Consider the following 57,671-nt stretch of genomic DNA (forward strand, 5'->3'; position numbering starts at 1 on the left):
ACCTGCCAGTGCAGGCTTGCTCAGAAGCAGCTTCTCTTTATTCTCCAGCGAGGTGTCTCCGTAATCCAGAATGACAATGACGTCAGGGTTACGGCTCACAACCTCTTCCCAGCTTACCTCTGCAAAACTTTTGTTGATATCATCAAAAATATTTTTCGCCTTTACACTTGTAATCAATGAGGTCAGATAATTGTTGGCAGCCGTAAAAGGCTTATCTTCGCCGCTGTCATAGACAAACACCTTCGGCGCCTTCTCTACAATCCCAATTTGAGTCTGAATGGACTGCACTTGTTTACGAATGTCACCCACCAGCTTGTCTGCCCGGTCCTCAACCCGGAAAATGCGTCCAATATTTAGTATATCCAGATATACATCTTCTAACGTTGGACCCGGCTTATTGGATGATTCCTGTACATAGGTCGCCACTCCCTGCTCGGCAAGCTCCTCACGGGAACCGAGGTTTTTATCATTAAAAGCGCTCTTCCAGCCCGCATAAGCAAAGTCCGGCGCAGCAGCCATAAATACCTCTTTAGAGGGATACTGCTTGGCCAGTACCGGGATTTTTTCATATTGAACCTTATATTCCGGCAAAATCTGATCATCCAAATACGCAGTTCCTACCATGGAGGATTCCAGTCCAAGGGCCAGCATCACCTCTGTTGCGTGCTGGTTCAGTGTAACCGCACGTTTGGGGGCTTCGGGAAATATCATCTTGACGCCCATATTCTCAAGCTCTACCGGCTTCTCCCTCGTCGCCGATTGCAATGAGGCAGGCTGCTGTCCGTTTGTGGCTGAATCAGTTGTTTGAGCTGTGTTTCCCAATCCGCAAGCTGATAGCAGCAGCACCATCGCCAAAGCGAGCATCATCAAGAATATTGCGCGCTTGCTATATTTTTTCATATTGTACCGTCTCCTCTTTAAAATAGGTGCATTCTGTTTATGTCAAAAATCGTTTTCTCCCCTGAGAGAATCCGGTAAGAAGGTAATATTCGGCTTCCCGGTTTTCGGATGGATACAGACTTCCGTCTCCACTCCGAAGACACTGCGCAGCAGGTTCGGCTGAAGTATATCCTCTGTGATACCGGAGGCAACCACCTTGCCCTCTTGTAATACATACATTCGGTCACAATACAAAGCCGCCAAATTCAAATCATGCAGCGCGGCGAGCGTAGTTACCTGAAGCGCTTTGACCAAATCAAGAATTTGCAGCTGATACCGGATATCCAGATGATTCGTCGGCTCATCCAGCATGAGAAATTTCGCCTGTCCGGCCAGCGCTCTGGCAATCAGCACCCGTTGTTTTTCACCACCGGACAGGGTAGCAAAGCTCTGCTCGGCCTGAGTGTCCATGCCTACCCGCTTCAATGCCTGCTCCACCAGTTCATAATCGGCAGTGGTATCCGCCTCCAGCAGCCTTTTATGCGGATGGCGGCCCATCAAGACGATGTCCCGTACTGAAAAATCAAACGTCTGAGGTGCATCCTGACTCACTACCGCCATTTGCCGGGCCGTTTCCTTGTACTTCATGCGCAGCATATCTCGTCCATCGAGTGTGATCCATCCGTTGTCAGGCTTTAACACACGGTACATATTTTTGAGCAGCGTCGATTTGCCGCTGCCGTTCGGACCGATCAGACCGACCAGCTCTCCCTTTTTGACCTGAAGACAGATGTCATCGATCAGCTGCTTATCGTCAATACTGAAGGTCACGTGCTTAACTTCTACATTCATTTTTCGCCTCCAAATGAATAGGAACTACGCCGCAGCAGCCACACAAAAAAGGGTCCTCCGCAAACGGCTGTCACAATGCCGATCGGCAGTTCTTGCGGAGCCAGCACGAGCCGGGCACATACGTCTGCCCACACCACAAAGATAGCTCCCGCCAACAGGCTGACGGGCAGAACACGTCGATGATCCGATCCCACCATCAGCCTCACGATATGCGGAATCATCAGCCCGACGAAGCCAATGGAGCCACTAACCGCCACAACCGCTCCGGTTAGAAGCGAGGCGACAATGACGAGAAGCACGCGAAACGTCTGTACGTTCACACCGAGTGTCACTGCTGCCTCTTCGCCTGTCAGCAAAGCATTCAGTGAGCGGTATTGAGTCAGCAGAACTATCGTTCCGGCAGCTATAATGAGGGTCGGAATAAGAAGCGTATCCCACTGCGCACCTGCCAGACTGCCCATCATCCAATACATCGCATCACGGATACCCTTTTCATTTGGAGCCATCGTAACGATAAAGCTGGTCACAGCCGACAGCATCATGGACACCGCTACGCCTGCCAGCAGTAATCGTGTCGTCGATATCCGTCCAGCCACACGGGCTAATCCGAACACCATAAGCATAGCTGCAAGCGAACCTAAAAAAGCAGACAAAGGCAGCGCAAACCGTCCAAGGATACCAAAGGCTCCAAACACAATAACCAGCGTCGCTGTAACCGAAGCCCCGGATGAGACTCCTAAAATATAGGGGTCTGCCAACGAATTGCGAATTAATGCCTGAATAGCCGCCCCTGTAACAGCTAACCCTCCCCCTACGATAACGCCCAGCAGCACGCGTGGAAAGCGGATTTCCCAGACGATATATTCCTCCGGCCTGGTCCATGTCACAGGTAACCACTGGTCCAGCCAGGGAAGATGCGACAGTGCAATTCGCCATACCGTTCCTGGCGCGACAGCCACAGGACCGAGCATGACTGCAACTGTGACCGACAGCACCAGCCCGGCAGCCAGTAACAGCAGAATGGTGGTAAATCCCAAAGCGGATTGTCCAGCTGCATGGGCGTGAGATTCGGTCTTTGATCGATAGGCCTTGCTCGTTCCCGAGGTCATGACCGGGTCAATGGCTTCTGGGCCGATTCCAGCGCTCTCAACCGTTCTTCGATCTCAGAAGCAGAGAAATTTTCACCCATAAGGACCGCAACATCGTTCACCGGCTTTTGCGGGCGAATCGGAATGATTTCCAGTTCCCGATAAGCAAACTGGAACATCATCTGACCCTCTGTTTCGAGAAAACGTACAATTCCTTTGGCACGGTAAATTTCAGCAGGCAAGCTGCGGAACAGTTGTTCAAACCTGGAACGCGACACAGGTTGCCCGAAGAAATGCGTGTGAACGACAACATGGTCGTAGGAATGAACATGTCCCCCGTGTCCGTGGTCATGATCGTGGTGGTCATGGTGATCATGAGGGTCATGGTCTGCATGGTGATGGTCTGCAGGATCAACATGAGCGTGCAGATGATTTTCCGAATGATGATCATTCCCGTTATCGGCTATGGACTCCTTTGAATGCGAGACATCCATGCGATCCTCTCCTTGAATGGAGAAAAAAGCACCCGCGTCCACGTCGCTTCGTTGCGTAGTCACAGTCAGCGCATAAGGATTTAATTCCTTGACGAGGGCTTGTACTTTCTGCAACTCATCCGCGGCCAGTAAATCGGTCTTGTTGATAATCAGCTTGGAAGCGCAGCGAAGCTGATCCTGCATCAAACGAAGCGACTTGCTTCTCTCGTTACCCGAGGAAAAATCCAAAAACTGACGCGCGTCCATCACCGTAATAACGGATTGTAAAACCATAGCGGAATACATAGAAGCATCTGTCACGGCATCTACAATTTCCATCGGATTGGCTACTCCGGTACATTCGACGATAATCACATCCGGCTTATATTCCTCGGCAAGATTCGGCAATTCAACACCCAGGTCCCCGCGAATGGTGCAGCATATACAACCACTAAGCATTTCCTTCATGGGAGCTTGGCCGTTCACCACATTGCCGTCCAGATTAACATCGCCCAACTCATTCATCAAAATAGCTGGCTTGAGGCCCTGCTCTTTATAATAAGCCAGTGCATGCTGAAGAAGAGTTGTTTTACCGCTGCCCAAAAACCCGGATAAAACAACAATCGGTATCATAAAATCCTCCTTGTCTTTACAACATTTAATATGGATCGTACCGTAAAAATTTCTTTCTTGCAATCATTTATCGAATTTTAATCGTAATAATTACTAATAATTTGACTTTCTAAATGTTGGGGTTCTATAATTTGTTTAGGCTTTACCCTAAATTCCAATTTGGAGGTTATTCCATTGACTATAGTAGAGGATCCTCGCATCCCTGTAACGATATTGACCGGCTTTTTAGGAGCCGGGAAAACAACGCTGTTAAACCACGTGCTGACTGCCGACCATGGTCAAAAAATTGCCGTCATTGTAAACGAATTTGGTGAGGTAGGCATAGACAATCAGCTTGTGATTGGTGCCGATGAAGAAATATTTGAAATGAACAACGGCTGCATCTGCTGCACTGTGCGTAGTGACTTGATCGATATATTGCGCGGATTACTGGGTGCCAAATTCGGTGAAACGGAGCGTAAAATCGATTTTGACCGGGTACTGATTGAAACAACAGGTCTTGCCGATCCTGCTCCAGTGGCGCAAACCTTTTTTGTAGATGAAATCGTATCGAACTTTTTCAAGCTGGATTCCATTGTAACTGTCGTGGATGCCAAACATGCGGAGCAGCACTTGGATGAGGGACATGAAGCTCAGGAACAAGTCGCCTTTGCAGACGTACTGTTGCTCAACAAGGTCGATCTGGTAGAACCGGAAGATTTGGTCCGCTTGGAAAATCGACTTACCCATATGAATCCCCAAGCCAAAATCCATCGTACTGAACAATCGTCCATTTCAATGGACTATGTGCTGGGACTAAACGCTTTTGACTTGGACAAAAAGCTGGAAATTGAGCCGGGTTTTCTGGAAGAAGAGCATCACCATCACGACGATGATGTATTTTGTATCGCGCTCACAGAAGATCGTCCGCTGGATTTGGACAAAGTCAACGAATTTATTAATGAATGGCTTGTAGAGCATGGGCCTGACACCTTCCGTTATAAAGGCATTCTGAATTTGCACAATGTCAGCAAACGCGTCATCTTTCAGGGTGTTCATATGCTGTTTGGCACACAGATAGACCGCGCCTGGAAAGAGAATGAGCCACGCCGCAGTGAAATCGTCATTATCGGTCGAAATTTGGACGAGCAGTGGTTCCGCAGTAACTTTGCTTGCTGCGTATCCGTATAGCTCATCTCACATATAGCACCAAAGAACCTCCAATTCCACCAATAGCTGTGAGATTTGGAGGCTCTTTGCATGTTGCTCCTTCACCTTTTCTAAGCACTATATCCATTGATCCTGAAAAATCCTGCTCCCCATAGCTTTATCCTGCCCTTGGTACTTGCCCTGATAAGGCACTCGGGCCGCCCGATCCATCCGTGCAAATACCAGCTGACATATACGTCTTCCGGCATTCAACCGAATGGGACGTGATGACGCGTTGAATAGCTCCAGCGTAATTTTCCCTTGAAAGCCTGGATCGACCCAGCCTGCATTCTGAATAAATAATCCCATACGTCCTACAGAGCTCCGCCCTTCTACAAAAGCAGTTAGATAAGAAGGAAGCTGTACTGTTTCCATCGTCGTCGCAAGCAAAAAAGAATGCGGTTCAATGATAGCCTCCTTACTTTCCCAGGAGTCATAGACTGCTTCTACCTCCATAGATACAGGCTCATTGCCAACTCCGGCAATTTTCAGAAAATGATTACCCAAACGAAGATCAACCGAGGCGGGCTGAACCTGTAGGTCATGCAGTGGTGAAATTCCCAGTTTTTTTTGTTTGAGCATCAATTGAATTGTACGATCTGAAAGAATCAATGTTGTTCCCCGTCCTTTATGTACATCTTTTTTAAATCGTAATAATTACTATTAATCAACATAAATATATATGACCACGCTCGAACTTGTCAATAAAGGAGGTGATCCACACGCTCTTCTGCAGGCATGTTTGTCCTGTAGCAGGCATAGGATGTAGACAACAACCCTTATTTCCGAGGAGACGTGGAATGAAAAACAGTACGCTGTTGAAGATGCTGCCTTTTATGATTCCTTTCGCCTTTCTTATCCCCGTGCTTGTTACGCTATCTCCCCGGTGGCTTCATTCGTTGGATATGAGTCAGATGCAGTCGTTAAAAACGGTATTTATGGGCATTTTTCTGGAAGCCATGCCGTTTCTCCTTATTGGCGTCCTGGTCTCCTCCCTTTTACAATGGCTTGTGCCGGAAGCATGGATACGTAAAATGGCGCCTGCGCATCCTGTTCCGGGTGTTCTGCTGGCATCGTTACTGGGGCTGCTGTTTCCGATCTGTGAATGCGGCATGATTCCTGTCGTGCGCCAATTGATGCTCAAGGGAATGCCTGCCTATATGGGCATCACCTTTATTTTAAGCGGGCCGATCATCAATCCCGTAGTGCTGGCTGCAACGATGATGGCTTTCCCTTCCCATCCAGAGGTCACGGCCGTTCGCATGGGGCTGGCCTTTGTCGTTTCCGCAATGATTGGGCTGATCGTATATACCTTTGTGCGTGTGCATCCGCTAAAGCGGTCATTGCTGTCTTTTAACCAGCAGAAGCAGAGCGACCGGACTCATCGGCATCATCGCACCATGCGAGGCTTTTTTGTACATGCTGGCGATGAATTTTTGGACATGAGCAAATATCTCATTGTTGGTGCATTATTGACGGCCTGTATTCAGACATTCATCCCGCGTGATGAAATGCTTTCGTTAAGCGGTGGAACGATCGGCTCATATGTCTTTATGATGGGCTTTGCCTATGTACTGTCGCTGTGCTCCACCTCCGATGCCTTTGTCGCTACCGCTTTTTCGCATACCTTTACATTAGGTCCGCTGGCAGCCTTTCTTGTGCTCGGTCCGATGCTGGATTTCAAAGGTACGCTTATGCTGCTAAGCACCTTCCGTACCAAATTTGTCGTCGCCCTGTGCCTGCTCATTATTTCGCTTGTCTTGGTGGGTTCTATAGCTGCTGAATGGTTATTAGGAAAGTGAAAATCAGGAAGGTGAGAATTAGGGAGGTGAATGGCGTGAATTCAGCCTTTAGCATCCGCTGGCAATATGGTATACGCTCCTTGCTTATGATTGGTTTGGGCCTGCTTATCATCACATTAAGCCGCATGAATGCACTTCATTACTACTTGGCGCCACACATGCAAAAGCTGCTTCTGCTCTGCCCGGTGCCCTTGCTGTTCATCGCTTTGGCGATGGCATGGCATGGCATTGTCGGGGAGCGAGATGGCGGGGATGTATGTGATTGCGAGCATCCTTTACCTCAAAGCTGGTTCAAAAAAACACTCGTATATGGAATGCTGCTCATTCCACTGCTGTTCGGCGCTTTGCTGCCCAATCAGGCACTCGGCAGTGATATGGCAGCCAAAAAAGGCATGTCCTTCACCTATCCTAACCCGGATATTCGCCGCAAAACAGATATACAGTCCGCCCAAGCCCCTGTATCCCCTATTTTATCATCGGTGTCTTTTGGGGCAGCTTCGTCTCCACCCAAGGACAAATGGAGTCAGGAAACGCTGGATAAGCTGTTTGTTCCGCCTGACAAGTACAATACGGAATTCGCCGAGCTGGCAAAACGCCTGTATCAGCAGCCCATCATACAGATCAAGCCGGAAATTTTCTCTGAAACCATCGGAGCCATCGAATTATACAAGCACGCTTTTGAAGGCAAAAAAGTACAGGTGACCGGCTTTGTCTATAAAGACAGCAGCCTGCTGGATAAAGGTTTATTTGCGGTGGGCAGGTTCCTCGTCATGTGTTGCACTGCTGATGCCATGCCCTTCGGGATCATCGTTCAATCCCACAAGACCCTGTCCTTTGAGAAGGATACCTGGGTGACCATTGAAGGAACATTGCATGCCACACAAAAAGGCAATACACCCGTACTCGAAATTCGGTCCGAGAAAATAACGACTGTCGCGCAGCCGAAATCTCCTTATGTCTATACCCAAGCAGACTCGGTAGCCACCTTTGATCGCTTGAATGCAGCACACTAATCCCGGCAAGGAGGATACATGATGAACAAGGTTCCAGTGATTTTAATCAGCGGTTTTCTCGGAAGCGGCAAAACGACCCTGCTTCTGCGCCTGCTGGCCCATACCCGTCAAATTCCGCTTCGCGCTGCTGTATTAATGAATGAAATGGGTGAATATGACGTAGACGGTGCGATTATTTCAGAAGAAATGCCTGACGTAACTGTGGAAGGATTGCTGGAGGGCTGTATTTGCTGCAGTAAAAAAAGCGAGCTGGCAGGTGCGCTGCACACCCTCCTCAGTCAGGAGCCGGATTTGATTTTTATGGAAACGACAGGAGTAGCCAACCCTGAGCAAGTGCTGGAAGAGCTGCGCTCCCCGCTGCTGGCAAACCGGCTCTATCTCGTTCATAGCATCAGTGTTGTGGACGCAGAGCTTTTTCATGAATACAACAGCCGCTTCACCGCTGACAAGGAGCTGGTTCGAACTCTGCACGGGCAGCTTCGCACCGCAGACTTCATTGTGGTGAACAAGACAGATGCCGCAAGTAGCCGTGAAGTGACGAAGGTCGTCAAGAGCATTCGCAAGCATAACGATACGGCCAAGCTGCAAACGACTGCATATAGCCAGGTTGATCTTGAGCCACTGCTGGAGCCTGTTCTGGCCCGTTTATCCGTTGCTGCCAAGCCTGAGCAGGTGCCTCAACCCGCACCAGTACAGGCTCAGCCAGCCGATGCAGTCGCAACGTCCATCCCCACTACGATCAAAGAGAACGGACGACCTGCCAGTATGCCCAGAAGTACGGCATTTAAAGTTATTTCTGCGCACAACCATAGCTACAGCTACGATCCCAACCAGCCCCATTCGTTTTCCCGTCTGGAGAGCGTGACACTGCATCAGCATTCTCCACAGCAGCTGGAAAAACAGCGCTTGGAAAATTTCCTGACTGGACTCGGCTCCTCACTGCTTCGGGCGAAAGGCTATTGCGTGCTTCCACAGGAAGGTACAATGCTTTTGCAATTTTCGGGAAATCACTTCGAATGGCAGCCTACGGCCCTTCCGGTAAGTCAGGGATATGTCACGCTTATTGGGGAACAACTGGACAAGGCATTTATTGCCGACCAATGGGAGCAGTGCTTCGTTTCGCTTTAACCGAAAAAAGGCTGTTCCTTTGACCTCTACAAGTCATGGAAGAGCCTTTTTCAACGACTATCCTGTACATGGTATATACCTTCATTTTAATGAGTTATTTGCAGAGGGTTTTATCTGTAGATAATAAAAAAGCGTTGTTCGCGAATTATTGACATAATCCACGAACATAACGCTCGACTAGTTCTTAAGGTTGTATTTTTTGTTAAAGCGATCCACACGACCACCGATATCCACGTTTCTTTGTTTACCTGTGAAGAACGGGTGAGAAGCGGAGCTAGTATCTACACGGATAACCGGATATGTGTTGCCGTCTTCCCATTCCATTGTTTCTTGCGAATGTTTAGTGGAGGCACTCAGGAAAGTGAATCCACAGCTAGGGTCCAAAAAGATAACTTTGTTCAATGTTGGATGAATATCTTTTTTCATTTGTTTCACCTAATCTTTCATGTCATTTTAGTTTCAAACTCAAACGTACTGGCGTAATACTCCATCAGTTGACAAAAGGAACAGCTATTCCCCAGAAAAAAAGACGACAGATCGCAACGGTTGCGCTCAGGCTCGTAAACGACAAGCAAACGATGCCACATATTTCGCATCGCCCATTGTACGAACGCCCCACATCTTTCGTCAGCCTTCATCGTTATATAAGCATATAGTGAATGGTCCTCCGGCTCGTCCCAAATGCTCACGCCAGCACAGGAGAACTCGGCAACCATGCTCTGTCCACTGGACTAATTCAAGTTTTCGCCGGTTCCATAATACAGGCCGCTATGTAGCCAGCCTCAAATTATCTAGTTTCACGATGGATCGTGTACTTTTTCAGACGCGGAGAGTATTTTTTCATTTCAAGACGCTCCGGGTGATTTCTTTTGTTCTTGGTTGTTGTATAGTTGCGATCACCGGATTCGGTGCATGCCAAGGTAACAATTACGCGCATTTCTTTTCCTCCTTAACTGGAATACATGGTATACAATTACAATAGTAATTTTTACGATTAGTTCTATTCTATAATTCAGGCTGCTCTTTGTCAACCTTAGCGTGTCGGCTTATCGCTTCTTCTATCGTATTCCAGCGATTGCGATACTGTGCGAGTTTCGGATGGAGCTCCAGTGGTTCGCTTGAAAGCACTAATCTGACGTTTCGGATCCATTCCTCAAACGATGCATAGGAAGCGCACAAATTTGCAATTTCAGGACTTATATACAAAAAAAGCGGAGGAGTGTATTTTTCCATCAAAAAACGGATGGCTGCTTCAATCGGCGTATATTTTTTACGCTTACCTTCCCAGCTTTCAATCACAACAGCGCTCAAAGCCTGCTCTCGCTGCCACTCCCCCAGCTCGTCCGCCCGCTTGTAATATGAACGTATCGGCTGCTTCCACATTCTTCTGGCTGTTTCTTCGTGTAGCGGATACAGCACCAGCTTTGTAAAAGATAATGCTGCCCCCGTTTCCGCAAAAAGCTCCAATTCTCTCGCTGTAATCTGCTCAAACGTATCATAGTAGACTATGGTCCCTTTATGCGTCTCGATTGGAGGCTCATAGCCATAGGGTACATATTGAAGGTTTCTTGTCATACCGGACACTCCGTCCTTCCATAGATGAACTTTTCCTTCTATATTATACCCTTGTTTTGGCATGAGTTTGCATCAAATGATCATCCTTGTTCGACAGCAGGTGTATTACGACGTGAACCCCGCTGGAACTGTAACGCGTAAAGTCCCATCGTCACCAGCGCAATCAGTGCAAGAACCGTAAATATATTGCTAAAATTAAATACCTGCACATTGGAAACGACAGGATTCAAATGGAAAGTAGCTGAGCTATCGAGCGTTTTGCCCAAAATGCTGGTGGTCATCGCCCCGGAAATAAAGTTCAGCAGAGACAACAGTCCCATACCAACCCCTACCTGCTCTCTCGCCAAGGTACGGGAAATCGTGTTGGACATGGCGATTTGCATGAAGGTCTGACCTACATTTCCGAAAATCAGCAAAAATAAGATCAGGTAAGGCGACGCCCCCACAAACGTGGATAAGCTGATAAAACAGATAAATATCAGCGTAACCGCTGTGTAGACAAGGAATGAGTTGCCTTTGCTATCCGCCAAGCGCCCGCCGCTTTTGCCCAACAGAGCCGATGCAATCGCGGCCGGAAACATAATCAGTCCAATCGTGGCCGGCGTAAGCTGATTGAGACTGTTCAAAAACTGCGGTGCCAGGTACGGTAGCCCAAAGCTAATCCCTGCCCCTAAAAAGGCGATAAGCAGACCATACGAATATTGCTTGTTGCGGAACAGCTTCGGCTGGATGAATGGATCATTCGCAGTGTTAATACGCCATATAAACAATGCAAATAACACAACGCCGAGCCCCAAAAATATCATGTTCGCTTGCGAAATCGAAAGCAATAAGAAGGCTACTGTTCCACCAAGCAATAACCCCCCAAGAAAATCGAACTTCTGATCCGCTCCACGCTGGTCGTCCAGGTATTTGCGAAAGAACGGCAAGGCGATAAGTGGCAGCATGGAAATAATGAACAAAAAGCGCCAGCTCGCAAAGCCTGTAATTAAACCGGAAATAATCGGAGCCAGCGCCGTACCTAATGCCAGGCCGATTGCCGTGACACCCAAGGCCTGTCCTCTTTTTTCAGCCGAGAAATAGCGGGCAGGTACGATCATAGCCGTTGCCGGAATGACGGCAGCCCCGGCAGCCTGAAGCAAGCGAGCTATAATGAGCATCCAAAATTGATGGGCCAACAGACCTATTAGCGAGCCTAGCGCAAAAAAGATAATCCCAAACGTAAGCAAATCCTTGAGACGATATTTATCCGCCAGCTTGCCGTAGGTCACCGAGCCAACCGCATATACGATCATATAGCCGGTCAGCAGCCAACTTACATCGGAAGCACTAATATGAAATTCCTTGCGAATTACAGGCATAACTACATTAAACATAAAGGCGTTCATCACTGAAAAAACAAGTGTGAAGGCCAGCACACGCATAAGCTTATCCGCATTCGGATAAGTTTGCTCTTGGATCATATGGTTTCTTCCTCTCCTGTAAAATGCCCTCTATGCTGAAAGCACTTAGCTCTTTATAGATCCACTCAAACGCCAGTATTCGCAGGACGATAGTCATGAAGTATTTTTTTTAACAAACCGCGCAGTGTCTCCGATTCACTGATAGATAGTGTTTCGCCTACCGAGCTTTTAATCTGCTCAATGGTGCGTTCCGCTGCCTTGTGAATCTTCAAGCCTTCCTCGGTCAAATATATTTGCTTCATTCGAGCATCCTCCGGGTGGCTTTGACGCACTGCCCAGCTTTTCGCAACAATCCCGTTGACCAGGCTGGTAACACTTGATTTATCAATAAGCAATAGCTTTTCCAAATCCGTATTAGTCACTCCAGGCGACATCGCCAGTACATAGAGCGTCTGCGATTGCGAGGAGGTCAGACCCAAAGGACGCAGTGCCGTTTCAATCTCGCGCCGAACAGTGGTAAAGATCCACTTAATTAAATACATGGTGCTTTCTTCCTCCCAAGGAAAGCAAACAGGATACACCTCACTTCCCATCTCATACCTAACCTCCGCATTGGTCAATTTTTAATAGTTTGAATTCCAACTAATTTTAAACAGTCATCTGCCTCTTGTCAATACTTTTCGTAAGTTACTTTATTATCTAAACACATAACAAAAAGACGAGCCTGTAAGGGAAGCTCATCTTTTTGCTTACAAATAAAATATGTCGTTGCTTAAACAAAAAAAACATGAAGAATGCTTGAAGCAGCTTAATCCCCTGACTTCACTTGAACCAACGGGTATTCTTTGCCATCGACCGTAACTGTGCCAGCATCGTCCAGCTCCAGCCGTTGCCAAATGGTCAGGAGCGTACGATAAGGATACTTTTCCAAATCATACTCCGTTGGCGCGTTAGCATCTGCGTTGGCTCCATCGCCTGAACCTGACCCCTGGTTAGCCGTTGTTGCTGTAGTACCGGACGTTGTACTTCCTGTGGCTTGATTGGCAGTTGTGCCGTTGCCCACTCCAGGAGTTGTCGAATCACTACCTACCGATTTTCCAGCCGGTGTCGTGCTTCCGGTAGCGGCACCGCCGGTTTTCGCGTCACCCGACTGTCCTTTGCCGGTTTTATCGATTGCTGCCTTGTCGTTTTGCTCAGCAAGCGTAAAATCTTCGTATGAATGCTCCTGTTGATCCGCGCCGACAAGGACGAGCTTTTCAGGCTTAAACTCCGCCTGCTCCGCCGATGTTTGAAACGCAAACAACAGCTTGACCATTTTCGTAGTCGACTTGGTGTTAGGTATATGGGTCACTATCGTCGTCGGTTCCTCTTTTACAGGCACTGTAGGCTCTGCTACAGGCTGCTGCACAGGCTTAGGAGCCGCAGCAGGCGCAGGTGAATCACCAGATCCGATCACCCCGGCAGCTTTCAGGCCGCCCAGCGTACCTGCAATGACAATCAGCACGATCCCCGAAATGATGCCGCCTTTGCGAAAGCGGCGCAGCGTTTTGACCAAAGACGTATCTGTCTCGCGCTTCGCTGTCAGATAGAAATTTTTGAAGACCGGATTTGCAGGTTCAAAATATTGACGCCACAGTGTTTTTTTATGCAGCCCCTCGCGCCCTTCCTTTTGGAAAAACAACAGCAGCGCCCGTCGATAGGCCGGTTCAAAACCACCCCGTGGTGTAGCAAATTCAGCCTGTGCCTCGGACCAGCGGATAAAGCGGTACATCGTATCGTTATCCTTCGCCCATTTGCGAATGGAGCTAACCAGACGGGCAAAATCCAATATTCCTTCTCCTGTGCCGTCAGAGTGGTAGAATGCGGGCAGCAGTCGGGCAAAATGGCCTTCCGTTAGCTGCTGGGGCAGCCATCCGTAAGCCCAGTCTTGCACCTTCTCTATTTCGCCCGGCTCCAGACCGTCCAGCACCGACGGTTCCGGATCCTCCGTGCTAAACCAATCATAAGCCGCGATCAAGCGCACCGCTTGTCCCTTGAGAGGAACGGGCAGCTTGCCAACCCACTGTACCAAGTCAGGCCGCGTGAAGAACGGAATTCGTACGAGCTGATCAGGTGATATTTCTTTTAGCTCTACTTCGGTAAGCAAATACCGATCCGACGCCTCCTGCAAACGCTCTGTCAATCCGGATTGCTCCAACGGGGAAAGCTTCCCCCCCGCTGAACTGCCATCCCATTGACACAAGCGTTGATGAATGGCGGCCACAGTCTCTACCGGCTTTCTTTCGGCACGTAGTCTGCCCATCAATGCAGATTCAGCCAAAAGCTGAAAATCGGCATTCGCTGATACCTCGATATATCGACTGCCCCATTCATGCACGACTGCCAGCAGGCCCTTTACATCCGTTGTTCTTTTCATCTGACTGTCCATGTAGGGAATGAACAGCATTTTGGTAAGCGCCGGATTCCCCAGCACCTTTGTAAAATACGCCTTGCCTAATGACGGATTCTCTTCAATTGTATGATAGATATACGTCACAGCTTCCGTATTTCTGGCGGTATAAGCGTTATTCAGCGAGCGGATTAAATATTCTACCAGTCGATTTTCGCTGGTGCGGGTATGAACCTTATAATAGTCCTTAAAGCAATCGACCAGCCCCACCTCTGGAATATATCCATCCTTCACCCGGTCAAATTCGTGATCAAAAAATGACAAAAACAGATCATTCAGCTGCATTTTACGTGACAGCGCATCAGGTGACGATAAATAATCAGTCAGGCTTCGCAGCACAGCAACTCGTCGTTCGTTGTATAATGCGCGCTCTCCCTGCTCAATTCTGTAAAGTGTAATAAGCTCATGATAGCTGGATAACGTCAGGTTACGCCCTGCCTCCATGCCTGTCAGCATTTGCTCGGCAAATTTGAAAAAATCATCCGGCGTCCCGCCACCAAGCAGTGTACGGACAATCCAGTCAAAATAAGGCTGTCTCACCTGCTCTGCATCCACATTAAGGATTCGACTATGGGTCGACAGGTCAAATACAAAATCCTTATCCACATTCCGATCACCGGGCCGTAAACTGAAAGGCTCCACGAACATCAAGTGAATACCTTTCCTGCTGTTCGGCTCCAGCGCATATGTAAGAAATCCGATCCTGTTACGATATGCATAAGGCAATGCCGCGTATAACACACCGAGCAGCAGCTTGGCTGAAGATGCCACCTCTTCTGCAGGAACATTCAGCGCAACATATACTTTTTTGCGGCCTGTGGCCGACATCATAACGGCGTATAGAAGCTGCTTGAACACTTCTTCGCTGAGCTTCAATTGAGTCAGCACCGCCGACGGGTCAACAGATGGAAATACGCTTCCACCCGGCAGTCGCTCCAATTCCGGCAGTTCCGTTCCCTGCTTAATATCATAGGCACCAACAAAGGAAGTGTTCAGCCACTGCTTGTAATCAGACGGAGATTCACCATGTCCGGCCGGAATCACATAGTTATGCGTGAAAAAAGCGCTTCGCAGCCCGGTAAAATCCGTTGCTTTATAGATACTCCGTCCCAGGACCACATCCCCGGACTCGGTCCGCACCAGATGTATGGCTTCAGGATAAATGCTTTCTTGCTTCTCGCCACGGGCCGTTAAGGCAGCAGGAGCATCATATACGCATAAAGGATGCAGCACCTTTTTTATAAAAGAAGCATCCAGCCCTTTGGAATTAGCCACCGTATCGAAGCCTTCCGTGGGACGGAAAATTCCACGCCGTTCCCGTGTGTACATCTGCTGCTGTATCAAATGAGAGGTCGAATGACTCACTGTGATTCTCTCCCCTCAATGTACTGCAACTTGTAGAGCAGCCAGATGAATGGCTCATCCACCCGGATCGGACTAACCAGCCCTTGCAGCTTTTGCTCGACCGGATTGCTACCCAGAGCGGAAACCGCGAAATAAGCCGTATCTGTAAAATACACATCCATCGTACCCTTGAACGGCTTATCCACCTTCTCGATAAAGCGCCGGACTTCACCATCAATGTTCGCGAACTCATCCAAATCCATATACTTGCGGTGCTCCATCGGATTAAAAATGTTGCTGTTCGTCTTGATGTATGTGCCTTCCTCATCTGCCAGTGCAGTCAGCATGTCACTTTTGGTCAGGACGACTGCGGTCGGAATGTCCGTTTTTCCCTTATCCTGATATGCGATAAAATCACCGAACATCGTCAGTACGACATCACGCGGTTCATCATATTGCGAAACCCATTCGCCCGGCTTGTCGCCAAGGTTGATCTTAATACGCTCTCGAATCGAGCGAATTTGCAGTGGATCGACCATAAACAGAATACCTGCCGAATTCTTAATATGCTGTCCATGCAACCCCAGATAGTCCTGATCGACCATCCCCTCGCCAGCAACATCAAAAAATACGAGCGTCAGCGGCGGTTTTTGCTCATCCTTAAATACAAACTGGAAGATAAAAGGCTCCTGCATCTTTTCTTTTTGTGTGGATGTAAGCAGGTCGCCTCGCTCAAATAGCGGTTCCTCATACATGCTGCGGAACTTGCGGCTGATCTCTGCATTGAGCGGCATGCAAGCCGCATCAAAATGATCAGCCGTTACATGCTGCAACGTGTGAATCAGGGAAGTCATATAAACCGATTTTCCTGCCTGCGAAGCCCCGATAATCGAAATGATATTGCTTGGCACCTTACCTGCAGTCACGGGCAGTTCGTTGTGGCAGTGCGGACACAATCGGTGACGCGTCAGCTCACCATAACGGTCCGTCAGACCTGTCAGTACATGATCCGAATATAATCTGTGCTCCTCTGGAACATCGTGGGGATGAAGAATCGCCTCCATATCATGCACGCTATCCAAACCAAAGCGTTCCCGATATTTGTTCAACAGCTCATCTTCACCCAAAGCGTAATCCTCGTCATCTTCGCGGTGGTGGGAAGCACGGAATACCACTTCCTCCGGGGAAAATTTACTAAAGCAATACGGGCACACAATATCATAAAATAATGGCCTTGGCGCTGCCTGCGGCTTTCTTCTGAATAAATTGCTAAGAAAACTCATGGGTTGCGGCCTCCTTTCATTCAGGAACTAATTCATATATCGTGCCATATTTCTGACCATCCGTAAAAAATAACCGTACATATTCATCTCCGCCCACTTCAATCGTGGGTAAAACATTCCGGCCCGCGGCAAAAGGTGCCGTGAACGGGTACAAGGTTCCATCCTCACGGTCGGCCGGGTAACCTCCACGTTTCTTCACGTAGCAAAGTGCCTGCTGCGGAACAGGAACCTCGGCAGTAACCTGAATCTGAACTGTTTTGCGGCTGCGAAACCAGCCTTTTTTATGTTGAATCGCATATCTGATTTTAGCTCTACCCGTGCTCAGCTCCAGCTGGTTGGCTCCGTCTTGTTGACAAATCACAAAAGTGTCGCCATCCTCACGCACAGCCGGATACACGGTATAGCGCACGCGTCCAAACCCTTCAACCCGGTCACGGTAGCTGCCTGCTGCCTTATATTCCTCACGCGTAAATAGCTTCAGGCTTGAAAAAGGTGGTAAACCTCTACCCTCATTCTGCCCTCCTGCACTCGGATCAGATGATTCCTTCGCAATATATACCACGGTCGCGCCTTCAGGCCACTGCCAGCGAAGCACAACTCGGTTGTCGTCCATTTTGTAGCTCAGCTCCGAAATGACAGGATCACCAGGCTGTGCATCCCTATACTGCATAAATTTCAGCCCCCGTTCTAAAATCCACTGCTGCGTCGATTGCGCTGCGGGGCTTCCGGTGCTCCCCTTCGCCGGCCTGACGGTCCACTTGGGCTTCCTCCACCGGAAGATCGGCGCGTATGTTCCGCAATCGGAAGAACAAGCGAAAAGACAGCGATAAGAGCAGCCAGCACAAGCGCTGCCACCAAACGGATCATCAGATCACCGATCGATGAGCCCGACAGCCCCTTTTCCAAAATGAAACCGGCAAGCAATCCGGCAGGGACTCCGCCAATCGCAAAATTCCGTGCCAGAAAGCGGTTATCGAACATCAGTCCAAGAGCCAATCCCAGCAGTACTCCGATAATGACCAGAGCCGTTACGCGATAAATGGCAAAATACAGACTGTCCGCATATTCACCTGTCCGCTCCGTTACCAGTGTGCGATCACCAATTTTATCATAAATTTTACCAAATGCTTGAGCAAGGCCCTGGGCGTTGGCTACATTCGAATAAGTTCCGCCTGTCAGACCAGCAATATTTTGCAATAAAGCTATCCCTTTCGATTCAGCCAGTTTCAGGCCGATGGTATTAATCGGAATCTGGCGGGCGATAAAAGGAGCCAATGCTGTCTGGGTATCCAGCTCGCTAAAGCCGTCAGACAGCATAATAACGAGCGAACCTTTATTGGCGTTGCCCTGGTTTTCAATCTCCTTGATCGTCTCGTCCAATGCAAGTCTAATTTCTGTGCTGGCGGACTTTATGGTATGCATACTATCAATTTTGGCATAAACCGCCTGCTTTTCTGCCTCCGTCCCAATTGGAGTAAACGGCTGAACCAATTGCGCATTGGATTCAAAGGAAACAATGGCCACCCGTTTGTCTCCATTCATTTGTCCAATCAGGCTCTTGGCAGCCGACAGCCGTTCATTACCAGGATCTGTATCCTGCATACTCCCGGAATTATCAATCACAAGCACCAGGTCCTGGACACTTTTGCGACCCTCCGGGTTTACCTGATAGCCCAGCTCCAGCAGCAGACCTGCCACGAACAGCATCACCAGTGTAGCAGGCACCAGCAGCTTCCAGGACAGCCCTGAGTAGCGTTGCCGCCACGAAGGCCCGTTTAACTGTGGTGAAATCAATTCGCCGATAAGACATCCCAGACCAATGCATAGCGCCAAGATACCAAAATACAGCCCAATCACAACAATATGCGGCCAGTGTCCTATCCATTTGTGAAGAATAATCTCTCCTACAATGAAGCCCACTACAGCGCCCAGCAAGCCGAACAGCAGCAGGAGAACATTAAATTTACGCTGCTTCATAAGAATCGTTGCTTCCTTCCATCATTAAAGTAGGATTAACAAGTGGCTACCGCAATTCCGGCAACCGATCCGCGGCGATTCCGTGAAACTCAAAACCGTTCGCGGTATATGTCTCATAATACGTCTTGCCGTTGCGATACACCATCAGATCCTCCAGATGGAAGCCACCCATCAAATGCAGCTTTTCCACCCCGCTGCTGCGACGCTCATGTACAAACCCCAGCTTGTAAATACGCGAGGTAATGTCCACGTCCAGCGCGTAAGGAAGAAATTCGCCCTCGTAGTCACCAAAGAAATACTTTTCTTCATACCGATGCTCATGGGTATAGTCCAGCAAGCGCACGTTAATTCCGCCATGCTCCTCTAATGTTTGGTACAGCTTTTTAAACAGCTCATCCTTTGGAACGACCAGCCGATTTTCATATGCAGCGGCTACATTGGCACGCCGTAGCAACTCCTCTTCGAATGTCTGATTAAACGGCTGTGAGCTAAGGATCATGGCACGGCAGGTCTGTGTAAGTCGATCCACTAGTAGGGACAGACCTCCGTCCAGCAATCCGGACACAGGCCCCATATGACGGGTATCAAAAAATACAGATTTCCCCCGTTTGGTTTCCAGCTCGTGCATGACATCCTCTGTTACACGCTCGTAATACTCGAACAGGTTTTGCCCCGTGTAGCTGTCAGCCTGGCGAATACTGTCCGCTGCGGCTTGATGCAGTTCACGCTCCAGGCTGGCAAGCTGTACCGTAATATGCTTCGCCTGTGCATGCCATTTTTCAAGCGCCAGCTCATAGCGGCGCAATAGCTCCAGATCCGCTTGAATCCGCAGCATGTGCAGCTTATGACCGTAGACTGTCTCAGTCAGGTAACGGATCAGGCTGCGCACATTATGCTTATCCATGAGCGGTAGCCGTTGAAAGGGCTGATCCTCCACTCGGCCGCTATAGAGAGTATCCAGCTCGGCAGCACTAACCTGCAAATCATTGGACGTATCACGAATCAGTCCCCGGATAGCCGTAAGCACATTTCCCGGTTTATTTTCATCCGTCCAATCCGCCAGCTCGAATAGGCCGATTTCGGGATGCTCCTTGGCAGCTGTGTTCACAGCCATCTGCAGATGTAATTCCGCCTGAAAATCGCCCAGACGTTTGTGTACGATCCGTTCACAGTTATCACGGAAAAAGGCTTCACAGCCCTGACCAAACAAGGCTTCTTCCGCCTCACGTAAGGTCATTCGCTTCAACGATCCATAACTGGCTCCACTCGTCATCAGCGCGCCCATGTCTGTAATCGCATCATTCCCAGGCACAAGCTCATTGCGCGTACGCCCGCGCTCGGCAGCATCCAAGCCAAAATAAGTCAGCTTATCGCGTACGTCCCATTCCCGCTCCGTTCTCATACGTGCCAGCAGCTTCACATAAAAATGATACAGCACCGTCAGCGCAATCGACTGGTTGGGGCGCTTGACCCGGGAAAATCCGGCCGACACATAGCCCTGCCGCCCGGATTCCGTCATAATATTGTTCTTAAACGATGTATTGTTGTAGCCCCCATCCTGTGGCCGATAGAAATCTCCTGCCTGATAACGGTTTTTGAGGAGCTGAATGTGACAAATGATGTCGCAGCTCTCGCGCAGGCTATTAGGCACCGTTATGCCGCGCTCGTTCTTGTCGGACAGCACATAAACAAGATCGAACAACGGCGATGGAGCATGGAATACCGGGATGGTCAATTTGTCCTCGGTCATATGGAGCGACGCGGTAAACGTATACTCCGGGCTCTGGATATAGTCCAGTTCCCGCATAAAAGCAACGGACGTTGCACTACGGTAGCCGAATTGGGCAGCCTGATCGCCTTCACTCACCAGCACATACAAATCCAGCTGTACGGACTTGAAGGATTGCGCAAAAATATATTCCGCCAACAGCGTAATTTCGGGAACCAATACATTCATCGGATCATCGGCTGTCGTCAAGATCGACAAATGGACACGCTCGAACGAGGAATACAACCGACCGTAATCCGCTAAGTGCCCACTTGCACGGCGCAATGCGGTGTTAAGTTCAATCAACTGCGATTCATGTGTATAAAAAGCCTGATGCAAATCACGGCGTATCGTTTGGTGACTGCTATCCTCCGGTACTGCCACCGTATGCATGATGACATCCATAGAACGATCAACAGCCGTCTGCTCTTCCTGCGAACAGATCTGAATATACGTTACCCCTGTGCTGTTATCCCACTTGGTCCGGTTGATATCTGCAATGGTGTTTATCACCGATCCCATACCGTCACCGATAAAAAGAAACACGGACGGGAAATGGATGCTGCTGCGTCCATCCCCGCTTCCGATTAATTGGTCCTCTGCGGCTGCATAGTCAGCCGCATAACGCAACAGCTGCTCTCTCATACTTTACTTCAACTTTCTGCGAATGTCGTTTAATTTACCGGCCATTTGAGCATAAAACGCATAAAGCTCAGCTCCATTAGCCAGTTCCACCTTTTCATACTCCAATTGATTACGGGCTTCTGTAAAGGTCGCAGCGAGTTCATCCAGCTTCGTCAGCAATGGTGTAATATCCTCCGATGAAGTCAACACAGCATCACGGCGATCCGCTTTACGCATCAGGGCTGCAAGTTTCTTCTCTTCCAGACCACGGAAGTTTGTAAACACTTCAAACTCCACATAATTACGACTCTTCATAACGTTGGCAAACGGCTCCCAAGCCTCTTCCTCTTCGTCACGATCATAGACGTACAAAGCGCCTTTCTTCGTAATCGTGTCGGTATAGAGAACCTGGATGAATTGATCCAGCCATTTTTCCTCATCCTGATATTTGCCCAGCAAAGCCTCCAATTCCGCAGCCTTTGCTTCGATTTCAGTATATTTCGACAGCTCATCACGAACCACCTGTGTTAACTCTGGTGAACGGATCAGGTTTTCCTTGGCCATTTCTTCATTGATGCTGCCAAAGATGTCTTTGCTCCCCGTCTGCTCCAGTCCTTCAGCCAGTAGACGCTTCAGCTCAGACCATGCTCTCTTCACCTCACCCAGATTTGGCTTGGATTCCTGCAAACGCATATCGTAGCCTGCCAACAGCGCATTCAGATCCAGCGCGCGTGAACGCAGCACGGTAAAGCGGCTGCTCGTATTCTGATCGACATCCTTCTCACGGATAACACCAAGTGACTTCGCATGGTCGAAGTCATTTCGGATACGGGCATTGTAAGCCTGCACACGCGGATTGACATAGGTTTCGCCCCATGATTTTTCAGGAATTGGCGAAGGCAGATTGGTCCAGTTGTTCTGACCTGTCTGTACCAAATGGCGGCCAATCCCTTCGCGGTCAAGAATCGTTTTTTCATAGCTTTCTTCATATACTTTGAGCGGCGTATATACAAACAGCGGTACGCCATTGCGCGTATTGAGCCAGAAAATACGGTTACGGACTTCACTCTCTTTAATGGTAAAATGCGATTTGCCAATCGCATTATTTTGATAATTGCGAACACCCTTCAAAATGTTAGGTGACTGAACAGGTACCGATACAAATCCCCATGACGGGAAGTACAAATTACCCGAGCTGTTGCTCAGATGGAAGACAGGTACAGCCTCCTCATCCAGCTTGCTCGCAATGTAGCGCTCCACAAATTTTTCAATCGCTTCATCCTGCCCGTATTTCATGACGAGGAAATCCTCCATGGAACGGGTAATGAGATCACCGAATTTATCAGTTAGGAAATTGGAGATGGAGCTGATGATGTCCATATCCTGATCCTTCACCCACTGATCTGAATTTTCCAGCAATTCCTGAGCAAAATCACGAATCAAATCATCACCGTTACGCTTATCCAGCAGCTTGGTCACGACTTCAGAAATATCCGGGACGCTTACCAGATTCCAATAGTACGTTTTGTTGCCTTTATGATCGGACTGTTCCTCGCCATTGATCAGCAGGTCGCCGTTTTTCTCGAAAATGGCACTCAGTGCGTTCAAAATTTCAGTAAATACATTATAAATGCGGTTGTTTTCCTTATTTAGCAGGTCATACAGGTCTTCATAAAATTCAATAAGCTGCTCTGTACGCTCCACATCGGCCCGAAGCCAATATTCGTTGATTTTTGCTTCAATATACGCATTTTTCTTTTTATCCTTGGACACAAACGCGCTCTTGGCATCGCCCAGCTTTTCATTCGCCTGCTCCCGCGCCCATTCAATATCCGTAGGAATACGGTGCAGAGATTCACGCAACGTCTCGATGTAAGAAAGCAGCATTTTCAGCAAGCTGAATCCTTTTTCCGTATAAATCATACGAGATACATAGAACGGTCCTTGCTCGGGATGCAGAAACATCCGGCGAATCTGATCCGTAAACTGCCCGGTAATATCGCCTGGAAGCTGTTTCTTTGCTTTAATATATTCTTCACGGGCACGTGTCAGGAATGTTTGCTCCAGCTCGGTGTCCATATTGACAACTTGCATTTTCACAACATTGCTATAGCTTAGTCGTTCACTATTTTCAAAGCCGGGCAGCGGCTCAGGTACACGGGATTCAAAGTTTTTGATCATGCTATCCAGATCAACACCCAACTTGCGGGCAAGCTTCTCTACATCCTCCTGATTCGGCGATTGCTCGAACATTTTGGACATTTTACCAAACATCCGGTAAGCCAGATACGTGGTCATTTCCTCCATAGGCAACACTGCCGAGGAAGCCCCGATAATATTGTAATCGTAGTTTGCAGGATAAGTCTTATTCATTTGTGCAATGTTCGTACGAATGTTGCTGATATAGTCATGAATGGCGAACTCTTCGCCCGACTGTTTTTCCTCACTCGCCATAAAGTTGGTGATGTTCTCGGCGGTGACATTCATGCAATAATCATAAGCATTTTCCAGCAGCTTGCCTTCCGTATTCGTGGCCGAAATAAGGTGACACAGATTAAACGGCGGCAGCGGCGAGTTTACGGTCAAAATGTTACCGTACTGCTGCTTAAAGCGTTCGCCGCGGCTGTCCACATTCATCCAGTAGTCCAGCTCTTTCAGCGCGGCATAGCCATTCTTTTTAATATATTCACGTGTATGCTCGCTCAGGCTTTTGTTGGCCAGGTTAATATCCGGTGTAAATAGATAACCTAATGTATTCACTCGGTCTATACCTGCGGAGCCGTAGTCACGTTCAATAATTCCCCGGACGATATAGGAGATATCGAGGAAGGTACCACTCCCTGTACCGCCGGACAAACCGGACAGCAGGAATACCATCAGCTTCTTGTTGGTGCCTTCCGACAGGGTTTTGATTTTTTTGTCAATGCTTTGTACGACCTGATTGATTTTGGTGAACAGCAGCAGGCGTCCAGCCTGACGTACCCCTGCGGCTCCGTTCATTCCATCCGTAATGCTCAGCTCGGGAGACAGCCAGTCGGTAATGTACGGCTCCAGAATGCTGCGATTTTGCAGCAATCCGCCGATTTCAGCATTGGACAGCAGTACAAACTCATTGATCGGGTCCAAACCAATCCCTTTGTATTTTTTGTTGCGGTCTTGTTCATTCGTTTCAAAAGCGAGAAATTCCACATTGTCCGGCTTTTCGCTCTTTTTCTTGGAAATCGGATCTGCCGGCAGCTTGAATCTGCGGTTAATTTGATATTTCAAGCGAAGGAGGGCATCAATCCCCGTACCTCCAAGTCCGATAATTAATATAGGATTATCAATGGTATCTACTCTGATCTTGTCGCTTACGATTCCCCCACCGAGTGAAACGTCTAATTGCTGGATATGCTCTCTAACTACGGGTTTCATAGATTTGACCTCCTAAGGGTTCGTTTAGCTGTTCACTGAAATGAATTCCAGTAAAATGGTTTTGTCCACACTAGCCAGCGGGATCGTCAGACGATCGCCGTTTTTCAGTTCAAGACCGCTGCCTGTGTCTACAGCGCGCCCGGATTTTTCAATCGTAATCTCCGGGGTGCTGCGCACCATGATACGATCCTGGTTGGCTGGCGTGAACACCACCTTGTCGGTTCCGGCAAATTCCGGTGCCAGTTGCAGCAACTGGTGCAGATTGAATTTGCCCCGGAAGGTGTTCAGCTTCTTGTATTGCGGATACGTTTTTTCACCGGTATTTTCATCCCGGATTTCCAGTACAATTTGGCCGACAAAGCCACGATTGGCTTTTTTGACAGCCTTCCAGATGAAAAATGCAGCAACCAGCAGAACAAGCAGTCCCAGCCCTGCAAGAATGAGTGGCAGCAGTTTGGACTTTTCGGCAGGTGCTGCCGCTTGAGCTGTGCCTGTATTCGTGCCACTGCCCGCCCCTGCTTTAGCACTGATGGTTATGGGCTGGGTTTCACGGTAAAAGCTCTTCTCCTCTGCTCTGACGGTCAGTTCATAATCATGCTCATCCGGAATCGTGTAGGAGCCGGTAAAAGCATCCCCTGCATTGGTTAGCGGCACCTCATTCGTTGTTCCGGAATCCAGGTCCTTGACCTTCAGAACAGCATTCATATTCGCATACAATTCCTGATCCTGAAACTGCTGGTTATTACTCGTCAGATAAGAACGAATTTGCACCGTGTCACCTTTTTTGTACGATTTGGCAGGCGGTGCGTCCAGCTTCAACTCCAAATCATAGTTAAATACCAGGTTAATATCAATCTGATCCTGCTGGACTCCCTTGACCTGGAGCTTCCAGTCGCCAGCTACAGGCTTGAGCAGTTTGATCAGCGAGTAGCTTTTCGACTTGGACAACAATACATCGCTCGAAGGAATCGGCTTGGTGTTGCCCGACGGATCTACCAGTCTTGCATCCACCGGTTTCGAGGACATAATCGAAATGTTGGCCTCCAGCACGCTATCGTTCGGTACGGTTACCGTAACATCCTGATAGTTGCCGTTAGCCGTAATGGACTGCAAGGGCACAACCTTCAATTTCAAATTGCTGGCGAAAATTTCACTCAAAATGTTCGGCAGATCATCCGCCGAGCTTGTAATAAAGGACTTGCCGCCCGTTTGCTGCGCAATGTCGGCGAGCTTGTTTTTATTCAGCTTTCCGTCTGCATTCAACCCGATGGTATAGATCGGAACACCGCTATTTTTAGCTTCGGCTACAGCCTTCGCCATATCCTGTTCGGACTGGCTTTCGGTTCTGCCTGTCGTTTTATTAAAATCGTTGTTGCCATCGGCCAGCATAACGATCATAGGCGCATGTCCGGCTGTTTTGCCATCCTGCAAAATGCGAATCGCTTCCTTGACGCCTACGGAGGTGTCAGTATACGCCCCCCGGTTCAGCCCGTCAATAAACGCCTTCAATTCCTGCTTATCCGCCTCAGACGTGATGTTAAGCAAGGCTTTTTCGCGCTGTACAACATCCGTATATGCTACGATTCCAACCTTGTCATTTTGCGTCGACAGCATATCAATAAACATTTTCATGGCTTCATTGCCAATTTTCCCAGGATCACTGGTGTTCATGGAATTACTTACATCGACGACCAGCACCGCATCTACCTTGGAGGCAGAGGGTGAAGCGGCATTCGCCGTCTGCGGCTGCCATGCCGAAATCGAAGTCATGATCATTGCAAATATGATTCCGATGACCAAAAACCATTTTCTGTCTCTACTAAACATCGCTTTGTACCCCTTTGCCGGTTAATTCTCATTCTAGAAACTTCTCACTCTAAATTACAGTTGTACTCCCCTACTATTAAATTATAATGAGTTTTACATGAGCGCCAGCTGAAAATACTGCCTGAAACGTCTTAATGTCGCCAAGAAGCGTGCTATACCGCGAGATTTTACCAATATCCTGCAGTAATGATATAATTATACCCCAACCAGGGCAATCGGGCACCAGCCTTCTCCTTTATACGACAAAAATGACAGCAGCGAAACCTGCCCATGTAAAATATCGAAGTCAAAATCCAAGCAGAAAGAGGAAGTACACTATGATCTCATACGGATGTCTGGCGATTTTGTTTCTTTTTGTCGCCGTTAAATTAATCATTTACTATATACATAAAAAACGTGCTCCGTTGATTGCGCAAATCGACACCGAGCTCCTGGCACTGCTGAACCGGAGAAGTGAGCGCAATGAATAGCTCCAAACAGGCTGTACAATTCCGTCCATTTACCCGCACAGAGCATGCCTTCCAAAAGCTGAGAATCTGCAAGCATTGCGGACAATTCACCGCCCTCTGGGAAGAAAAATGTACATCCTGCGATCGGGATACGCTGGTTCCTGTAGAGCAATACGCCAAGCTCAGTGCCAGACGTTATTTTCGCAATGACCTCGCCGTTGGCATCATGCTGTTGGCCGCTGCTGTCTTTTTTGGTCATTCAACGCAGCAAATGCTTCTGAGCGGTATTGTCGGTGCACTCCTCCTGCTGCCCTTGGTGCTTCTGCAGCAGCGTATTTATCCTCATGAAAAGCGCAGACAGCTTATACGCCTGTTCAGAGGACGTATAACTCAAATCCATGAGGGACTGGGTGTCAATCATAAAAACGCGGTTGCCCTGCGACAGCTCAGTGAGCGTGTCTCCTATGAGATGCTGCGTGAGATTGCTGTTCTCATACACAACGACCGGATAAGGCTCCAGCAGGTCGCCCTGCTGCAATCCTTTGTTCTGCGCAAAGATATGGAGTTGACCCTCGACCCTCTCCTGATCAAAAGCTTTGAGCCGCTTATGGTCAGATATATTGGAGAAATTGCCAGATTAAATCGTGAGCTGATCAAGGATCGGACATTCCGATATGTCACCTTTTATGAGCGTCGCATTCTGGAAATGGCAGGAGGCGAGGATATTCTCGTCCGCGTAGCCAATGCGGCTGTCCGCAAAAAGCGTTACGTGGTCACCCATGCCGCATTTATTTCCAGATATGTACGCAAGCTACCCAAGGAAAGAGTCCAACGATTATATCATATCATTCAGGAAAATCCGTTAGAACCCTTCGGAGACCTGGCCGATGAGGTGAAGATCATGTACCTGATGGAGCAGTATAAAAGCTGATCTGCTACAACGCCCTTCTATATATGACGTCATATCGATTACAAATCACTGCAATAAATCAGAAAAAAACCGTCAGGATCGCCAACGTGCCTCCGGACGGTTTTTTGATTTTGGACTTTTATAGGGTATATGTGACTAATTGGCTTGTCTTCTTTATTGGCCTTGCAGCTTGTGACACGCATGTTGATTGGATATAAAATTAAAAGCACGCACACCCTTGCTGTCATACACAATGATCTCCTTATTCAAATACGGGTGCAAACCGTTAAAATAGCCGGGCATGATCAGCTTGCGCATAAACAGGTTTTTGCCTAGCATCCGGGGTGAATTGGTCGCTACCACAAGCATTTGTCGGTATGCAGACCAAGGACTAGGCTGAATATATGACAGACAATATTCCCCTGCTATAAAATCACCGCCCAGTGTATACCCTTCCTCCGTACACACGAATTGCAAATTTTCCTGGTGTCGTTGAAGCAGCTCATGTCTGGTCAAGGCCGAAGTGATACAGATCACGTTACTGTCAGCCAGCTCTTCCTCCAAAATGTCATGAGCAGACACAACAGGATAATGAACACCGATATAGGGATTCCAAGTCGCTGTCCGCGGGCTGGCCAAGGCGTTCGCTGTCCGTTTCATCGCCTGCTCTTCCTCTGGTGTAGCATAGCTGGATGGAAGAACAATATGAAGACGCTCCATATAAACGTCAAGCACGCCCATACCGTGGCTCCGAGCATTTCTTCCTGCGCTTTTCACCCCACTTGTTTCCTGCTCGGTCTTTGTTTCTTTTGCAGAGCTTACATCGCTTCCTCTCCCCCGCTCAGCAATCAAACGGTATTCAGGCGAGGGGCGCTTCTGTGACTCCATTTTAACAAAGCGAAAGCGACTGTATTCCAGCAGATCCAACACGAAAATACGAGCTCCGATACGTACCTGGGCCAGCTCCAGAGCCATGACTTCATGGGAAAGATGAATGATAAATTCGTCAGCGTGGACGGCTGTAATGTCCAGTTCGCCTGTTGTGCTCATTTCACCGTGCAGCTCAGCATATTCCTCGTGTTCATCCATTTTCGCCAGCTCCAGCCAATAAGCACGATTATGTCTGCCCCGTTCTGTCCGGTAGGCTATGCGCTGAGGTGCGACATCTCTTTTCCATTGCATAAGCCAGCCCAGCACACCGTCCAGAAGCCTCAGTTCATGTGTGTCCCAGTGATTGGAGCAATGCTCCACCACACCTTTGAAATGGCTGGATGCAAGCTCAGTTTCAGGAGCCGTATAGGCCTGGTCAAACAGATAATCCTGCTCGCCAACAATGTTCAATACAGGCAAATTTGACAGATTCATTAGCTGCTTTGGATGCGGCGCACCTGCAATCACAGCAATAGCTGCAAAACGCGAAGGATACGCTTGTGCCATCGCCCAGGCAGCATATCCGCCGTTAGAATAACCCGTCAGATAGATTCGGTCTTCGTCCACCGGGTACGATTGCAGAATGACATCCAGCGCCTCCAGAAAAGCGGCTTCGCCAATATAACTGCCCAACGTTACGCCACGACACGAAAAAGTAACAAAGATCGCCTCTTCCTCCCAGTCCCGCCCGAAATCACGTTGCTGGAAATCCGGTAGACCCAGCTCATACCGTTTGCCCGGCATCAGGACAATCAAAGGATACTGTCGTTCTGCCGAAAAGCTTCCTGAAAGCTGTCCTCTGGGAAGCTGTATGGTATAGCGCTGTAAGCTGTTATCCAAGCGAGAGACAAAAAAGCTTTCGCCAATCCCGTCAGGAGACACAAAGATGTTTTGCTCCTGAAGTGAGAAAGAATGCTGAGACTGTTCGGCACATCCATATGTGAAAATTCGTTTTAATAGCTTGATATATTCACGCACAACCCGATAGTCCCAGATTTCAAAAGGATCTTCCGGCAAAGCCGTTAACCTTTTTAGTTCCTCCAGTAGACCTTCTATCTGTATTTTTCGGGCAGCTTTAAGAGCATCCCTGACGTGAGCCTGCTTGTAGTGGTCATACTCTTCCTGCAAACCCTGCACAACGGCAGACAAAGGACGTACAAGTACCGAGTACACAAAATGGTGCTCTCCTGCCTCATGATCGTGATATGCAACCGTAAAATGCAGCATCCCTGTGTTCCCGGTCATTTCCTCATCCCAGGCATACCTTTGCTCCTGCTCCCAGGTCGCTTGAAACCGATCCAGCTTCGTTCCCGCATCATCCGTTACCTCGATCCATACCGTTTGATCTGCAGGCAGATCTACGCGATCCTTACGCAGCAAGTAAAACGAGATCGGACTTTTTTCCCCCTCCCTCTCCGAACTTTTCTCAACCTCTAGCCAAGCCATATGAAAACGTATATTACGCTCTACAAATTCACGCTGCAGCTCTGTCACATCTGGATGATCGCATATCTGAGTTCCGCTAATACGAATAGAACGGGCTTCATCAGGAATAAACGCTGCGATGATGATCACTGTGTGATCGCCTTCCTCCATATGCAAGCGAAAAGGACCGGATTCCGCATAAACCAGTATGCCGTCTATCCAAATTTGTCCTGTCCCTTCAAACGGTCTGATAACGACTTCCTGTGCTGCCATACAACGAAGGTTGGAAACCAGCAAAAGCCTTTCTTGCTCGGCCAAAGGTGGGAAAACACCTAAATTCAGTTCCGCGTTCCGGGGGTCGAGCTCGGTTAATAATCGACAGGCTGCCTTTCCCCCGGCTGAAAGCTCCAACCCCTCTTCACATGCCTTCTCCAAATTCCAGTCCTCATGTGTGAAATAATTCGACCATTCCCTGCCCACACCGCAATTTTCCGGCAGCTCGACCGGACCGATTGCATAAGCAGACGTCAAACGAACCGGATGATCCGACAGCACAGTTGTTGCTTTTTCCAGATGCGTGAACCTCATAACATTCCCCCTCCAGGTTTTGGTTTCCTCGAAAGACGTAGCCTCGATATTCTTCCGAAAATTTTTCCGTTAACACTTAAAACAACTATATAAAACTATTCGTTATCATCTCTGTTTACTCCTCTGTTTTTCCAAAAAAAGAAGCTGTCTATAAACCAAAAAACGAAGAAAGCAGAGTGCTTCACTTCGTTATTAAAAATTTCTATATTTAAAATCCTATTTAAAGCTGACATGATTATTGCTAACTAGACTTGGTTATAATAAGTTTAGGTTGAACTTACTATATTCAAAACCAAGGAGGATGTAAAATGGAAAAAATGTGTATGGAAATGATGATGACCATGTGTATGGAAGACATGATGGCTAAAATGAAAAGCATGAAAATGTGCATGGAAAAGATGTCTGATATGGATATGATGGACATGAACATGGATATGATGATGACTAAAATGCAAGAATGCGACGAAATGATGACGATGATGATGAAAATGATGCGTGACATGAAGCAAACTTCAAAATAATTTAAGTATAAGTATCATTTCTTCAACTTATTTTCGTAAATTATTGGCATTGCAGTGTCAGCTGCATGCCTTTTTTGTCTGCTTATAACCTTCTATGCTGATGCTTTAAAAATGTGCGTAACTCGCTTGTATTTGCTTTTCCAGCTTGATTCGTTCCAACTTCAGCTCCCAAATCTGTTCGCTCCACGAGTTTCGCTCCACCGCGTTATTGCTATTCCGCAAAAGATCAAATAGCTCCAGCAGCCTGTCGTTAATCTGATCAAAATGCCGCCATAGCGCATTAATTTTAGAATCCCTGGTCTCCTTGCCGTTCTCCTGCAAATGATACTGCAAGGCTTCCTTGAGCTCTTGTTGCCACTTTATATCATTTAATTGTTTGGCATAGTTAAGAAGATCCAAATAGTCATCTACCTGCAGGTAACTATGTATTTTTGCCTGTTGCATATGTTCTCTCTCCTTATTTAATATCCTATTACCGAGTATTATACTCGGTTTTTAAGGAAAAGCAATATTTTTGGACAAAAAAAGAGGTAGCCTCAGCTACCTCTTGATCTTTACGCTTTTAGTCCTGCAATGCCGCCTGTAAATCCTCGATCAAATCCTCCAGATCTTCAATCCCCACCGAAATCCGCACCAAACCTTCGGTAATGCCCAGCTCTGCGCGGCGTTCTGCCGGAATAGAGGCATGGGTCATACGTGCTGGAACGCTGATCAGGCTTTCTACTGCTCCCAGGCTCTCAGCCAGCGTAAAATATTTCACTTTTTTCAGGAGTGCTACCGCATTGGCATCACTGCCCACATCAAAGGAAATAATGCCGCCAAAGCCATCGGCCTGTGTTTTGGACAGCTCATGCTGTGCGTGGCTTGCCAGCCCAGGGTAGTAAACCTTGCTGACCTTCGGATGTTTTTCCAAAAAGGCTGCGATTTCCTTCGCATTTTGCTCGATCGCTTCCATACGCAGACCCAATGTTTTGATACCACGGATCAATAGCCAGGAATCCTGCGGGCCGAGAATACCGCCAATGGCGTTTTGCAGAAAATGAAGCTGCTCGCCCAGCTCTTCACTGTTTACTACAGCCAAACCGGCTACAACATCGCTGTGTCCGCCCAAATATTTGGTCGCAGAGTGAATGACGATATCCGCTCCAAGCGTAATTGGCGTCTGCCAATAAGGAGTCGCAAATGTATTGTCCACAATCAACAAAAGCTCATGCTTTTTCACCAGCTCCGAAACTGCACGGATATCTGTAACCTTCAACAGCGGATTCGTTGGTGTTTCGACATACAATGCCTTCGTATTCGGACGGATTGCTTTGGAGATGGCCTCCAGATCCGTCGTATCCACGAATGTGGACTCAATCCCGATCCGACTGAGCACCTTGCTTACAATACGATAGGTGCCTCCGTATACATCATCGGTCAGCAATATATGGTCCCCTGCTTTAAACAAGGAAAATACCGCATGAATCGCTGCCATACCGGAACCGAAAGCAAAACCGCGTTTGCCTTCTTCCAGCTCCTTGATCAGCTCCTCCAGCGCAAACCGGGTCGGATTGCCTGTACGCGAATACTCGTATCCCTTATGAACGCCGATTTCCTCTTGCTCATAAGTACTTACCTGATAAATAGGAACGTTAACCGCGCCAGTATGAGGATCGGTAGGGAGCCCGCCGTGAATCAGTTTTGTTTTACGTTTCATTTTAAATCCCGCCTTCATATATTTTTTTGCTCAGATAACGTTCGCTGCTATCCGGGAAAATGGTAACAATATGTGCACCATCCGGTGCGCTCTCTGCTTCCAGTAAAGCGGCATGCAGGGCTGAACCGGAGGAACTGCCGACGAGAATCCCTTCACGCTCCGCCAGTTCCTTGACACGGTTGAACGCGTCCACGTCGCTAATGGTATGAATGGCATTAAAATAAACTGTATCCACAAACTCAGGAATCAATTCCATGCCGATTCCTTCCGTTTTATGCGGACCTGACTCGCCGCCATTCAAAATGGACCCTTCCGGCTCCACAATGACCGTTTTAATGGCTTCATTTTGCTCCTTAAGATAACGTGAGGTTCCCATAAATGTGCCCCCCGAGCCTGCTCCTGCCACAAATACGTCCACCTTACCATCCAGATCGTTCCAAATTTCAGGGCCCATTGTCGTATAATATGCCTCTGGATTATCCGGATTGCTGAATTGACGTGGCAAGTATGCATCTTTTATTTCCGCAGCCAATTCCTTCGTTTTCTCGATGGCTCCTTTCATCCCCTCACTTGTCGGGGTATGAACGATACGTGCACCTAACGCCCTCATCAGATCCTGTTTCTCTTGACTGAACTTTTCAGGCACAGCAAAAATGACCGAGATGTTATAATGAAGCGCCGCCATAGCCAGGCCGATGCCTGCGTTGCCTGCTGTTGCTTCAATTAAAGTCCCGCCTGGTTTCAGCTGACCTGTCTTCAAAGCTTTTTCAATAAGAGCCTTACCCACCCGATCCTTCACACTGCCGCCGGGATTCATAAACTCCAGCTTGGCAAACAGACGAATTCCTCGCGGAAGAGAATAGCTGTTCAACTCCACTAATGGAGTGCGTCCGATTAATTCAAGGGTGTTGCGATATACATTCATAATTTTCAAGCTCCTTTTAATAACGAACCCTAATAAACCAATGGTCAAAAAAATATCAGGGTATTGTCGGGAAATTTACTTCTTTATCCTAAAAACATAGTAATACGGTGTGTATATATGCAATAAGATTTTATGTATAATTGAAGCATTTGTCAAATCACTTAGGCTACCCATTGGACTTGATTGCTACAAAATATGACCGCGAATTCAAAATCGTTGCTTTGAAATTTGCAGTCGCTTTAACAATGTCCGCAACCAAGTCCTCCGGTCATTTTACGCGGTCAAACAGGAACTTGCGCCCGAATAGGTCAGCAATGGTATTCCCCTCGTTCCCATTTTGCCAGCAAATCATCAAAAAGGTGCTCATCGCTCGTTTGACCGTTATCCTGAATCATTGCATCAAGCTTCGCTATGCACATCCGGTTTTTCTCAGTCGGCACATAGGATGTATCCAAAAAAGCGTCAATCATGTCCTGGATCACGCCCCAGCCGACAACCATACCGCCGATGCCAAGCACATTGGCATTCAGCTCCCGGCGGGCATAGCGGACCGTATCGGTAGCGCTTGCAACAACAGCCCGAACGCCGGCTACCTTATTGGCCGCAATGCTAATGCCAATGCCGGAGCCGCATACGACGACGGCGAGATCGGACTCGCCTTTTGCCACACTGCCCGCCGCTCTCTTGCCGTAAATGGGATAATGCGTTCTTTCCTCGTTATAGGTGCCTTGGTCTATGACCTCATGCCCCTTTTGAGCAAGATAGGAATGCACCTTTTGTTTCAGATCGATCATAATATGGTCACAGCCTACGGATATTCTCATCTCAGACCTCCTCCCGAATCATGCGTTTCAGCATATCGACCCTGATTCGCTGCCGTCCGCCGTCAAAAGCTGAAGCGGTAAATGCATCTACAATGCGCAGCGCCAGCTGCTCCCCGATAACACCCGAGCCGAGAGCGATCATGGAGGAATTATTATGCTCTCTCGTCATATGCGCTGAGTACTCATCCGTAAGCGCTGCACAGACAATCCCCTTGACTTTATTCGCCGCCATGTAGGAGCCGACGCCGTAAAGATCGACCGCAATGCCGTAGTCGCCCTCGCCTGCGGCAACCGCCTCCGCTACCGTACGGGCCGCTTCCACGCAGTCCGTCGCTTCTCCAGCCGTCTTATCCGCAACCTCATGCCCTCCGGCAAGAAGATGAGCCTTCAGAGTTTCCTTCAATTGCAGACCGTCACGGTCCGAGCCGATTATAAATTTCATCCCTGACCTCCCATGTGAAAGTATTGAATATGCTTACATCATCCATCTGACAAGCAGCAGCACGATCAAGCCGACTACCCCAATATCACCATCCGAGAAAATAATATGCTGGAACCCGAGCGAACCGGCCAACAGCAGCAAAACCGCAGGCAGCAGTGTAGTAAGAATCCCGTTTGCGGCCCCGCCCAGCACCGCGCCCCTGACTCCTCCGGTCAGGTTCCCGTAGATGCCTGCGGTAGCTCCGGAGAAGAGATGAGCCGCGATCCCGGGAATAATAACGCTCATGCCGAATGCCGGCAGCAGAGGCATGAGCAGCAAGCCCGCCACCAGGCTGGACACGAAACCCAGCATGACCGCATTCGCTGCAAAGGGGAAAAAAGTAGGCGAATCGACGGCACTTTTACCTCCCGGGATAAATCTCGCCGCCAACCGCTGAACCGCCGGAGCCAGGTCATTAATCAACATACGGATTCCCGCGAATACGATGTAGACACCTGCGGCGAAGATTATCGCCTGTATGGCTGCGAATAGCACAGCGTTCATTCTATCGCTGTCGCTCGCTTCCCATGCGCTACCGCCTGCCGATAAGGAAACAGCGAGAAACAGCAGCAGCATCGTTAGCGTAACAGCGTTATTGGAGTCGCGAAAAAAAGCAATACTCGGCAGCCTGTAATTCTGCGCCGGTTTGGAGCGGTTCCCGCAGACTTTGCCGAGCCAGGCCGCGAGCAGGCTGCTGACCGCCCCATAGTAGCCAAGCGCGATGTCATCGCTGCCCGTCAGCCTTCTCGTGAAAGGATGGATGATTGCTGGCGAGAAGACCATTGCAAGTCCCAGCACAATCGAGCCAACCGCCACCGTTACGGCAAGCTTGGCACCGCTGGACGTCAATACTGCCGCCAGCGTGCAGGCCATATACAAGGTATGATGTCCGGTCAAAAATATATATTTGAACCGGGTGTACTTGGCCAGCAGGAGATTCACGAACGTGCCGAAAATCAGAATCAGCACGGTTTCGAGTGCAAACCGGTTGATGGCCAACGCAGCCATGGCATCGGTGTTCATAATGACTCCCTCGACCTTAAAGGCCGACCGGAATAACCGCCCGAACCAATCCAGCGAATAAAGCAGCAGCCGTCCCCCGGCAATCAGAATCACAAAACCCGTTATTGTCTTGATGACGCCGGAAATGATATCCGGCCATTGCTTCTTCTGCACCAGCAGAGCGGAGGCAGAAAGCAATCCGAACAAGAGAGCAGCCAGCACAAGGCGGTTGTCAATTCCAAAAAATGGTGTCATAATCCCTCCCCTGACGATTCTTCTCAGGCCTGCAAATGCTGCGCCAAGACACGCTTGATGGCGTTCAGGTCAAGCAGATTCGGTATGGCCGCTACCTGACGTGTTCCATCATCCAGCTGTCCTACAATATCTTCCGCACCCATGTACAGATCCGCGTGCTCCGATTTACTACTGCCCAAATCCGTGTGGGAGACTTCTGCCTCAAGACCTAATTCCCCCAGGGCACGCTTTACATTCATTTCGAGGATCAGGCTGCTTCCCAGACCGTTTCCGCAGACAACAAGTATTTTCTTCATGATATATTCTCCTTAATAGATGAGCCCAGGCAGGCGAGGATCTCGTGAACGGATTCCGCATGCAGCAGGGTCTCGATATGATTGGTATTTTCGAGCAACACGGCCAGTTCCGTTAATAATGTAATATGAGAGCTTTTGTCAGGCGCCGCCAGCACAAACAATAAATGCACCGTATGCCCTTCTCTTTCCGAAAAAGATATTCCCTCTTGTACCCGCAGCAGACTGATCGACATGTTCAGAACGCCATTCTCCGGCCTTGCATGCGGAATCGCCACCTTCGGTGTAATAATAATGTACGGTCCCAATTTCCTCACATTGTCAATCATCGCGTCCACATATTCCTCGGTGATAGCCCCTTGTTCGAGCAGTGGCGAGGAAGCGATTCGAATCGACTGCTCCCAGCCCTCCACCCTGTCCAGCAGCCCAATTCTGTCCGGTGTCAGCAGTTCGGTCAACATTCCGTATGGACTCCCCCCTTGTCTGGTCATCTGGTATATTTGATCCCGTTATCAGTATATAAGGTGCCACAGCTGCTAATAAGTCCAAATCCCCCGCACTTCTTTATGCAAAGATTGAACTAATAAAAGAAAAAAGAGGGCTATTTGCCAGTCTGGTCAGACCAGCGGAATAGACCTCTTCGTAATATCACTTTATAAGCGCCGGGGAATTCCCCCGCCAGGCGCGGTAACCGGCGCCGATGACTCCGGCCTCCTGGTTGTCCTTAGCATAAATATAGTTCAGTCCCTCGGCGGGAAATGGCTTGCGGGCGTGGCTGAATATTTTCGCCTCAAGCTCTTTTTTCGGAAATCCCGACATATGCAGTACGCCGCCGCCCAACACAATGTAATCCGGGTCCAGTATATTGATTTCAGTAGCTATCACCACCGCCACCGCTTCGAGAAAATCCTGGATAATCTCATGGCTCCCATACTTCACGAAAATATCCTCAAACGGAGTTCCGGCAAAATGAAGCTCATGCAGCTCGCGCAGCCGCTTGCCCGAGGCATACTGCTCTATGCAGCCCGGATTGCCGCAACTGCATAAATCCTGCCGCCCCAGCACAGGAACATGTCCCAGCTCTGCTGCCGAGCCATGCTTGCCAGCAATGAAGTGATCCTCGTAATAAATCGAGTTGCCGAAGCCGGTGCCAAGATAAAAGCCCACTACAATGCCTCGACGTTCCAGTTTATGCGCGACGATCTCTGTCAGCAGCAGAAAATTCACATCATTATCCAGATAAACAGGGATACCCAGCGCCGACTCCAGCGGATCAACCACATTCACCTGATTGAAGCCTTCAATATTCGGCGTTGAATATACGGTCTTCTTGTCTTTGCTGACCACGGATGGAAAACCGATGCCGATCCCCTTAATCTCAGCCTCCGGATGCTTTTGAATATAAGAAGTTATATAGTTCCGCAGATTATCCTGGGGCTCTCCTTCTGCATATAACAAACGGCTGCTCTCGATATGAAAATGGCGCAGCTCCCCCATCTCGGACAGTAGCCCGATACGAAAATTCGTTCCGCCAATATCGATTCCGATGGTGTATCCCCCTTGTATACGTTCATTGTTGTCCATACGCTAGCATCTCCCATCCGAATTGCCTTGAAACGCTGCGAGGTCTCTCCCGATCGCTCTCATACAAATGGCTCCTGTCTCTCTTGGTAGTATCTTAATTTGCTCTTTCTATACGGAATACCGCAGGATGATCTCCGTAATCTCCTCAGTAGATTGCGAGCGGAACAGCTTCTCAATGTTGCCTTCGTCGGTCAACAGAGAGGTGAGCTGGGACAAGGCTCTAAGATGGGTTTCATGATCCATCGCGGCCAGCGTAAAGATGAGCCGCACCTCGTGCTCCGGCTGCTCTGAAAAGGCTATTCCCTCCTTCAGTACCAGAAGGCTGATCCCCGTTTTATTAACGCCGGACAGCGGATCGGCATGTGGTACCGCTACAAGCGGCGCAATAATGATGTACGGCCCCCGCTGCTTCACATTCTCAACCATCGCCTCGACATAGGAATCAGCAATGGCCCCCTCCTTCAGCAAGGGCCAGGCCGCAGCAGCAATCCCGTCTTCCCAGCTATCTACGTGATCCATCCGTTGAATCCGGCTTGACGTCAACAGCTCGTTCAGCATCGGACGCGGCGCCTGATCGATTCGAATCCAGTCTTGGCGAGCCATATAATCCCGCAATTGCCCGTATAACTGTTCTTCATTGCGGATAAGGGCATGTTTGCGGATGATCTTGATCAATCCCTCAATAGATTGGCCTACATTGTCATAAGTCCCTAATTTGGCATAGATTTTCTTAAGCAGGTTGATCTTTTCAACATCGCTCAAAATCGGGCTTACGAGAAACACCTCATTGCCGCCGCTTCTAAGCGGTGAAGTGCTGAAAACAAAATCTGCCTGTGGCATGGCCGTCTCATAATCGCGGATGGCCATCGTTTCTATAAAGTCGATCATCGGAAAAAGCTCCTGTAGTTGCTTTTTCAGCATTTGCGACGTTCCAATACCGCTGGCGCAAACGACAACTGCCGTGACCCGCGACAGAAACAGGACTCCCTCTCTTTTCATCCATCCGCCGAAATGCATCGCAATAAAGGTTACCGCATCTTCGTCAAGATGTACGCCCGCTTCGATTTCGAAATGATGCACTACTTTTAAGGTGAATACGTAAACATCCTTATATTTATCCTGGATCATTTCTTTCAAGGGATTAGGAGCATCCAGATTATACTGAATCCGGTGATATGCGGATTGAAGATGTACGGTCAGCCCCTCCTCCAGCCCTGCGCGCTCCTGAAATACGATACAGGCCTGCTGCTGAAAATCATCAATCATCCGCCTCGCGATATCCCTGATTTTCTCATAGGAAGAGGAGTCTCTGCGGGATTGCTTCATTTCATGCAGCTTTGCGCCCCGCAGATGCATCGTTAAATAAAAGATTTCATCACTGGGAATGGGCAGATCCGACAGACGCTCCAGCGCAGGAACAACCGTCTTGCTGGCGGCGCTGAACGCAGCCGAATCCTTTAGTGTTTCTTGGAGACGAGCGTCCACCTTAACGTTTCGCCGCCGCAGCATTCTTCTAAGAAAATAAAATAGTTGAATGCTCAGATTCCGCAGCGTATCATCTGTAAACCGGATCTTGAGGGTACGCTCGTACAATGTCAATGACAAGTAAATGCTTTTCACCTGCTCGATCTCGAACAATCCGTAAGCGGGCTGCCGGTCCAGCTGAATGTCATCCGCGGTGAACAAGCTCTTGCTCCATTCCAGATCAACCGTTAACTGGGAAAGGTAATGAGTAAGCGCCTTGCGAATATTTTCTTCTGAGCCCTTCATGTAATAACCCGTATGCCGTTCACACAACAGCGTAGTCTGAAAATCATGCAGCTCACTTCTCAGCAGCTTGAGGTCCTCAATTGCCGTATTGCGGCTGACCCGCGTGCGGTTGATAAGATCTTCCAGTTGCACCCGCTTTTCCCGTCCGATAATATAGACTGCGATCAGCGCTTTGCGCTCCTTCTGTGAGTACTCATAATTCCATTGCTGGATATTGCTGAACTTGTCCGGTGCTTTTTTTCTTGTATCCTCATCGAGATGAAATCCTGCCGAGCGAACATAATAAACGGGAGAAAGCTTGTTGTCCTTCAGCCAATCATTGATTTTCTCGATGTCATAATATATCGTGCGTTTGGATACCTGAAAAGCAGAGGTAAGCTCATTTATGGAAATATGGGAGCTGGAACCAAGCAGCTTGGTCAATATATTGGAACTGCGCTCATCCAATGACATTTAACCACTCCCTTTACTAGGTATTCAGACTTCGGCGTTCACTTGGGAATTGAAATGCTCCATCATTTGGTCCCATGCCTTGTTCAGGTCGCTATCGAGGTTGAACAGTCCCGACGTTCCAACGATAAACACTTCGACTCCCGCCTCTTCCAGTATCTTGAATGTTTTTTCATTGCAAGAGCCGTCGATTTCAATCAGATAGTTATAGCCGTGCTTTTCCTTGAGCGCCTTCGCTTCACGAATCTTGTCAAGCACTTCCGGAATGAATTTCTGTCCGGCAAATCCCGGATCGACCGACATAAAGGTGATTTTGTCCAAATGGTGAATGTAGTGCTGGATGTGGCTAAGCGGTGTTGCCGGATTAAGCGCGATTCCCGCCTTGCAGCCGGTAGTCTTGATCGTATCAATCATACGAAAGGCTTCACTGTTAATGACCTCGGCGTGCGGACTGATGTAAGTGGCACCTGCATCAATAATCATTTTGATGAATTCGGAAGGCTTTTCGACCATCAAATGCACGTCCATCGGTATCGTTAAAGACCCGCGGATCTGCTCCATAAAATAGGGAGAGAGCGTAATGTTCTTGACATAGTGACCGTCCATAATGTCTATGTGCACCATATCCGCTCTTTGGTTCAGCACCTTGAGCTGGTTTTCAATATCCATCAGGTTCATACACATTAGGGATGGAGAAAATAAATGCTTTTTCATCGTTTTTTTCACTCCTATTTGTTAGGCTGTCACTTTTTTGCTTCCGAAGAGACGGTCTAGGAACACCGCCAGGATAATCAAACCGCCCATGACGATTTGCTGATAGTAGGTCGGTACACTCAAAATGTTCAGTCCGTTATTAATCACACCGATAATCAGACCGCCCATGACGACCCCGATGACTCGGCCCTTTCCTCCGAAAAAGCTGGTGCCTCCGATGATGGCCGCAGCTATCGCTTGCGTCTCATAGCCTGTGCCGGCCAGCGGTTCCGCTGCCCCCAGACGGGCAGTCAATACAACGCCTGCAATGCCAGCGCAAATTCCGGAAATGACGAATACGATCAGCGTATGTCGTTTGATGTTGATCCCCGAGAACCAGGCTGCCTGGCTGTTGCCGCCCAGTGCATAAATGTTGCGGCCAAGTTTGGTTTTACCTGTAATAAAGATGAATACAAGAGCTACGATCAAGGCAATCAATACCGGAATCGGAACAGGCCCGAGCCAGCCGGCAATGCCGCTCTTGAAGCCCTGAGGAAGCCCGAACACCGGCGCCGCCTCCGAGATGATCAGAGTAAGCCCGCGATAAATCGCCAAGGTCCCCAGCGTAATGATAAAAGGATGCAGGCCTGTTTTATTCACCAGAAACCCGTTGAAGCAGCCCAAAGTCCCGCCGACTACAACGCCGCCGATGAGGATCGCAACCGGCCACGGCATACCCGCAATCATCATTTTGGCGGAGATCATACCCGTAAGCGCCATAATAGAGCCTACAGAAAGATCGATTCCGGCGATGAGAATGGTGAAAAATTCGCCAACGCCGATCAAAATGGTAACCGCACTCTGCAGCAGCACCTGGGTCAGATTGCTCGTTGTCAAAAAGTACTGGGGAGAGCCGATACCCAAGCCCAGTGTAATCAGCAGCAGGATACCGAAAGTTCCGTACTTTTCCCAAATCAGGTTGAATTTTTGCATAGATATTTGCTCCTTGACTATGATGTAGCGGCCAGCATGATTTTTTCTTCCGTGGCCTCTTCATTCAGTAGAGTTTTGTTAATGGTGCCTTCCCGGAACACGGCGATTCGGTCGCATACCGACAACAGCTCCGGCATTTCCGACGAAACGACGATGACGCCCACACCGGACTCCGCCAGATCACGCATGATCTTGTAAATCTCGCCTCTGGCTCCGATATCAATTCCCTTGGTCGGCTCGTCAAAAATAACTAATCGTGAGCCGGCGGCCAGCCATTTGGCGATCAACACCTTCTGCTGGTTACCACCTGACAACTCGGTTATGTTCTGCTCTACACTGGAGCATTTAATATTGACTGTCTGCTTGAATTGTTCAGCCAATTTGATTTCCTCTTTGTGATCTACGAGTCCCCAGGTCCCTCCGGCGGTTGACTCCTTCAGCAGCTTGGAGATTGAGATATTTTTCCAGATTTCGAAGTTTTTCAAAAAGCCCGTCTCCTTGCGAGCCTCCGTTACGTGTCCGATGCCCAGCTTGATGGCATGATATGGGTCCTTAACCTTGATTTCTTGGCCGAACAGTTCTATTCGCCCTTTTTGTATCGGTGCCGCGCCGTAAATGGCATTCATGAGCTCCGTTCTTCCGGAGCCGATCAAGCCGGCAAAGCCGAGAATTTCCCCTTTATGCAGCTTGAAGCTGACATCGTTCACCCGTTTGTCTTTTCGGGTCAGATGCTCCACCTTCAAAATCACTTCCGTATTATTGTGCTGACTGTCCTCCGATTTCAGGTGGCGTTCGCTGACTGCGCGCCCCACCATCATCGTTATCAAATCCTCACGCGTAACGTCCTTGATATCCCGTGTGCCTACATACTTGCCGTCCTTCAGTACGCTGACGCGGTCCCCGATTTCCAGCAATTCGTCAAGCTTGTGGGAAATGTAGATAATACCTACACCATAGCTTTGTAGTTGGCGGATGATTGCGAACAGCTTGTTCGTTTCTTCGATCGTAAGCGAGGAGGTCGGCTCGTCCATGATAATGACCTTGGCGCGCGATGCAATCGCCTTCGCAATTTCAACCTGCTGCTTCTCCGAAATGGATAGCGTCTCCACCATTCGGGTGGCCGAACACTTCAGGCCGACTCTTTCAATCATCATTTGTGCAAGCGCATGCATCGTCTTGTGGTCAACGACCGGGATGCCGAATTTTTTGATCATGGGCAGCTTTCCCACAAAGATATTTTCCGCGATGGACAACTCGTCGATCATACTCAGCTCCTGATAAATAACGCTGATCCCCTGTTCGGTCGATTCCTTCGGCGTCAGCTTTTTAAATTCGCTGCCGTTAATGACGATCTGGCCCTCGGTCGGTTCGTATACGCCCGACAAAATTTTGATCAGCGTCGACTTGCCCGCCCCATTCTCTCCAAGCAGTATGTGAACTTCGCCTGGCTTCAGTGTCAGCGACACATCCTGCAAAGCCTTTACGGCTCCGAAATGCTTTGCGATATTTTTCATCTCCACAAGATATTCCACTTCGGTTTCTCCTTCCTGGAGCGGTGTTCCCCAGGGAACTCCGCCAGAGTGGACCGGTACCGGAATGTCAGCTTCGCTCCGGCACCGTCCTTTTCTCTGTACAGTTTTACTTCTTCGTGATCAGTTGGGCGTCGATCCAGACCGTTTCCGGTTCAGCATCAACACTGCCTTGCTTCTTTGTGTTAATCGCATCGATAAGTCTGTTAAGGGAAGTGATTCCGATTTCGGCAGGGTCCTGGGCGATTGTCGCATACAGGCTGCCGGCTGCGACGGAATCCCGGGCTTCCTGATCCCCATCCGTTCCCACTACCAATACCTGACCTGCTTTGCCCGCATTCTCAACAGCTTGCTGCGCCGCCAGAGCCATCGTGTCATTAGCCGCATAGATGCCCTTCAGGTTCGGATAACGCTGAAGCAGGTTAGCCGCTACGTCCAGCGCTTTTTGACGATCCCAGTCAGCCGGCTGGCTGTCGACCAGCTTGATTTGGGAAGCCGCTGCAAAGGCGGATTCGGCGCCCTTCTTACGGCTTTCTCCCGATGCGTTGCCTGCTTTTCCTTCGATAATTGCCACTTCGCCGCCCTGTTTACCCAGCGCATCTACAATAGCCTTACCGCCTTGCGCCCCGATTTTCTCATTGTCAGAGGTAGCGAATGCCAGAACATATCCGCCAGCATTTTTCAGCTCATTCATATTGATCTTCTCATCAATGTTAACGACATAAATTCCCTTTTTATTGGCTTGAACGATGGAAGGAATCAGGTTAACCGGAGTCAATGGTGCCACAGCCACGCCGTCAAAGTCTTTGCTCAGAATGTCTTCAAATATTTTCACTTGACCCTGCAAATCGGTTTCGTCCTGGGCAGCGAAAATTTCGACTTCAAACCCCTTTGCTTCCGCTTCTTTCTTAATTCCGTCTCTCATCGCGGTCCAAAATGGATGGTTAAGCGTTTTCAAAATGACAGCTATCTTTGGCTTTCCTGTCTTTGTGTCCGATGTTCCTCCATTTGCCGGAGCCGCGCTTCCGCCATCCGCATTCTTCGTAGTGGAGGTTGCGGTGCCTCCATTGCCGCAGGCCGCCAAAATCATAGTCAGTGTAAATACAGTAAGCAATAATACAGCTAGTTTTTTCATCGTTTATAATCCCCCTAGAGATCATATTATTTTGATCGTGCTCCTTCTGTCTCTGACACCAGGCTGCTTCTGTGCGATCCTCACCTCCCTGAGAGCATTGCCCGCAGTAACTGTGCTGCTTCAGCCATTTCACCGTTTGGCTCGGGGCCGACCTTGCTTAAACACAGTGTAGTGGGTGAGGATCGAAAATTTAAGTCCAAATGACGCAACATGTTTTGTGCAATTATAGACCGCTCAGGGCAGACCTGTAGTGCTGCTTCTTGCCAGGAGTTTTACATCCAGCTGCTTCAACTGGATCGGGCTGCTCTTGTCCTCAATCTGATGAATAAGCTGATATACCGCTTGTTCACCCATTTCATAGATCGGCTGAGCAATAGTGCTAATCTCCGGTTCGGTAAGCCCGGTCATCTCAATGCCGTCAAATCCGATCAGCGCCACATCATCCGGCACCTTGCGCCCTGATCGAAGAAGCGCTTTTAAAGACCCGATAGCCATAAGGTCAATGGTGGCAAAAATACCGTCAATCTCCGGGTGACGCGCAAGCAAATCCTGCGTCAGCTTAAATCCGCTCTCCATCGTGAAATCACCTTCCACGATATACGAAGGGGTAAAGCGCCCATACCGGGTCAGCGTGTCGATATATCCCTGCAGACGGTCCTTGGCGGGAATGACGATCCCCGGTCCGCTAATGTGGGCGATATTTTTGCAGCCCACCGATAACAGATGCTCAACAGCCATGACTGCCCCTTTATAGTGATTGACCTGAAGCATGGATATGTTGTGCACCGCCTGTTCAGAGGAAGCACGGTCAATCGAGACTATCGGGATTTTGGCCCCCAACAGCTCATTGATTTCGTTCGTGGCAAGCATTTGTGTGGCAAAAATAATGCCGTCCACATGTCTTTTCTTCAAAGCTTCAATGTAACGAATCTCTTTCAAACTGTTTCTGTCGGAGTTCGCCAGCAATGTCGTATACCCGAGTTTGGTCGCCGTATCCTCGACCGCTTTTGCCAAGGCAGAGAAAAACGGATTCGATATTTCCGAAACGATCAGGGCAATGGTATTGGTCTTATATCCCGCCAAACCTCTGGCCATCGTATTGGGTGAGTAATTTAACTTACCGACCGCGTCCTTAATTCGATCCTCTGCATCCTTACTGATATATCCATTCTGATTAAGATATCTGGACACCGTCGCTACGGACACATTCGCCAGTTTGGCAACATCCCGAATGGTAGCGATAACAATCACCTCTGCGCTAATATGATGTGTAACCGTTAACACATTCATATCATTAAAATGGCATTTACTCATCGTCATTTTCCAAAAATCGTCTATTTACAAAGATATTCAGGGTTAAAATCTTATAAAATGAATCCAATCAATAGTGTGGTATCGGTTACACATTCATAGTAATTGAATACGCTTTCTTTTTCAAGCATGAAATTCAAATTTTATATTCACAAAATCACTGCAACTTACAATTAATAGATTAAAAGAGAATATCCTCTTAAATCCAGACGGAAATCAGTCAATGAAGCGGGCTGCTCCCGCGTATTTCATAAAAAAAAGGAGCCTGGTCAACCAGAGCTCCTTTACATATCCCGTTATATTGGGGCTATACGCTGACGATCGCCATCAGCAGCCACAGCGTTTTATTTACCCATTGCGTCCTGCACATGCTCTTTACAAAAGTCCGCTACGGCCTGCACTTCATCTTCCTCAAGGTCGAGGTCGATGTAGCGGTTCGTTCCTTTTTCAATCAGCTCATATTTCAAAATCCCCGACTTCTGCTCGTCCACCAAATAAATGGTACGGATGGTCAGGCCGTTTTCAGAGTACAGCTCGTCGTCCTCCTCCACCTCGACATCGATGATAAATTCATAGCGCAACCCGCTCAAAATACCAAAAGCGTCTTTAATTTGCTCTACGGTAAATGTTTTAAAAGTTAACATGTCTTCATTCCTTCCGGATTTCCTTCAATTACTGTGCATTCTACGCCCGCAGGCAGTAGCTGTTCAACTTGAGTGCGTACTTCTTGACGATTCAAATCTTGACCGAGGATAGAAATCCAGCCCCGATCATTGCGTGAGCGAATTAAACGTCCTATGCCTTGTCTAAGTCTAAGTGCCATATGAGGCATATCTATCTGCATAAATGGTTCCGCCGCATCCTTGCGCAATGATGCAAACACTGGATCATTCGGAGGAAAAGGCAGCGACCAGACGATAACATGCGACAGAGACGGCCCGGGAATATCCAGGCCTTCCCATAAGGTAACCGCGCACAAGACGCTTTCCTCATCATTCTGAAAAGCCGAGATCAGATGGCTGATTTCCGCCGAGCCTTCATACAGAAAACGGTAGATAGACGCCTCCCGATAAGCGGCGAGACCTGTTTGGAAGACAGTCAGTTCCTCTTGTGAAGGAAACAAAATAAGCGCTCTGCCTTGTGATTTTTCCAGCAGTGCCAGCACTCTCTCGATTGGATGATGCTCTGGCTGCAACGGATACAAGGCCGCTTGCATCTGATCGGTATAGTCATAAGGTGAAGCGACGGAAAATGTCAGCGGATTTTCAATTCCGAGACTGTGAGCCATATAGTCAAATGAGTTCTCCACGGAAAGGGTAGCTGACGAGAATACGATTGGCATATGCTGGGCAAATACTCGTTCCTTGAGAATCTCCTTTACCATTTTAGGCATAACCACGAGCGTTAATCCGTCCTGATCCTCAATCACCCACGAAATCAAAAGCTCAGGGCGTTTAAACAAGGCCAAAGCCGTCTGGATCATTTCAAGATGTTCTTCCACGATCTTGACCTGATATTCATCCAGCGAAAATAGCCCGCTTTCAAATACAAGCTCCTCTTCAATGGTGCTGATCAGGTCGCCAAAACGGTTCACCTCTCGAATCAGCGACTCATTCAGATTAAATTCCTTGCGGTCAGAACCTTGTACAGGTTGACTGTTCTTTTGAAGCGCAGCAAACAAAGCCTCACTTTGGGATATTGCATCTTCAATTGTCATGGCCAGAGATTCCCGTACTTCCCCCTCCAGCAGACGAGTAATAATCGCCTCAAATTGTGCATGCTTCAGTTTGTAGGTGAGCGCATTCTGTGCCGCCGTCTCCAGCAAATGCCCTTCGTCAAAGACAACAGAGCTGTGCTCCGGCAGCAACGGCAGCTGACCCTCACGTTTTCTCGCTTCATAGGTCCATACATGCTCCATATAAAAATCATGCGAGCAGATGACCAAATCCGCCGCTCTGCGGTAATGATCACGGGATAACGTCTGCCCGCATCGATGACGCTGATGACAAACGAGACAGTCTTGAAAAACGTCCCATCCCAGTCTGCTCCATTGTCCGTCCGTCAGCTCAGGATATTCCTTGCGGTTCCCGTAAGGGGTAAAAGACTGCAACGTGTCTGGAAAATGAACAAAATCCGGCAAGTCCTGATAAATATCACGAAAGACATCCGCATCCTCATCCAGTCCGCTACGGGCCTCGTCCAGCTTGTTCAGGCAAATATACTGATCAGGCGACTTGCCCAGTCTGGCATCAATCGTCAAATTCAAATGCCGTGCCAGCTTGGCGATATCCCCTTCCGGCTTTACCAGTTGTTCGATCAGTGACTCGTCCGCACAGGCGATAATCGCAGGCTTTCTCATGTACCGGGCATATGCAATGGCGTACAGCAGGTACACCAGCGTTTTGCCCGTGCCCACACCTGCCTCCGCAAATATGGTCTTTTTCTCCTTATAGGCACGCTCCAGCTGAAATGCCATATAAATTTGTTCATCCCGAACCTCAAAGCCGACTTCAGGCAAAACTTCGTAAAATACATCCGCAATCCAGTCACTTGCCTGCTCAATAAATGGCTTGGACGGATCAAAGGCAAATGGATAAGTAGTCAATCGGGCTGTGCCTCCAATTCGTTCATAATGTGCATCCTTTCATTATAACGCAAAACAACCCAAAGGGAATACGCAAACTGTAAGAACAGCTTACAATTTTTATTTCGGTCTAAGGACTCCTTGAAAATAAAGGCACATGCTTTCGTCTGAATGAGACGCTACGTGTAGCATTTGATCCTACGATCGCTGTTGCCCCGGGATTCTCAGATTTTTATAAACCTTTTCAAGGTTAGAATCCCATGGCAAAGGCGAGCGCTTCGCTTCTCCAGATTCAAATCCTCCACTTCGCTGCACACCACCGTTATATTGGTATTTTATAAAGAAAAAATTTACTTTTATAACACAAAAAATAAATAATCATAACAAAATTAAAAAAACAAGAAACCAGCTAATGTGTTGCAAGCATTAGCTGGTGTAAGCTCATGCCCTAAATTTTTTGCATATTCGTTGATCGTTGACAATTGACTTTGAGTCACTTATAATTGACTCAAAGTCAATTATTAAATATATGGAGGTTCAATTTATGAGTCAAAAAGTCGCATTGATTACAGGGGCATCTTCCGGCATAGGTAAAGAAGCAGCAATCGAGCTAAAGAACAAGGGGTTTACGGTTTATGCAGCTGCCCGACGCATAGATAAAATGCAGGATCTTGCGGCAAAAGGGATTCATCCTATTTCATTGGATGTAACCGATGACGAATCCATGGTTCATTGCGTCAATAAGATTCTTAAGATAGAACACAGAATTGACGTTCTGGTTAATAACGCAGGATATGGTTCATATGGGGCGACTGAGGATGTACCACTGGAAGAAGCCCGGCGTCAAATGGAAGTAAATGTGTTCGGGCTTGCGAGAATGATCCAGCTTGTGGTGCCGAGTATGAGAAAAAATCAATTTGGAAAAATTGTTAACGTTTCTTCAATGGGAGGTAAAATTTGGACCAAGTTTGGTGGCTGGTATCATGCGACAAAGTTCGCGGTCGAAGGTCTTTCGGATTGCCTTCGCCTGGAATTGGAACCGTTCGGAATTGATGTCATCGTGGTGGAACCAGGCGGAATCAAGACGGACTGGGGTATTATTGCCGCTGAAAACCTTAAAAAGGTATCTGCCAAGGGTCCCTATGCACAGGCAGCCAGCACGGTAGCCGATGGTATGATCAAGAATTATACAGGCAATCAATTATCGAAGCCGGAGCTAATCGCGCGCACCATTGCTAAATCAGTAACCGTTAAAAGACCAAAAACACGTTATCTTGTAGGTTTTATGGCAAAGCCTATGGTGTTCATGAAAAATGTTTTTGGAGATCGTGCCTACGATAGAATTATCAAAATGTTCAGCTAAGATACCACAACATCATCATTAATTGCGAAAAGGAAAGACAATGGCATCTTTTTTTATTAAGCACACGAGTTTTTCATAACCGCAGCGAATTCAATGACGAGGTAAAGGCCTTTATAAGCATAGATAGTTAATTGTGGTTTTATTTTGACTCCAAATCGATACGGGATTAAAATTAATCGAAATGGAGTGATGATGTTATGGCAAAACGTGCGATGACTCCTGAAGCAAAGGCTTTAAAAGCTCAGGCCATTCTAGATAAAGCGGCAGAAATGTTTCTCTCATCCGAGTATGAAAAAATTAAAATGTCCGATATCGCCAAGCAGATGGGCATGTCGAACGGCATTCTGTTTGTGTACTTTAAAACTAAAGAGGCCTTGTTTTTTAGCCTGCTGTGTCGGGAGTATGAGAAAAGGCTTGCGCGTCTGACAGAAATGGCGAAAGAATCGCCAATCAGGGATTTCGATGACTTCAAGAATCTTGTCATGAATGAGCTTACAGAACTGGTTGACTATAATCCCCTGTATGTAAGACTAGAATCCATGCGTACGGCAATATTCGAAAAAAATGTAGACGCGGAAACAATGTTAAATCAGAAAATGAATCTATACAAGTTGACGACGGATTTGGTGACCATCATTTGTGAAAATAATGCATTAACGCAAGAGAATGTAATGGATATCCTCCAAGCTGAAGCATCGATTATAACCGGTTGCAAGTTATCTGCCACCCTGCCTGCGGAAGTTATAGACATTATAGAAAAGTACGGGCTGGCTGGACTCAAACGTGATTTTAAGAATGATGTTCTTGCTACAATGAATCATTATTTAGATGGTTATATTAGAAATAGAAGATAAAATTTTGAAAAGAGGCTGGAAGTATGGTACAACCCCAAAAGCGTCACGTATAGGCAGGGAATGCTGCTAGGCAGACAGCTGGTGCTGCAAGAATACAGATCGAAACAAACATTAATTAAGCTAATCCCAACATTACATTATGGGATTAGCTTTTTTTTGTAACATCAAGCTGAATAACGCCAAGACCATTAATCACAAGCTAAGTAGCTTACACAGCTATAATGATTTTTCTGATCGCTTCGGGCATTCAGACCGACATGGTACTGGTTGAAACTATTTATGGACTTTCATTTCTTACGGCATTGGATTTGTGCTTGTTTACTTATACATACTGGTTTTGAAATGGGTGAAATGGGCGAGAAATAGACGAAGGACCCCTTGACAAACATTAGCTGGTTTCTTATTGATTGGAGAATATGCTTTAAACAGAAGCTCGCTCTCCTTAATTGATGCTTAAAATTCGCCAATTAGATCCGATTTTCCCCACTCTTACTAATACAGGATTCTGTTCTTCTTCCTCTATATAAAGCTTAATTTTAAGCAACCTTATTTCTTGTATATTCATATTCTGCTCTATAACATTTTTATTTTTTACATTATGGTCCGAAACTATTTCAGGCTCAGAATATGTGCTACTTACCTTCATTTCCTTGATTTTCTTGAGTTCCGTAGCGGCATTGGCTTCGCCCATAACGACACGTTTGCCCATTATATCCGGGTTTGAATTAAGGAACAGCAACATATAAAATTTCTCCCAATACTGTTCATATTCCAAAAAGCTTTTGAAAAAGTTATGGCTTTCAAAGGAAGGAATGGGAGCGTTCGCTTGAAGCTCATAGGTATGGAGCAAGCTGAAATGATTATCTACCGTATTGGCACGATACTTTTCCACAATAGGGAAACATTTCAACGCGCTGTCGAGATCATGATCATTTACAGCTTCAAAAAAGGCTTCTACCACCGATTCGGGTGTGGAAAATTGCCCCTCAGTGGGTTGTGGCAGATCTGCCTGGAAATTCTCCAAAAAAGTGCTTCCAGTCTGATCTTTTCTAGCATCTCCAGAGGCGATCTCTCCAGAGCGTCCTTTATTCGTACAACCCGCAACCGCTACGAGCAGCAGCAGGACTATTACTGAACAAAACATCCATTTTCGTTGTTGCATGAATTCATGTTCCCCCAATATTTCGAAAATCAAAGACTACTTAAGTTTTCCTTACGAATTGGTGATATCTGCTGATACTGGTAGACAAGCCGATTGCTGCTCATTGCGCTGCAACTCTTTTTTATTTACAACCAGGGTGCTGGCACAAAGATCGTGAACCCCCTGTTTTTTCGCAGTAAAAGCAACTACAATATAAATAATATGAATAAACGTAAAAGAAATAGCTTTAATCCAGTAACGCCCGGAGGCGTGCCAGAATCCAAGCCGCTTTCCTTCCTTGTCTACGACAATTAGAGAAAACACTAGCTTCCCTGGTGTTGCTTTTACCTTCGATGACTCCCAGAGTACACAATACAACCATGGCACTATGAGCCACAAGATCAGTGGCAACCACATCATCAACACTTTTATGAAACCTGTCTCCTCTATGCCCAGAAGGAATGGAATACTAAACACTCCTCCTATTAGAAGAACAAGTACAAAGACAATGACCAGATCAATTATAAATGCTGCTGTTCTTATCCAAAATCCTCCGTATATTCCTCTTACGCTATCGTTAGTAGCTGTCATGATGATGTATAACTCCTTTTGCCTATGAGATTTAAATTGCCTATGAAATTTAAAATCCAGTTTATTCCTGTATCCAAAAAGATATCATACGGCTCCCCACCTATATTGTCAATTTACGAATTAAATTCAGCCTTTTCACGCATAAAAAAAACAGCGTATATGTAAATGAAATTACATACACGCTGCCTCACAGTTCATTTAGCAAAAACTAAACAAGCCTTCTTCCCCGCGCAGCTTTGCCAAAGCCTCGACAAAGAAATAATCGCCGTAGATAATGGGAACGTTGATGTATTTTCGCTCAGGATAATGTACGGTTCCGTTCATCAGCAAGCCCTCATGCTCTTCGCCCCACGCTGTGCATGTGTGATGCAAGCCCATAAGGATGGATTCTGCCGCTTGAGTAAAATGCTCCGCTCGTGTCGAATATTTGGCCAGCTCCAGCAAACCGCTTGCTGCAATGGCCGCAGCAGATGAATCCCATGCTTCACGATGTCCCTCTGGTGCTCTAAAATCCCACACAGGCAGACAAGCATCTCCCAGTTGGGACAGGAAAAAGTCTGCTGTGTTCTCGGCTACCTTCAAATAACGCGAATCGCGCGTGTATCCGTACGAAAGCGTAAAGCCGTACAAAGCCCATGACGTGCCGCGTGCCCAGGCGGAGCCGGGAGCGAACCCCTGACCACCATGCTCGGCAACCTTTTTTCCAATTTCCGGATCAAATTCGACCACATGTGCGATGGAGTTATCCGCACGGACAAATTCACGCGCCACGGTATCCGCATGCTGCACAGCCAGAGCAGCAAAACGAGGATCTCCGCTTTCCTCCGAGGCCCAATAAAGCAAAGGGAGATTCATCATACTGTCTATAATCGCGACGCCCCGTGTATCCATGTCCTTCGAATGAAAATTCCACGCACGAATAAAACGGCCATTCACGTTAAAACGGGCGGCCAGCAGATTGGCAGCCAGCAATCCCCGTCTTCTGGACTCAGCATCTCCTGTCAAGCGATAGGCAGCCACACCGCTGAGCAGCCAAATAAAACCGAGATCATGGTCTACCGCTTCGCTGTTATAGAGCACGTTTTCCAGACGACTCTCGCACCGCTGCGCAATCCCGGCGGCTCCGCTGTCAGGGCCGGCCCGATTGGCCAGCCATAGCAGCCCCGGGTAAAAGCCTGCTGTCCACCACGCTTTCTCACGATTGTCATAGCGTCCACCCTCTGCAACATGGGGAAAAGCGTCTCCCAGTCTTGCCGCCAAGGCAAGCGTTTTGTCCAAAGCCAGCTCCCACGATTGCTCCAGCCATGCTTCTGTTTTCGTCATTTCTTGTCCTCTCCCTTTCTCCAACGCTTCGAAAACGTCTATAACTACAGCCCTAATGATTCAGGCAGCCGAATGATAAAGGAAATGCGACTGCCTGTGCATTCCAGACGCGCTCCCTTGAGCAAGCCGTTCCGGCAGGCTACGGAAGTCAATTCCTCCGGCCATACCACGTTCGTTCCTTCCGTTGTCGGGATGACTTCAAGACTGGCACCTGCGTATTCCACCCGAATGCTTTCCGTTTCTTCCCCGGCTGACATAACATGATGAATTACGCTGCGCTCCCGACCGTCATACGCCATTAAGGGAACTAGCGCTCCCACATGCTGAATATTGCCATGAAGCTCATACTCCACCTCAATTTTTCCGCGCACTTGACGATAATGTGTTCGGATTTCCCTCACCCCCGGGAATGGTCCTCTCCATAGCAATGTAAAATCCGTTGCTCCGTCAGATGCTGAGCTTTGCTCCACCTGTACGGACCCTCCACCATCCTGCGGGTCAATGCCTCCGTCCCGGTCGAATTCCAGCGTTCCGGGGATGCCTTCCGACAGGCTGTGCCACTTTCCGTCCTCTGTTTGCCAAGCCGGAGAATAGCTTAGCGGGAAAATATCTCCTTCCGCGAAGCCTGTAAAGCCGCGGTCTGCATGCCCTGCTGAGGACGGACCCATCAGTGACGGCAGCGAGGTCTGCTGAATACGCACAATGCCGGGAATATTGTACGGGTCATTGAGCGACGTCTGCACAAGCATTTGCTGCCCGTCTACTGTTGCAATGACCGTCTGGAACCAGCCGTCCGTTTCGAGCACCCGGCTGCCAATCTCCGCCGGTATAGAAGCTGGAGTAATACGCTCTATCCCCTCCCCGTACAGCAGGGTATGAGCCAGCACAGCCGCTGTCCACAGACTGTAGCAGGTGTGGTTCGAGTACACCTCGAAGCCATGCCGTGCCTCGGACGAATAATGATTGCGGACAATATGCAGCTTGCCATCGTCGATTTGCCAGCGGCTAATCGCCTGCCAGCACAGGTCCGCTGCCTGCCGGAACGCACCCGCAAGCCCGTGCTCGCCTGCTGCATAAGCCTGCTGTGCATGGGTCGTAAAGACAAAGGCCGCAGCCGCTTCGTTCCACTGATGCTGCGCGCTTCGGCCACGCGGCGGAATTTCCCCGTGCGGGGATAACGCCAGCAGTGAGCTGAGCGCCCCTCTGCGAAGATGGTCACGTAGCTCATGAGCGCAGCCGCCATCATATCCGTTCTCCAGCATCACGCCCAGATGAAAGCGAGTGACGATATCGTAGGCGAACGGGCTATTGGGCCGGTCCAGCGGACCGTCCTGATACAGTCCCAAGCCGGTAAAGCGAGGCAAATGGTAGCTGCGGATATACGTCTCCATCCACTCGGCATCGGCTGCAAGCCCTTCCGCGGCACGCAAAAACTCGCCGGACATCATAATCGCATTCCAGTTGATCATCCGGTTCGGATTTTTCATTTTGCTCATCGTAAAAATGTAGGTCTGTTCCGGCTCAATTATGCTCAGCTGCTGCTTCCAAGCTGTGGCTTGCTCTGGCAGCAAATTTTTCAGGAGCCGATACGCTCCCATCATCATGATGGGAAAAAAGTCCGGGTGCTGATCCGGCGCTTTTTCCTCCACTACACAAGCGATGCTGTGCGTCAAAGCCGCAGCAGCAGATTCGAGTAAATCATGCCGACCTTCTTTGACCAGCACCGCTGCAGCCAGCGCATAGGATGGGGTGGAGTAATACCGTTCACTTCCAGAATGGGGGTCAATGATAGCTCCGGTTTCATCCTGATGCAGGGTATATGCACGAACGAGCTTTTCCAGCATGGCAAGCTTACGTTGGCGTGTCCAGCCGTCCTCCACTCGATTCGGTGTGATTTCCAACTGCTCTATAAATCTCTCCAGTTCCGTCTGCCAAGGATACACACTACCTGTATGAAGCTTATTCATCCTGTCTGCCTCCCATTCAACATGAAGATTGATTGATGATAAAAAACAGATTGCAATCTACACTTGCAGAATCGTTCCAGCGATCTGAGGCCAATTTCAGCGATGTTTTATAAAACACAAAGGGTACTCCATCATGATCCACATGCTTCACTGCCTCCACCCTTGGACGCAGTACACTGGCATCATAATCCAGCCTGACCACAGCCTTCGTTCCTTGCCATTCCACGAAGCCCGTTCCTGTTCTGGGCTGAATACGGCTGATCAAAAGCTCCTCCACATCCCATGGTTTTATACTCACGCCGGACGATCCAAACTCAAAATGATCTGTGACAGTAAGCCTCGCTTCTTCGTTTTCCTCCAGCACAGTCCATGCAAAGGAGCGGGTGAAAACCGTTAATTCTTCTACCGGATACGCGGATGTCAAATCAAGTTTTAGCCTTGTGCCCGTCCGTGTCTCCTCCTGCTCATCTACAGCAATATCCAGTACAACCGCCTTTGCCCTTGCACCCGATTGCTGCATGGTCCCATTGATTATGGGCACAGAATGGCCGCCGGAGGAAATGTTGATGATCGACTCTCGTCCCGGTGAAAAATAGGCTTTCGTATACAAGCCTGCTCCCAGATCACACAGCAGATTTTCACCACCACCATGAAGGATAAAATGTCCTAGATCGTTATGATTGTGCGGTTCATTGTTATGCCCACCCTTGGCTGAAAATGCAAGCATTGCGCCTAATTCAGGCCTTTGTCTTCCAGCTCTGCTACGGCACATCAGCCATCCTAGCTGTGGCAAATAATCGACTCCAGCCGCATCGCTTCCAAATGCCAAAGGATTTGTCCATACCAGGTTGCGCAATACGTGTGCCCAGCGACGACAAGGGTCCTCCAGTAGACCAGGTACGTGAAAAGGGAGTGTCGAGCGGCCTTCCTGCAAGGAATTTAAATAAGAGATAAGTCCAGAGGGCAAGCGTTCAGTTTCACTGCTGTCTGAATAATTGGCGAAAATTCCATCCGACAGATGCACCCGCTCCGCAAAGGCGGCGATTTGCCTCACCTTTTCCGAGTTCAGAATATCTACGGCTTCCCCGGTAAACGCACGCAGCACATCGGCAAAATAAATAAAATAACCAAAGCCGTATACCCAATAGCCAACGCCCTCAGGACACCCTCCATCTTCCCCGTAGCCTGCCAGGAAGCAATCCAGCGCGCCGAGCATTTTCTCGATAGCCTCCGCTTTGCCCAGACTGTCTTCCCCCAGCAGCAATGCAGCGATTCCGCAACCGGAAGCGCATACGGCGGCCCAGTTATGGTCTGCTGTCTCCCATTCAAAATGGCGAGGCTGCCAAAAAACAGGCTCCAGC

Annotated in this window: 50 protein-coding genes (2 of these 50 cut by a window edge); 9 read left to right on the plus strand and 41 right to left on the minus strand. The window is 48.4% G+C overall.

Translation table 11 applies throughout. The annotated features are described in order from the left end of the window. The 4 genes in view from BAZ21_RS00245 to BAZ21_RS00260 are tightly spaced (at most 42 nt apart) and all read right to left on the minus strand, a layout consistent with a single transcriptional unit that may run on beyond the window. Positions 1–900, minus strand: the 5' portion of a protein-coding gene (locus BAZ21_RS00245; protein ID WP_068496101.1) for an ABC transporter substrate-binding protein. It extends 123 nt beyond the left edge of the window; only the first 900 of its 1,023 coding nucleotides appear in the window; the start codon lies at positions 898–900; its stop codon lies off the left edge, out of view. Between the two features lie 42 nt (positions 901–942). Then, on the minus strand, positions 943–1,731 hold the full coding sequence (locus BAZ21_RS00250; protein WP_068496102.1) for an ABC transporter ATP-binding protein: 789 nt from the start codon (positions 1,729–1,731) through the stop codon (positions 943–945). Further along, a complete protein-coding gene (locus BAZ21_RS00255) occupies positions 1,728–2,840 on the minus strand; it encodes a FecCD family ABC transporter permease (RefSeq protein ID WP_068496103.1) in 1,113 nt (370 codons plus the stop codon). Before BAZ21_RS00255 ends, BAZ21_RS00250 begins: the two co-directional genes overlap by 4 nt. Continuing rightward, positions 2,837–3,925: a CobW family GTP-binding protein gene (locus tag BAZ21_RS00260; RefSeq protein ID WP_068496104.1), complete on the minus strand. Its 1,089-nt coding sequence runs from the start codon at positions 3,923–3,925 to the stop codon at positions 2,837–2,839. The genes BAZ21_RS00255 and BAZ21_RS00260 overlap by 4 nt, the downstream gene beginning before the upstream one ends. Before the next feature lie 174 nt (positions 3,926–4,099). Between BAZ21_RS00260 and BAZ21_RS00265 the strand changes: the two genes are divergently transcribed. Then, a complete protein-coding gene (locus BAZ21_RS00265) occupies positions 4,100–5,095 on the plus strand; it encodes a CobW family GTP-binding protein (protein ID WP_068496105.1) in 996 nt (331 codons plus the stop codon). A gap of 96 nt (positions 5,096–5,191) precedes the next feature. Here the strand turns inward: BAZ21_RS00265 and dcd are convergent, their stop codons facing one another. Then, positions 5,192–5,725 carry a dCTP deaminase gene (dcd, locus tag BAZ21_RS00270; protein WP_068496106.1) on the minus strand — a complete coding sequence of 178 codons (534 nt, stop codon included), beginning with the start codon at positions 5,723–5,725 and terminating at the stop codon, positions 5,192–5,194. A 188-nt stretch (positions 5,726–5,913) separates the two neighbouring features. On the opposite strand from dcd, the gene BAZ21_RS00275 reads away from it, so the two are divergent. Genes BAZ21_RS00275 through BAZ21_RS00285 form a run of 3 tightly spaced genes read left to right on the plus strand, consistent with a single transcriptional unit; the run spans position 5,914 to position 9,056 of the window. Continuing rightward, positions 5,914–6,915 carry a permease gene (locus BAZ21_RS00275; protein ID WP_068496107.1) on the plus strand — a complete coding sequence of 334 codons (1,002 nt, stop codon included), beginning with the start codon at positions 5,914–5,916 and terminating at the stop codon, positions 6,913–6,915. Positions 6,916–6,950: 35 nt separating this feature from the next. Beyond that, on the plus strand, positions 6,951–7,928 hold the full coding sequence (locus BAZ21_RS00280; RefSeq protein WP_068496108.1) for a TIGR03943 family putative permease subunit: 978 nt from the start codon (positions 6,951–6,953) through the stop codon (positions 7,926–7,928). Positions 7,929–7,946: 18 nt separating this feature from the next. After that, a complete protein-coding gene (locus BAZ21_RS00285; RefSeq protein ID WP_068496109.1) occupies positions 7,947–9,056 on the plus strand; it encodes a CobW family GTP-binding protein in 1,110 nt (369 codons plus the stop codon). Positions 9,057–9,233: 177 nt separating this feature from the next. On the opposite strand, the gene BAZ21_RS00290 is transcribed toward BAZ21_RS00285, so the two are convergent. The 13 genes from BAZ21_RS00290 to BAZ21_RS00350 form a co-directional block, all read right to left on the minus strand. Beyond that, positions 9,234–9,482, minus strand: a complete 249-nt coding sequence (locus BAZ21_RS00290; protein ID WP_010346127.1) for a type B 50S ribosomal protein L31 — start codon at positions 9,480–9,482, stop codon at positions 9,234–9,236. A 17-nt stretch (positions 9,483–9,499) separates the two neighbouring features. Continuing rightward, positions 9,500–9,772 (minus strand): hypothetical protein, encoded by a 273-nt coding sequence (locus BAZ21_RS00295; RefSeq protein ID WP_068496110.1) that lies wholly within the window; start codon positions 9,770–9,772, stop codon positions 9,500–9,502. A gap of 71 nt (positions 9,773–9,843) precedes the next feature. After that, complete coding sequence (rpmG, locus tag BAZ21_RS00300; protein WP_007430271.1) at positions 9,844–9,993, minus strand: 50S ribosomal protein L33; 150 nt, start codon at positions 9,991–9,993, stop codon at positions 9,844–9,846. A gap of 68 nt (positions 9,994–10,061) precedes the next feature. Next, complete coding sequence (locus tag BAZ21_RS00305) at positions 10,062–10,631, minus strand: hypothetical protein (protein ID WP_068496111.1); 570 nt, start codon at positions 10,629–10,631, stop codon at positions 10,062–10,064. A gap of 80 nt (positions 10,632–10,711) precedes the next feature. Then, on the minus strand, positions 10,712–12,094 hold the full coding sequence (locus BAZ21_RS00310; protein WP_068496112.1) for an MFS transporter: 1,383 nt from the start codon (positions 12,092–12,094) through the stop codon (positions 10,712–10,714). A 65-nt stretch (positions 12,095–12,159) separates the two neighbouring features. Continuing rightward, entirely contained in the window at positions 12,160–12,627 is a 468-nt protein-coding gene (locus BAZ21_RS00315; RefSeq protein WP_068496113.1) for a MarR family winged helix-turn-helix transcriptional regulator, read from the minus strand. Between the two features lie 215 nt (positions 12,628–12,842). Continuing rightward, positions 12,843–15,848: a GAP1-N2 domain-containing protein gene (locus BAZ21_RS00320; RefSeq protein ID WP_068496114.1), complete on the minus strand. Its 3,006-nt coding sequence runs from the start codon at positions 15,846–15,848 to the stop codon at positions 12,843–12,845. Then, positions 15,845–17,110: a TRAFAC clade GTPase domain-containing protein gene (locus BAZ21_RS00325; RefSeq protein WP_068496115.1), complete on the minus strand. Its 1,266-nt coding sequence runs from the start codon at positions 17,108–17,110 to the stop codon at positions 15,845–15,847. The genes BAZ21_RS00320 and BAZ21_RS00325 overlap by 4 nt, the downstream gene beginning before the upstream one ends. Before the next feature lie 16 nt (positions 17,111–17,126). Beyond that, a complete protein-coding gene (locus BAZ21_RS00330; RefSeq protein ID WP_068496116.1) occupies positions 17,127–17,780 on the minus strand; it encodes a beta-mannanase in 654 nt (217 codons plus the stop codon). Between the two features lie 17 nt (positions 17,781–17,797). After that, positions 17,798–19,087, minus strand: coding sequence for a vWA domain-containing protein (locus BAZ21_RS00335; RefSeq protein WP_068496117.1), 1,290 nt, complete (start codon positions 19,085–19,087; stop codon positions 17,798–17,800). A gap of 46 nt (positions 19,088–19,133) precedes the next feature. After that, on the minus strand, positions 19,134–21,500 hold the full coding sequence (locus BAZ21_RS00340) for a transcription initiation factor TFIID (RefSeq protein WP_068496118.1): 2,367 nt from the start codon (positions 21,498–21,500) through the stop codon (positions 19,134–19,136). A 3-nt stretch (positions 21,501–21,503) separates the two neighbouring features. Then, positions 21,504–24,893: a tubulin-like doman-containing protein gene (locus tag BAZ21_RS00345; protein WP_068496119.1), complete on the minus strand. Its 3,390-nt coding sequence runs from the start codon at positions 24,891–24,893 to the stop codon at positions 21,504–21,506. A 24-nt stretch (positions 24,894–24,917) separates the two neighbouring features. Further along, entirely contained in the window at positions 24,918–26,720 is a 1,803-nt protein-coding gene (locus tag BAZ21_RS00350) for a vWA domain-containing protein (RefSeq protein WP_068496120.1), read from the minus strand. Positions 26,721–27,037: 317 nt separating this feature from the next. Here BAZ21_RS00350 and BAZ21_RS28765 point away from each other — a divergent pair, with 317 nt between their 5' ends. Together BAZ21_RS28765 and BAZ21_RS00355 are read left to right on the plus strand one after the other, a co-directional pair. Continuing rightward, complete coding sequence (locus tag BAZ21_RS28765; protein WP_176718079.1) at positions 27,038–27,190, plus strand: hypothetical protein; 153 nt, start codon at positions 27,038–27,040, stop codon at positions 27,188–27,190. Further along, positions 27,183–28,100, plus strand: coding sequence for a hypothetical protein (locus BAZ21_RS00355; RefSeq protein WP_068496121.1), 918 nt, complete (start codon positions 27,183–27,185; stop codon positions 28,098–28,100). Before BAZ21_RS28765 ends, BAZ21_RS00355 begins: the two co-directional genes overlap by 8 nt. Before the next feature lie 153 nt (positions 28,101–28,253). Here the strand turns inward: BAZ21_RS00355 and BAZ21_RS00360 are convergent, their stop codons facing one another. Next, entirely contained in the window at positions 28,254–31,022 is a 2,769-nt protein-coding gene (locus tag BAZ21_RS00360; protein WP_068496122.1) for a carboxylesterase family protein, read from the minus strand. A gap of 308 nt (positions 31,023–31,330) precedes the next feature. On the opposite strand from BAZ21_RS00360, the gene BAZ21_RS00365 reads away from it, so the two are divergent. Then, on the plus strand, positions 31,331–31,543 hold the full coding sequence (locus tag BAZ21_RS00365) for a hypothetical protein (RefSeq protein ID WP_068496123.1): 213 nt from the start codon (positions 31,331–31,333) through the stop codon (positions 31,541–31,543). Positions 31,544–31,648: 105 nt separating this feature from the next. Here the strand turns inward: BAZ21_RS00365 and BAZ21_RS00370 are convergent, their stop codons facing one another. From BAZ21_RS00370 to BAZ21_RS00450, 17 genes are all read right to left on the minus strand, one after another. Further along, on the minus strand, positions 31,649–31,987 hold the full coding sequence (locus BAZ21_RS00370) for a hypothetical protein (RefSeq protein ID WP_068496124.1): 339 nt from the start codon (positions 31,985–31,987) through the stop codon (positions 31,649–31,651). Positions 31,988–32,105: 118 nt separating this feature from the next. Beyond that, positions 32,106–33,242, minus strand: coding sequence for a bifunctional cystathionine gamma-lyase/homocysteine desulfhydrase (locus BAZ21_RS00375; protein WP_068496125.1), 1,137 nt, complete (start codon positions 33,240–33,242; stop codon positions 32,106–32,108). Between the two features lies 1 nt (position 33,243). Further along, complete coding sequence (locus tag BAZ21_RS00380) at positions 33,244–34,167, minus strand: PLP-dependent cysteine synthase family protein (RefSeq protein WP_068496126.1); 924 nt, start codon at positions 34,165–34,167, stop codon at positions 33,244–33,246. Positions 34,168–34,475: 308 nt separating this feature from the next. After that, positions 34,476–34,991 carry an RpiB/LacA/LacB family sugar-phosphate isomerase gene (locus BAZ21_RS00385; protein WP_068496127.1) on the minus strand — a complete coding sequence of 172 codons (516 nt, stop codon included), beginning with the start codon at positions 34,989–34,991 and terminating at the stop codon, positions 34,476–34,478. A 1-nt stretch (position 34,992) separates the two neighbouring features. Continuing rightward, a complete protein-coding gene (gene lacA / locus BAZ21_RS00390; RefSeq protein ID WP_068496128.1) occupies positions 34,993–35,433 on the minus strand; it encodes a galactose-6-phosphate isomerase subunit LacA in 441 nt (146 codons plus the stop codon). Positions 35,434–35,466: 33 nt separating this feature from the next. Next, positions 35,467–36,729: a PTS ascorbate transporter subunit IIC gene (locus tag BAZ21_RS00395; protein WP_068496129.1), complete on the minus strand. Its 1,263-nt coding sequence runs from the start codon at positions 36,727–36,729 to the stop codon at positions 35,467–35,469. Positions 36,730–36,752: 23 nt separating this feature from the next. Then, a complete protein-coding gene (locus BAZ21_RS00400; RefSeq protein WP_068496130.1) occupies positions 36,753–37,025 on the minus strand; it encodes a PTS sugar transporter subunit IIB in 273 nt (90 codons plus the stop codon). Next, positions 37,022–37,483, minus strand: coding sequence for a PTS sugar transporter subunit IIA (locus BAZ21_RS00405; RefSeq protein ID WP_068496131.1), 462 nt, complete (start codon positions 37,481–37,483; stop codon positions 37,022–37,024). The genes BAZ21_RS00400 and BAZ21_RS00405 overlap by 4 nt, the downstream gene beginning before the upstream one ends. 187 nt (positions 37,484–37,670) lie before the next feature. Then, positions 37,671–38,606, minus strand: coding sequence for an allose kinase (gene alsK, locus BAZ21_RS00410; RefSeq protein WP_068496132.1), 936 nt, complete (start codon positions 38,604–38,606; stop codon positions 37,671–37,673). A gap of 108 nt (positions 38,607–38,714) precedes the next feature. Next, a complete protein-coding gene (locus BAZ21_RS00415; protein ID WP_068496133.1) occupies positions 38,715–40,829 on the minus strand; it encodes a BglG family transcription antiterminator in 2,115 nt (704 codons plus the stop codon). A gap of 24 nt (positions 40,830–40,853) precedes the next feature. Beyond that, positions 40,854–41,540 carry a D-allulose 6-phosphate 3-epimerase gene (alsE, locus tag BAZ21_RS00420; protein WP_068496134.1) on the minus strand — a complete coding sequence of 229 codons (687 nt, stop codon included), beginning with the start codon at positions 41,538–41,540 and terminating at the stop codon, positions 40,854–40,856. Positions 41,541–41,561: 21 nt separating this feature from the next. Beyond that, positions 41,562–42,512 (minus strand): D-allose ABC transporter permease, encoded by a 951-nt coding sequence (alsC, locus tag BAZ21_RS00425; RefSeq protein WP_068496135.1) that lies wholly within the window; start codon positions 42,510–42,512, stop codon positions 41,562–41,564. A gap of 17 nt (positions 42,513–42,529) precedes the next feature. Next, entirely contained in the window at positions 42,530–44,044 is a 1,515-nt protein-coding gene (locus BAZ21_RS00430; protein WP_068496136.1) for a sugar ABC transporter ATP-binding protein, read from the minus strand. Between the two features lie 106 nt (positions 44,045–44,150). After that, positions 44,151–45,176 (minus strand): D-allose transporter substrate-binding protein, encoded by a 1,026-nt coding sequence (gene alsB / locus BAZ21_RS00435; protein WP_068496137.1) that lies wholly within the window; start codon positions 45,174–45,176, stop codon positions 44,151–44,153. A gap of 234 nt (positions 45,177–45,410) precedes the next feature. Beyond that, entirely contained in the window at positions 45,411–46,466 is a 1,056-nt protein-coding gene (locus BAZ21_RS00440; protein ID WP_068497035.1) for a LacI family DNA-binding transcriptional regulator, read from the minus strand. A 365-nt stretch (positions 46,467–46,831) separates the two neighbouring features. Beyond that, positions 46,832–47,131: a DUF6509 family protein gene (locus BAZ21_RS00445; protein ID WP_068496138.1), complete on the minus strand. Its 300-nt coding sequence runs from the start codon at positions 47,129–47,131 to the stop codon at positions 46,832–46,834. Continuing rightward, positions 47,125–49,092, minus strand: coding sequence for an ATP-dependent DNA helicase (locus BAZ21_RS00450; RefSeq protein WP_068496139.1), 1,968 nt, complete (start codon positions 49,090–49,092; stop codon positions 47,125–47,127). The genes BAZ21_RS00445 and BAZ21_RS00450 overlap by 7 nt, the downstream gene beginning before the upstream one ends. A gap of 523 nt (positions 49,093–49,615) precedes the next feature. On the opposite strand from BAZ21_RS00450, the gene BAZ21_RS00455 reads away from it, so the two are divergent. Together BAZ21_RS00455 and BAZ21_RS00460 are read left to right on the plus strand one after the other, a co-directional pair. Further along, positions 49,616–50,434, plus strand: a complete 819-nt coding sequence (locus BAZ21_RS00455; protein ID WP_068496140.1) for an oxidoreductase — start codon at positions 49,616–49,618, stop codon at positions 50,432–50,434. Between the two features lie 197 nt (positions 50,435–50,631). Next, entirely contained in the window at positions 50,632–51,288 is a 657-nt protein-coding gene (locus tag BAZ21_RS00460; RefSeq protein WP_068496141.1) for a TetR family transcriptional regulator, read from the plus strand. A gap of 442 nt (positions 51,289–51,730) precedes the next feature. Here BAZ21_RS00460 and BAZ21_RS00465 read toward each other — a convergent pair whose 3' ends face one another. The 5 genes from BAZ21_RS00465 to BAZ21_RS00485 all read right to left on the minus strand — a co-directional run. After that, on the minus strand, positions 51,731–52,450 hold the full coding sequence (locus BAZ21_RS00465; RefSeq protein ID WP_068496142.1) for a hypothetical protein: 720 nt from the start codon (positions 52,448–52,450) through the stop codon (positions 51,731–51,733). A 51-nt stretch (positions 52,451–52,501) separates the two neighbouring features. Beyond that, positions 52,502–53,020 (minus strand): RDD family protein, encoded by a 519-nt coding sequence (locus BAZ21_RS00470; protein ID WP_068496143.1) that lies wholly within the window; start codon positions 53,018–53,020, stop codon positions 52,502–52,504. A gap of 198 nt (positions 53,021–53,218) precedes the next feature. Then, complete coding sequence (locus BAZ21_RS00475) at positions 53,219–54,343, minus strand: glycoside hydrolase family 88 protein (RefSeq protein WP_068496144.1); 1,125 nt, start codon at positions 54,341–54,343, stop codon at positions 53,219–53,221. A gap of 44 nt (positions 54,344–54,387) precedes the next feature. Continuing rightward, the gene (locus BAZ21_RS00480) at positions 54,388–56,310 is read right to left on the minus strand and encodes a glycosyl hydrolase (RefSeq protein ID WP_068496145.1); all 1,923 of its coding nucleotides are present in this window, start codon (positions 56,308–56,310) and stop codon (positions 54,388–54,390) included. A gap of 16 nt (positions 56,311–56,326) precedes the next feature. Beyond that, positions 56,327–57,671, minus strand: the 3' portion of a protein-coding gene (locus tag BAZ21_RS00485; protein ID WP_068497037.1) for a heparinase II/III family protein. It continues 554 nt past the right edge of the window; the window shows 1,345 of its 1,899 coding nt (coding positions 555–1,899); its start codon lies beyond the right edge, outside the window — the gene reads right to left on this strand; its stop codon occupies positions 56,327–56,329.

The organism is Paenibacillus kribbensis, assembly GCF_001705305.1.
Classification (GTDB): Bacteria; Bacillota; Bacilli; order Paenibacillales; family Paenibacillaceae; genus Paenibacillus; species Paenibacillus kribbensis_B.

What these genes read in the sequence shown, in the direction of transcription:
- BAZ21_RS00315 (WP_068496113.1), bottom strand. Translation starts at nt 12,627, where the DNA reads ATGGGAAGTGAGGTGTATCCTGTTTGCTTTCCTTGGGAGGAAGAAAGC.
- alsE (WP_068496134.1), bottom strand. Translation starts at nt 41,540, where the DNA reads ATGAAAAAGCATTTATTTTCTCCATCCCTAATGTGTATGAACCTGATG.
- BAZ21_RS00260 (WP_068496104.1), bottom strand. Translation starts at nt 3,925, where the DNA reads ATGATACCGATTGTTGTTTTATCCGGGTTTTTGGGCAGCGGTAAAACA.
- BAZ21_RS00380 (WP_068496126.1), bottom strand. Translation starts at nt 34,167, where the DNA reads ATGAATGTATATCGCAACACCCTTGAATTAATCGGACGCACTCCATTA.
- BAZ21_RS00465 (WP_068496142.1), bottom strand. Translation starts at nt 52,450, where the DNA reads ATGCAACAACGAAAATGGATGTTTTGTTCAGTAATAGTCCTGCTGCTG.
- BAZ21_RS00365 (WP_068496123.1), top strand. Translation starts at nt 31,331, where the DNA reads ATGGAAAAAATGTGTATGGAAATGATGATGACCATGTGTATGGAAGAC.
- alsB (WP_068496137.1), bottom strand. Translation starts at nt 45,176, where the DNA reads ATGAAAAAACTAGCTGTATTATTGCTTACTGTATTTACACTGACTATG.
- BAZ21_RS00360 (WP_068496122.1), bottom strand. Translation starts at nt 31,022, where the DNA reads ATGAGGTTCACGCATCTGGAAAAAGCAACAACTGTGCTGTCGGATCAT.
- BAZ21_RS00335 (WP_068496117.1), bottom strand. Translation starts at nt 19,087, where the DNA reads ATGAAGCAGCGTAAATTTAATGTTCTCCTGCTGCTGTTCGGCTTGCTG.
- BAZ21_RS00395 (WP_068496129.1), bottom strand. Translation starts at nt 36,729, where the DNA reads ATGACACCATTTTTTGGAATTGACAACCGCCTTGTGCTGGCTGCTCTC.
- BAZ21_RS00290 (WP_010346127.1), bottom strand. Translation starts at nt 9,482, where the DNA reads ATGAAAAAAGATATTCATCCAACATTGAACAAAGTTATCTTTTTGGAC.
- BAZ21_RS00455 (WP_068496140.1), top strand. Translation starts at nt 49,616, where the DNA reads ATGAGTCAAAAAGTCGCATTGATTACAGGGGCATCTTCCGGCATAGGT.
- BAZ21_RS00305 (WP_068496111.1), bottom strand. Translation starts at nt 10,631, where the DNA reads ATGACAAGAAACCTTCAATATGTACCCTATGGCTATGAGCCTCCAATC.
- alsK (WP_068496132.1), bottom strand. Translation starts at nt 38,606, where the DNA reads ATGGACAACAATGAACGTATACAAGGGGGATACACCATCGGAATCGAT.
- BAZ21_RS00405 (WP_068496131.1), bottom strand. Translation starts at nt 37,483, where the DNA reads ATGTTGACCGAACTGCTGACACCGGACAGAATTGGGCTGCTGGACAGG.
- BAZ21_RS28765 (WP_176718079.1), top strand. Translation starts at nt 27,038, where the DNA reads ATGATCTCATACGGATGTCTGGCGATTTTGTTTCTTTTTGTCGCCGTT.
- BAZ21_RS00480 (WP_068496145.1), bottom strand. Translation starts at nt 56,310, where the DNA reads ATGAATAAGCTTCATACAGGTAGTGTGTATCCTTGGCAGACGGAACTG.
- BAZ21_RS00295 (WP_068496110.1), bottom strand. Translation starts at nt 9,772, where the DNA reads ATGGTTGCCGAGTTCTCCTGTGCTGGCGTGAGCATTTGGGACGAGCCG.
- BAZ21_RS00470 (WP_068496143.1), bottom strand. Translation starts at nt 53,020, where the DNA reads ATGACAGCTACTAACGATAGCGTAAGAGGAATATACGGAGGATTTTGG.
- lacA (WP_068496128.1), bottom strand. Translation starts at nt 35,433, where the DNA reads ATGAAATTTATAATCGGCTCGGACCGTGACGGTCTGCAATTGAAGGAA.
- BAZ21_RS00385 (WP_068496127.1), bottom strand. Translation starts at nt 34,991, where the DNA reads ATGAGAATATCCGTAGGCTGTGACCATATTATGATCGATCTGAAACAA.
- rpmG (WP_007430271.1), bottom strand. Translation starts at nt 9,993, where the DNA reads ATGCGCGTAATTGTTACCTTGGCATGCACCGAATCCGGTGATCGCAAC.
- BAZ21_RS00275 (WP_068496107.1), top strand. Translation starts at nt 5,914, where the DNA reads ATGAAAAACAGTACGCTGTTGAAGATGCTGCCTTTTATGATTCCTTTC.
- BAZ21_RS00355 (WP_068496121.1), top strand. Translation starts at nt 27,183, where the DNA reads ATGAATAGCTCCAAACAGGCTGTACAATTCCGTCCATTTACCCGCACA.
- BAZ21_RS00350 (WP_068496120.1), bottom strand. Translation starts at nt 26,720, where the DNA reads ATGTTTAGTAGAGACAGAAAATGGTTTTTGGTCATCGGAATCATATTT.
- BAZ21_RS00250 (WP_068496102.1), bottom strand. Translation starts at nt 1,731, where the DNA reads ATGAATGTAGAAGTTAAGCACGTGACCTTCAGTATTGACGATAAGCAG.
- alsC (WP_068496135.1), bottom strand. Translation starts at nt 42,512, where the DNA reads ATGCAAAAATTCAACCTGATTTGGGAAAAGTACGGAACTTTCGGTATC.
- BAZ21_RS00475 (WP_068496144.1), bottom strand. Translation starts at nt 54,343, where the DNA reads ATGACGAAAACAGAAGCATGGCTGGAGCAATCGTGGGAGCTGGCTTTG.
- BAZ21_RS00400 (WP_068496130.1), bottom strand. Translation starts at nt 37,025, where the DNA reads ATGAAGAAAATACTTGTTGTCTGCGGAAACGGTCTGGGAAGCAGCCTG.
- BAZ21_RS00440 (WP_068497035.1), bottom strand. Translation starts at nt 46,466, where the DNA reads ATGAATGTGTTAACGGTTACACATCATATTAGCGCAGAGGTGATTGTT.
- BAZ21_RS00325 (WP_068496115.1), bottom strand. Translation starts at nt 17,110, where the DNA reads ATGAGTTTTCTTAGCAATTTATTCAGAAGAAAGCCGCAGGCAGCGCCA.
- BAZ21_RS00310 (WP_068496112.1), bottom strand. Translation starts at nt 12,094, where the DNA reads ATGATCCAAGAGCAAACTTATCCGAATGCGGATAAGCTTATGCGTGTG.
- BAZ21_RS00460 (WP_068496141.1), top strand. Translation starts at nt 50,632, where the DNA reads ATGGCAAAACGTGCGATGACTCCTGAAGCAAAGGCTTTAAAAGCTCAG.
- BAZ21_RS00370 (WP_068496124.1), bottom strand. Translation starts at nt 31,987, where the DNA reads ATGCAACAGGCAAAAATACATAGTTACCTGCAGGTAGATGACTATTTG.
- BAZ21_RS00255 (WP_068496103.1), bottom strand. Translation starts at nt 2,840, where the DNA reads ATGACCTCGGGAACGAGCAAGGCCTATCGATCAAAGACCGAATCTCAC.
- BAZ21_RS00445 (WP_068496138.1), bottom strand. Translation starts at nt 47,131, where the DNA reads ATGTTAACTTTTAAAACATTTACCGTAGAGCAAATTAAAGACGCTTTT.
- BAZ21_RS00375 (WP_068496125.1), bottom strand. Translation starts at nt 33,242, where the DNA reads ATGAAACGTAAAACAAAACTGATTCACGGCGGGCTCCCTACCGATCCT.
- BAZ21_RS00330 (WP_068496116.1), bottom strand. Translation starts at nt 17,780, where the DNA reads ATGCAGTATAGGGATGCACAGCCTGGTGATCCTGTCATTTCGGAGCTG.
- BAZ21_RS00285 (WP_068496109.1), top strand. Translation starts at nt 7,947, where the DNA reads ATGATGAACAAGGTTCCAGTGATTTTAATCAGCGGTTTTCTCGGAAGC.
- BAZ21_RS00415 (WP_068496133.1), bottom strand. Translation starts at nt 40,829, where the DNA reads ATGTCATTGGATGAGCGCAGTTCCAATATATTGACCAAGCTGCTTGGT.
- BAZ21_RS00340 (WP_068496118.1), bottom strand. Translation starts at nt 21,500, where the DNA reads ATGAGAGAGCAGCTGTTGCGTTATGCGGCTGACTATGCAGCCGCAGAG.
- BAZ21_RS00345 (WP_068496119.1), bottom strand. Translation starts at nt 24,893, where the DNA reads ATGAAACCCGTAGTTAGAGAGCATATCCAGCAATTAGACGTTTCACTC.